At 65.5% G+C, this 56,030-nt stretch carries 53 protein-coding genes and 2 pseudogenes (2 of these 55 only partly in view); 40 read left to right on the top strand and 15 right to left on the bottom strand.

What is annotated here, in order from left to right; translation table 11 throughout:
- The 11 genes from U873_RS0120605 to U873_RS0120555 all read left to right on the top strand — a co-directional run.
- Window positions 1-386: the 3' portion of a glutathione S-transferase gene (locus U873_RS0120605; RefSeq protein ID WP_025130041.1), read on the top strand. The gene continues 241 nt to the left of window position 1, outside the view; 386 of the gene's 627 nt are visible here — the last part of the coding sequence; its start codon lies off the left edge, out of view; the stop codon is at window positions 384-386.
- A 187-nt stretch (window positions 387-573) separates the two neighbouring features.
- Window positions 574-1,215, top strand: a complete 642-nt coding sequence (locus tag U873_RS0120600) for a DUF1345 domain-containing protein (RefSeq protein ID WP_025130040.1) — start codon at window positions 574-576, stop codon at window positions 1,213-1,215.
- Window positions 1,216-1,294: 79 nt separating this feature from the next.
- Entirely contained in the window at window positions 1,295-2,134 is an 840-nt protein-coding gene (locus U873_RS0120595; RefSeq protein ID WP_025130039.1) for an AraC family transcriptional regulator, read from the top strand.
- A 50-nt stretch (window positions 2,135-2,184) separates the two neighbouring features.
- Window positions 2,185-2,796 carry a LysE family translocator gene (locus U873_RS0120590; protein WP_025130038.1) on the top strand — a complete coding sequence of 204 codons (612 nt, stop codon included), beginning with the start codon at window positions 2,185-2,187 and terminating at the stop codon, window positions 2,794-2,796.
- A 132-nt stretch (window positions 2,797-2,928) separates the two neighbouring features.
- Window positions 2,929-3,870 (top strand): choline ABC transporter substrate-binding protein, encoded by a 942-nt coding sequence (locus U873_RS0120585; protein ID WP_025130037.1) that lies wholly within the window; start codon window positions 2,929-2,931, stop codon window positions 3,868-3,870.
- 142 nt (window positions 3,871-4,012) lie between these two features.
- On the top strand, window positions 4,013-4,945 hold the full coding sequence (locus U873_RS0120580) for an alpha/beta hydrolase (protein WP_025130036.1): 933 nt from the start codon (window positions 4,013-4,015) through the stop codon (window positions 4,943-4,945).
- Window positions 4,946-5,096: 151 nt separating this feature from the next.
- On the top strand, window positions 5,097-6,146 hold the full coding sequence (locus tag U873_RS0120575; RefSeq protein WP_025130035.1) for a LacI family DNA-binding transcriptional regulator: 1,050 nt from the start codon (window positions 5,097-5,099) through the stop codon (window positions 6,144-6,146).
- Window positions 6,147-6,266: 120 nt separating this feature from the next.
- Window positions 6,267-7,049: a sugar phosphate isomerase/epimerase gene (locus U873_RS0120570; RefSeq protein WP_025130034.1), complete on the top strand. Its 783-nt coding sequence runs from the start codon at window positions 6,267-6,269 to the stop codon at window positions 7,047-7,049.
- Complete coding sequence (locus tag U873_RS0120565) at window positions 7,042-8,004, top strand: sugar kinase (RefSeq protein WP_025130033.1); 963 nt, start codon at window positions 7,042-7,044, stop codon at window positions 8,002-8,004. The genes U873_RS0120570 and U873_RS0120565 overlap by 8 nt, the downstream gene beginning before the upstream one ends.
- Before the next feature lie 446 nt (window positions 8,005-8,450).
- A complete protein-coding gene (locus tag U873_RS0120560) occupies window positions 8,451-9,746 on the top strand; it encodes an MFS transporter (RefSeq protein ID WP_025130032.1) in 1,296 nt (431 codons plus the stop codon).
- A 21-nt stretch (window positions 9,747-9,767) separates the two neighbouring features.
- Window positions 9,768-10,760: a D-glycerate dehydrogenase gene (locus U873_RS0120555; protein WP_025130031.1), complete on the top strand. Its 993-nt coding sequence runs from the start codon at window positions 9,768-9,770 to the stop codon at window positions 10,758-10,760.
- An 87-nt stretch (window positions 10,761-10,847) separates the two neighbouring features.
- Here U873_RS0120555 and U873_RS0120550 read toward each other — a convergent pair whose 3' ends face one another.
- The 3 genes and pseudogenes from U873_RS0120550 to U873_RS37605 form a co-directional block, all read right to left on the bottom strand.
- Entirely contained in the window at window positions 10,848-12,029 is a 1,182-nt protein-coding gene (locus U873_RS0120550) for a pyridoxal phosphate-dependent aminotransferase (RefSeq protein WP_025130030.1), read from the bottom strand.
- A 152-nt stretch (window positions 12,030-12,181) separates the two neighbouring features.
- On the bottom strand, window positions 12,182-13,045 hold the full coding sequence (locus U873_RS37610) for a methyl-accepting chemotaxis protein (protein WP_371261325.1): 864 nt from the start codon (window positions 13,043-13,045) through the stop codon (window positions 12,182-12,184).
- Window positions 13,040-13,807: pseudogene (locus U873_RS37605) on the bottom strand (MCP four helix bundle domain-containing protein); the annotation flags it as partial. The pseudogene U873_RS37605 and the gene U873_RS37610, both read right to left, overlap by 6 nt.
- 57 nt (window positions 13,808-13,864) lie before the next feature.
- On the opposite strand from U873_RS37605, the gene U873_RS36740 reads away from it, so the two are divergent.
- The 8 genes from U873_RS36740 (at window position 13,865) to U873_RS0120505 (ending at window position 22,180) form a co-directional block, all read left to right on the top strand.
- Window positions 13,865-14,197 (top strand): hypothetical protein, encoded by a 333-nt coding sequence (locus U873_RS36740; RefSeq protein ID WP_157838110.1) that lies wholly within the window; start codon window positions 13,865-13,867, stop codon window positions 14,195-14,197.
- The gene (gene hpaB / locus U873_RS0120540; RefSeq protein WP_025130028.1) at window positions 14,187-15,749 is read left to right on the top strand and encodes a 4-hydroxyphenylacetate 3-monooxygenase, oxygenase component; all 1,563 of its coding nucleotides are present in this window, start codon (window positions 14,187-14,189) and stop codon (window positions 15,747-15,749) included. Before U873_RS36740 ends, hpaB begins: the two co-directional genes overlap by 11 nt.
- Before the next feature lie 651 nt (window positions 15,750-16,400).
- Window positions 16,401-16,913, top strand: coding sequence for a 4-hydroxyphenylacetate 3-monooxygenase, reductase component (gene hpaC / locus U873_RS0120535; protein WP_025130027.1), 513 nt, complete (start codon window positions 16,401-16,403; stop codon window positions 16,911-16,913).
- A gap of 270 nt (window positions 16,914-17,183) precedes the next feature.
- Window positions 17,184-18,161, top strand: a complete 978-nt coding sequence (locus tag U873_RS0120525) for a helix-turn-helix transcriptional regulator (protein WP_025130026.1) — start codon at window positions 17,184-17,186, stop codon at window positions 18,159-18,161.
- Between the two features lie 135 nt (window positions 18,162-18,296).
- The gene (locus U873_RS0120520; protein WP_025130025.1) at window positions 18,297-19,169 is read left to right on the top strand and encodes a transporter; all 873 of its coding nucleotides are present in this window, start codon (window positions 18,297-18,299) and stop codon (window positions 19,167-19,169) included.
- Window positions 19,170-19,194: 25 nt separating this feature from the next.
- A complete protein-coding gene (locus U873_RS0120515) occupies window positions 19,195-20,358 on the top strand; it encodes an MFS transporter (protein ID WP_025130024.1) in 1,164 nt (387 codons plus the stop codon).
- Between the two features lie 69 nt (window positions 20,359-20,427).
- Window positions 20,428-21,549 carry a class II histone deacetylase gene (locus tag U873_RS0120510; RefSeq protein WP_025130023.1) on the top strand — a complete coding sequence of 374 codons (1,122 nt, stop codon included), beginning with the start codon at window positions 20,428-20,430 and terminating at the stop codon, window positions 21,547-21,549.
- Between the two features lie 385 nt (window positions 21,550-21,934).
- Complete coding sequence (locus U873_RS0120505) at window positions 21,935-22,180, top strand: hypothetical protein (RefSeq protein ID WP_025130022.1); 246 nt, start codon at window positions 21,935-21,937, stop codon at window positions 22,178-22,180.
- Between the two features lie 23 nt (window positions 22,181-22,203).
- On the opposite strand, the gene U873_RS0120500 is transcribed toward U873_RS0120505, so the two are convergent.
- A complete protein-coding gene (locus tag U873_RS0120500) occupies window positions 22,204-23,178 on the bottom strand; it encodes a helix-turn-helix domain-containing protein (protein ID WP_025130021.1) in 975 nt (324 codons plus the stop codon).
- Window positions 23,179-23,511: 333 nt separating this feature from the next.
- Between U873_RS0120500 and U873_RS0120495 the strand changes: the two genes are divergently transcribed.
- From U873_RS0120495 to U873_RS0120475, 5 genes are read left to right on the top strand one after another with little or no spacing between them, the layout of a single operon-like run.
- Window positions 23,512-24,045: a 2,4'-dihydroxyacetophenone dioxygenase family protein gene (locus U873_RS0120495; protein ID WP_025130020.1), complete on the top strand. Its 534-nt coding sequence runs from the start codon at window positions 23,512-23,514 to the stop codon at window positions 24,043-24,045.
- A gap of 30 nt (window positions 24,046-24,075) precedes the next feature.
- A complete protein-coding gene (locus tag U873_RS0120490; protein ID WP_025130019.1) occupies window positions 24,076-25,353 on the top strand; it encodes an MFS transporter in 1,278 nt (425 codons plus the stop codon).
- Window positions 25,350-26,414 carry a 2,3-butanediol dehydrogenase gene (locus U873_RS0120485; protein WP_025130018.1) on the top strand — a complete coding sequence of 355 codons (1,065 nt, stop codon included), beginning with the start codon at window positions 25,350-25,352 and terminating at the stop codon, window positions 26,412-26,414. The genes U873_RS0120490 and U873_RS0120485 overlap by 4 nt, the downstream gene beginning before the upstream one ends.
- A 52-nt stretch (window positions 26,415-26,466) precedes the next feature.
- Window positions 26,467-27,768: a carbohydrate porin gene (locus tag U873_RS0120480; protein WP_025130017.1), complete on the top strand. Its 1,302-nt coding sequence runs from the start codon at window positions 26,467-26,469 to the stop codon at window positions 27,766-27,768.
- A 35-nt stretch (window positions 27,769-27,803) separates the two neighbouring features.
- Window positions 27,804-29,483 (top strand): GMC family oxidoreductase, encoded by a 1,680-nt coding sequence (locus U873_RS0120475; RefSeq protein WP_025130016.1) that lies wholly within the window; start codon window positions 27,804-27,806, stop codon window positions 29,481-29,483.
- A gap of 113 nt (window positions 29,484-29,596) precedes the next feature.
- On the opposite strand, the gene U873_RS0120470 is transcribed toward U873_RS0120475, so the two are convergent.
- Both U873_RS0120470 and hpaA read right to left on the bottom strand, forming a co-directional pair.
- Window positions 29,597-30,691, bottom strand: a complete 1,095-nt coding sequence (locus U873_RS0120470) for a DUF1176 domain-containing protein (RefSeq protein WP_025130015.1) — start codon at window positions 30,689-30,691, stop codon at window positions 29,597-29,599.
- A 72-nt stretch (window positions 30,692-30,763) separates the two neighbouring features.
- On the bottom strand, window positions 30,764-31,675 hold the full coding sequence (hpaA, locus tag U873_RS0120465; RefSeq protein ID WP_025130014.1) for a 4-hydroxyphenylacetate catabolism regulatory protein HpaA: 912 nt from the start codon (window positions 31,673-31,675) through the stop codon (window positions 30,764-30,766).
- 207 nt (window positions 31,676-31,882) lie between these two features.
- Between hpaA and U873_RS0120460 the strand changes: the two genes are divergently transcribed.
- The 8 genes from U873_RS0120460 (at window position 31,883) to hpaI (ending at window position 39,406) form a co-directional block, all read left to right on the top strand.
- The gene (locus U873_RS0120460; protein ID WP_025130013.1) at window positions 31,883-32,542 is read left to right on the top strand and encodes a fumarylacetoacetate hydrolase family protein; all 660 of its coding nucleotides are present in this window, start codon (window positions 31,883-31,885) and stop codon (window positions 32,540-32,542) included.
- A gap of 9 nt (window positions 32,543-32,551) precedes the next feature.
- Complete coding sequence (locus tag U873_RS0120455; RefSeq protein ID WP_025130012.1) at window positions 32,552-33,352, top strand: fumarylacetoacetate hydrolase family protein; 801 nt, start codon at window positions 32,552-32,554, stop codon at window positions 33,350-33,352.
- Window positions 33,353-34,813, top strand: coding sequence for a 5-carboxymethyl-2-hydroxymuconate semialdehyde dehydrogenase (gene hpaE, locus U873_RS0120450; RefSeq protein ID WP_025130011.1), 1,461 nt, complete (start codon window positions 33,353-33,355; stop codon window positions 34,811-34,813).
- Between the two features lie 134 nt (window positions 34,814-34,947).
- Complete coding sequence (hpaD, locus tag U873_RS0120445) at window positions 34,948-35,805, top strand: 3,4-dihydroxyphenylacetate 2,3-dioxygenase (RefSeq protein WP_025130010.1); 858 nt, start codon at window positions 34,948-34,950, stop codon at window positions 35,803-35,805.
- A 134-nt stretch (window positions 35,806-35,939) separates the two neighbouring features.
- Window positions 35,940-36,329: a 5-carboxymethyl-2-hydroxymuconate Delta-isomerase gene (locus U873_RS0120440; protein ID WP_025130009.1), complete on the top strand. Its 390-nt coding sequence runs from the start codon at window positions 35,940-35,942 to the stop codon at window positions 36,327-36,329.
- 152 nt (window positions 36,330-36,481) lie between these two features.
- Window positions 36,482-37,789, top strand: coding sequence for an MFS transporter (locus U873_RS0120435; RefSeq protein WP_025130008.1), 1,308 nt, complete (start codon window positions 36,482-36,484; stop codon window positions 37,787-37,789).
- Between the two features lie 2 nt (window positions 37,790-37,791).
- The gene (gene hpaH / locus U873_RS0120430; RefSeq protein ID WP_025130007.1) at window positions 37,792-38,595 is read left to right on the top strand and encodes a 2-oxo-hept-4-ene-1,7-dioate hydratase; all 804 of its coding nucleotides are present in this window, start codon (window positions 37,792-37,794) and stop codon (window positions 38,593-38,595) included.
- A gap of 10 nt (window positions 38,596-38,605) precedes the next feature.
- The gene (hpaI, locus tag U873_RS0120425; protein ID WP_025130006.1) at window positions 38,606-39,406 is read left to right on the top strand and encodes a 4-hydroxy-2-oxoheptanedioate aldolase; all 801 of its coding nucleotides are present in this window, start codon (window positions 38,606-38,608) and stop codon (window positions 39,404-39,406) included.
- 520 nt (window positions 39,407-39,926) lie between these two features.
- Here hpaI and U873_RS0120420 read toward each other — a convergent pair.
- Both U873_RS0120420 and U873_RS0120415 read right to left on the bottom strand, forming a co-directional pair.
- A complete protein-coding gene (locus U873_RS0120420; RefSeq protein ID WP_025130005.1) occupies window positions 39,927-41,069 on the bottom strand; it encodes a glycerate kinase in 1,143 nt (380 codons plus the stop codon).
- Window positions 41,070-41,189: 120 nt separating this feature from the next.
- On the bottom strand, window positions 41,190-42,314 hold the full coding sequence (locus U873_RS0120415) for a sugar diacid recognition domain-containing protein (protein WP_025130004.1): 1,125 nt from the start codon (window positions 42,312-42,314) through the stop codon (window positions 41,190-41,192).
- Window positions 42,315-42,493: 179 nt separating this feature from the next.
- Between U873_RS0120415 and U873_RS0120410 the strand changes: the two genes are divergently transcribed.
- Window positions 42,494-43,804, top strand: coding sequence for an MFS transporter (locus tag U873_RS0120410; protein ID WP_025130003.1), 1,311 nt, complete (start codon window positions 42,494-42,496; stop codon window positions 43,802-43,804).
- Between the two features lie 61 nt (window positions 43,805-43,865).
- Here U873_RS0120410 and U873_RS0120405 read toward each other — a convergent pair whose 3' ends face one another.
- Both U873_RS0120405 and U873_RS0120400 read right to left on the bottom strand, forming a co-directional pair.
- Window positions 43,866-44,276, bottom strand: a complete 411-nt coding sequence (locus U873_RS0120405; RefSeq protein WP_025130002.1) for a hypothetical protein — start codon at window positions 44,274-44,276, stop codon at window positions 43,866-43,868.
- Window positions 44,273-45,004, bottom strand: a complete 732-nt coding sequence (locus U873_RS0120400) for an SDR family oxidoreductase (protein WP_025130001.1) — start codon at window positions 45,002-45,004, stop codon at window positions 44,273-44,275. The genes U873_RS0120405 and U873_RS0120400 overlap by 4 nt, the downstream gene beginning before the upstream one ends.
- Before the next feature lie 100 nt (window positions 45,005-45,104).
- Here U873_RS0120400 and U873_RS34460 point away from each other — a divergent pair.
- The 3 genes and pseudogenes from U873_RS34460 (at window position 45,105) to rarD (ending at window position 48,151) form a co-directional block, all read left to right on the top strand.
- Window positions 45,105-45,954 (top strand): annotated as a pseudogene (locus U873_RS34460) (LysR family transcriptional regulator).
- Between the two features lie 94 nt (window positions 45,955-46,048).
- Window positions 46,049-47,062: an aldo/keto reductase gene (locus U873_RS0120390; RefSeq protein WP_025130000.1), complete on the top strand. Its 1,014-nt coding sequence runs from the start codon at window positions 46,049-46,051 to the stop codon at window positions 47,060-47,062.
- A 207-nt stretch (window positions 47,063-47,269) separates the two neighbouring features.
- Window positions 47,270-48,151 carry an EamA family transporter RarD gene (rarD, locus tag U873_RS0120385; RefSeq protein WP_025129999.1) on the top strand — a complete coding sequence of 294 codons (882 nt, stop codon included), beginning with the start codon at window positions 47,270-47,272 and terminating at the stop codon, window positions 48,149-48,151.
- A gap of 173 nt (window positions 48,152-48,324) precedes the next feature.
- Here the strand turns inward: rarD and hpaR are convergent, their stop codons facing one another.
- The 3 genes from hpaR to U873_RS0120365 all read right to left on the bottom strand — a co-directional run bounded on the left by hpaR (window position 48,325) and on the right by U873_RS0120365 (window position 51,165).
- The gene (gene hpaR, locus U873_RS0120380) at window positions 48,325-48,747 is read right to left on the bottom strand and encodes a homoprotocatechuate degradation operon regulator HpaR (RefSeq protein ID WP_025129998.1); all 423 of its coding nucleotides are present in this window, start codon (window positions 48,745-48,747) and stop codon (window positions 48,325-48,327) included.
- A gap of 129 nt (window positions 48,748-48,876) precedes the next feature.
- A complete protein-coding gene (gene hppD, locus U873_RS0120375) occupies window positions 48,877-49,953 on the bottom strand; it encodes a 4-hydroxyphenylpyruvate dioxygenase (RefSeq protein ID WP_025129997.1) in 1,077 nt (358 codons plus the stop codon).
- Between the two features lie 255 nt (window positions 49,954-50,208).
- Window positions 50,209-51,165: a DMT family transporter gene (locus tag U873_RS0120365; protein WP_025129996.1), complete on the bottom strand. Its 957-nt coding sequence runs from the start codon at window positions 51,163-51,165 to the stop codon at window positions 50,209-50,211.
- Between the two features lie 84 nt (window positions 51,166-51,249).
- Between U873_RS0120365 and U873_RS0120360 the strand changes: the two genes are divergently transcribed.
- The 3 genes from U873_RS0120360 to U873_RS0120350 all read left to right on the top strand — a co-directional run bounded on the left by U873_RS0120360 (window position 51,250) and on the right by U873_RS0120350 (window position 54,371).
- Window positions 51,250-52,143 carry a LysR family transcriptional regulator gene (locus tag U873_RS0120360; protein WP_025129995.1) on the top strand — a complete coding sequence of 298 codons (894 nt, stop codon included), beginning with the start codon at window positions 51,250-51,252 and terminating at the stop codon, window positions 52,141-52,143.
- Window positions 52,144-52,222: 79 nt separating this feature from the next.
- A complete protein-coding gene (locus tag U873_RS0120355) occupies window positions 52,223-53,761 on the top strand; it encodes an EAL domain-containing protein (protein WP_025129994.1) in 1,539 nt (512 codons plus the stop codon).
- Window positions 53,762-54,005: 244 nt separating this feature from the next.
- Entirely contained in the window at window positions 54,006-54,371 is a 366-nt protein-coding gene (locus tag U873_RS0120350) for a histone-like nucleoid-structuring protein, MvaT/MvaU family (RefSeq protein WP_025129993.1), read from the top strand.
- Between the two features lie 243 nt (window positions 54,372-54,614).
- On the opposite strand, the gene U873_RS0120345 is transcribed toward U873_RS0120350, so the two are convergent.
- Window positions 54,615-55,142 carry a DUF4946 domain-containing protein gene (locus tag U873_RS0120345; RefSeq protein WP_025129992.1) on the bottom strand — a complete coding sequence of 176 codons (528 nt, stop codon included), beginning with the start codon at window positions 55,140-55,142 and terminating at the stop codon, window positions 54,615-54,617.
- A gap of 199 nt (window positions 55,143-55,341) precedes the next feature.
- On the opposite strand from U873_RS0120345, the gene gloA reads away from it, so the two are divergent.
- Window positions 55,342-55,863: a lactoylglutathione lyase gene (gene gloA / locus U873_RS0120340; RefSeq protein ID WP_025129991.1), complete on the top strand. Its 522-nt coding sequence runs from the start codon at window positions 55,342-55,344 to the stop codon at window positions 55,861-55,863.
- A 130-nt stretch (window positions 55,864-55,993) separates the two neighbouring features.
- Here the strand turns inward: gloA and ahpF are convergent, their stop codons facing one another.
- On the bottom strand, window positions 55,994-56,030 hold the final stretch of the coding sequence (gene ahpF / locus U873_RS0120335; RefSeq protein WP_025129990.1) for an alkyl hydroperoxide reductase subunit F. Its footprint extends 1,529 nt past the window's final position; only the last 37 of its 1,566 coding nucleotides appear in the window; the start codon falls outside the window, past its right edge; its stop codon occupies window positions 55,994-55,996.

The following is a 56,030-nucleotide window of genomic DNA, read 5'->3' as shown; positions in this document are numbered from 1 at the left end:
AGGACCCCGAGAACTGGCGCCTTGACGGTGACCCCAAGGCCCAGGCGCAGATCACCGCGCTGATTGCCGAGAATGATCAGCAATTCAAACTGCATCTGAACCGCTACAAGTACGCCGAGCGCTATCCCGAAGCGCCCATGGAGCATTATCGGGCCCAGGGCGAGGTGTTTCTGGCGCGGCTGGATGGCCTGCTGCAAGAGCGGCGCTATCTGCTGGCCGAACATCCGAGCTTGGCGGACATGGCCGTGCTGCCGTTTGTACGGCAGTTCGCGCATGTGGACCGGGAGTGGTTTGGCAAGGCGCCCTATCCGGCGTTGCAGGGGTGGTTGCGAGGGTTGCTGGAGGGGGAGTTGTTTTTGGCGGTCATGAGTAAGGCTGGGGGCTGAGGTTTTTGGAGGATCGTCGGGTGATGCCGATGGGGTTGCTTGAGGTTGTCTGCTGACCGTGAGGTTGGCGCGTTTATCCGGTGCTGCGGTCATGGCCGCGTGCCGCAGGAAGAGCATCACTCACGCCGCCCGCCCTAGCGGGCGCCATGCTAAGGTTTGGTAACTTTTCCTGCCGGCGCCACTGCCCATGTCCTTCGTGATTCGAACCCACCCCCGCCTGACCTTCGGCGTCTTGATCGGCTGCGTCGTCGGCGCCCTAGTCCCGGCACAGACGCTGATGGGCAAGGTCCTCATCGGCTGGAACGCCGCCGTCTGGACCTACCTGGCGCTGATGTTCTGGCTCACCCTGCGGTCTCGGGCCGACGATGTGAAACGCATCGCCGAGGCCGAGGATGAAAACGCCGGGCTGGTGCTGCTAATCGTCTGCGTCGCGGCCATCGCCAGCCTGGTGACCATCACCCTGGAACTGGTGGGCAGCAAGGACCTGGAAACCCAACGCCGGCTGTTGCACTACGCCTTCACCGGCCTCACGGTGATCGGTTCCTGGCTGCTGGTGGGGGTGATCTTCAGCGTGCACTACGCACGCCTCTACTACACCTGGGGCGGCAAGGAACCGGCCCTGCGCTTCGCCGAGCAATTGACCACCCCGAACTATTGGGACTTCCTCTACTTCTCCTTCACCATCGGCGTGGCGGTGCAGACCTCCGATGTCGGCGTGGCCACCCGGGAAATGCGCAAGATCGTCCTCGCCCAGTCGCTGATCGGCTTTCTGTTCAATACCGCGATCCTCGGCTTTTCCATCAACATCGCCGCCGGGCTGTTCAGCTGAGGCTGCACAAAACTTCTAGACCCAGCCCTGGCACCGGCGTTAACTGCCAGGGTTGCCGCCACGCCCTACGGACCGCTCCATGACCACGCCCAACTGGATCGACCTGGCCCAGGATGCCGACACCGGCATCGAGACCCTGCGCGCGCATTTCACCGGCCACGCCTATGACCCGCACTGGCACGACAGCTACCTGGTGGGCGTCACCGAACAGGGGGTGCAGCAGTTCAACTGCCGCCGGGCCCGGCACCAGAGCACGCCGGGCAAGGTGTTCCTGCTGGAACCGGGGGAGATCCACGACGGCGAAGCACCCACCGAGGGCGGCTTTACCTATCGCATGCTGTACCTCGACCCGCAGTGGCTGGAGCGCGAACTGGGGGCGCTGTTCGCCGAGGCGCCGGCCAATACCCAGCTGGGGTTTGGCAGCACCCTGGCCAGCGATTCGCGTCTGGCCCAGGCCACCAGCGCGGCCTTTCACAGCCTGCACCATGGCCAATTGCGCATTGTCCGCCAGAGCGCCCTGGACCTTCTGCTGGAGCAACTGACCGGGCACCTGCACTGGCGCCAGCGCTATGGCCCGGACCCGCGCCTGCCGCTGGTGGCGCAACGGGCCAGGGACTACCTGCATGCCCACCTGTACCAGGACCTGAGCCTGGAAACCTTGAGCGCCGTCTGCGGGGTCGATCGCTTTCGCCTCAGCCGTGCCTTCAAGGCAGCCTACGGCCTGGCGCCCCACGCCTACCTGGTGCAACTGCGCCTGAGCCGGGCGCGGCGCTTGCTGGCCGGTGGCGCCGCACCGGCGGACGTCGCCAGCCACCTGGGGTTTGCCGACCAGAGTCACCTGGGGCGCTGGTTCATGCGTGCCTATGGCTTGAGCCCGGCGCTGTATCGCAAGCGCTGCACAAAGCTTCCAGACGCCTGACGCCCAGCCCCTGACAATCGGCCTCCGGATCATTACTGGAGCGGCCTGCGATGCCCCCTTCTCTCTCCTCCCTGTTGCCCTTCGTGCTGTTCGCCTTTGTCGCCTCCATCACCCCGGGCCCGACCAATATCCTGGTGCTGAGCAACAGTGCCCGCTACGGCGCCCGGGCGGCGCTGCCGATCATTCTCGGCGCCGGCGCCGCGGCGGCCGGCATCGTGCTGCTGGTGGGCAGCGGCCTGGGGGACGGGCTGGCGCTACTGCCCAGGGTGCAGCGGGCCATGCAATGGATCGGCCTGCTGTGGCTGAGCTACCTGGCCTGGCAGATCTGGCGGGCACCGGCGCGCCCCCTGGATGCCCAGGCATCAGACGCCCGGCGATTGGGGGTGCTGGGCGCTGCCGCATTACAACTGGTGAACCCCAAGACCTGGATGATGGCCCTGGCGGTGGTCAGTGTCTTCGCCGGCAGCGATAGCGACCGCCACAGCCGAGTGCTGTGGCTGTCCCTGGTGTTTTTCCTCGTCGCCCTGCCTTGCCTCGGCACCTGGGCGCTGCTGGGCGCCGGTTCGGCCCGCTGGCTGCGCTCGCCTCGGGCCCTGCAGCGTTTCAACCGGGGCATGGCCTTGCTGTTGCTGGCCTCGACCTGGATGAGCCTGGGGGCCTGAGGCAGTCGTCACAGTGCAAAAGCCGGTCGCTATGGAGCGTTTCCCGGACCGCCAGGGCCACGTAAGGTGACCAGCACGGCGCAATAAGACGCCGCTCTGAACAATAAACCACCTGCCGGAAGAGATCCTCTGATGCAAGCACCGTTCAAGCGTTGTTTCCTGGCCCTCTGTGCCGCTGCACTTGTGAGTTCCCCGACCTGGGCCGCCGAGCCCGCCTCCTGCAAGAACCTGCGCATGGGCGTGGTCAACTGGACCGACGTGATCGCCACCAGCGCCATGGCCGACGTGCTGCTCAGCGGCCTGGGCTACGACAGCAAACAGACCAGTGCGGTGCAGCAGATCATCTTCGCTGGCATCCGCGACAAGCGCCTGGACATCTTCCTCGGCTACTGGAAACCGGCCATGGACCCGAACATCGCGCCCTTCCTCGCGGCTGGCCAGGTCAGGGTCATGGAGCGTCCCAGCCTTGCGGACGCCCAGGCCACCCTGGCGGTGCCGGACTATGTAGCCCAGGCCGGGCTCAAGACCTTTGCCGACATTGCCCGTTTCAAGGAACAACTGGGGGGCAAGCTCTACGGCATCGAGCCCGGCAGCGGCGCCAATACCACGATCAAGACCCTGATCGACACCAACCGTTTCGGCCTCAAGGGCTTCAAGCTGATCGAGTCCGGCGAAGCCGGGATGCTGGCCGCCGTGCAGCGAGCCATCAACCGCAAGGAGTTCGTGGTGTTCGTCGGCTGGACCCCGCACCCGATGAACATCAACCTGCGCATCAACTACCTGACCGGCAGCGAGGATGTCTACGGGCCCAACGAGGGCGCGGCCACGGTGTCCACGGTCACCGCGCCGGACTTTGCCGAGCGCTGCCCCAACGTCGATCGGCTGCTGCAGAACCTGACCTTCAGCGCCGCCCAGGAAAGCCAGCTGATGGTGCCGATCATGCAGCGCCAATCTCCCCGGGAAGTGGCGCGGCAATGGCTGCGTGAACACCCCGAGGACCTGCAGCGCTGGCTGGCCGGGGTCACCAGCTTCGACGGTGGTGACGGCGTGGCGGCAGTCAAGGCCGGGTTGTAGCAGCAGCCAGACAGCGCGCCCGGATGGGTGTGCATGACCCGCCCGGAAGGCCTGTGAACCGCTCTCGCGGATGCAGCCCGGGCCAGCGTCAGGCTGAACACGCCCGGTCGGCATCTTCCCTTTCCAACCTGCGGAATCCTTGATGAACCACTACCCCCTGTCCCCGCAACTGGCCGCCTTCGTCGAACGGACCCTGAGCCATAACGGCCCCGACGGTAGCCTCAACGGCCTGCGCGACAGCTATCGGCGCATGTGCCGGGACTTCACTCCGGCGCGGCCCGCCGGCCTTGTCGTGCAGGACCTGCAACTGGCCGGGGTGGCGCTGCGGCTCTATCAACCCGAGCAACCCGCCCCGGAGTCCGGTTGGCCCTGGTTGCTGTACCTGCACGGGGGCGGCTGGGTGCTGGGCGGCCTGGATTCCCATGATTTCATCTGCACGCACCTGGCCGGGGAGCTCAATCTGCTGGTGATCGCCGTGGATTACCGGTTGGCACCGGAGCATCCATTCCCCGCGGCCTTCGACGACTGCCTGGCGGTGTGGCGGGCCCTGGAACAGGGCGCGCTGCCCCTGCCGCTGGATGCCCGACGCAGGGCGGTGATGGGCGACAGCGCCGGAGGCAACCTGGCCGCCGCCCTGTGCCTGGCCCTGCGCGATGCCGGCCAGGCGCTGCCGGCAGCACAGGTGCTGGTCTACCCGGGGCTGGGCGGCGCCGCCAACCTGCCCTCCCGCAGCCATTGCGCCGATGCCCCCTTGCTCAGCAGCAGCGACCTGGACTGTTTCCAGGCCCTGTACCTGCCCGGTCCCGATCAGCGCTCGGCCTACGCGCGGCCCTTGCTGGCAAAGGATTTCAGTGGCCTGCCGGCGGCCTTGATCGCCCTGGCGCAGTTCGACCCGCTGCGCGATGACGGTGAGTGCTATCACCAGCAGTTGCTGGCCGCTGCCGTGCCCAGCCAGCTCTACCCCGGCCTCGGCCTGGTGCACGGCTGCCTGCGGGCCAGGGGCCTGGCCGCGGAAGTCGATGACCTGTATGGGATCCTGCAGGACTACCTGCGCCAGGCCCTGGCGCTGCCTTGAGCCCTACCGTCGGTCAGGCAGCCGGGGATCTGAAGCGGATTTATCGACCTTGCACCCTTGACGGCAGAATGGCTTTTGCGGTTTCCTGAAACCGGTTTCAGCCCATCTCGACAGGACTGAAACAATAATTCCAAGAATAAGGTCGTCGCCCGTGAATCAATTTTCCGCCGCCCAGCGCAACCGCGTCACCATGCTCGACGTCGCTCGACACGCCGGGGTCTCCAAGGCCAGTGTGTCGCGCTTTATCGGCGAAGACCGGGCCCTGCTCTCCGATGCCATCGCCCTGCGCATCGAGCAGGCAATCGCCACACTGGACTACCGTCCGAACCAGATGGCCCGCGGCCTGAAACGCGGGCGCACGCGCCTGATCGGCATGCTGGTGGCCGATATCCGCAACCCCTATTCAATTGCCGTGATGCACGGCGTGGAAACCGCCTGTCGCCAGCACGGCTACAGCCTGGTGGTGTGCAACACCGACCGCGACGACCAGCAGGAAGCCCGGCACCTGGCCAACCTGCGGGCCTACAACATCGAAGGGTTGATCGTGAACACCCTGGGCCACCACCTGGAACAACTGCTGGAACTGCAGCAGGAAATGCCCATGGTGCTGGTGGACCGCAAGCTGGACGGCCTGCAGGCCGACCTGGTGGGCCTGGACAACCCGGCGGCGGTGCGCAGTGCCATCGAGCACCTGGAGCAACAGGGCTACCGCGACCTGCTGCTGGTCAGCGAACCCCATGACGGCACCAGTTCGCGGCTTGAACGCCACGCCAGCTTCCAGGCCGAGATCGCCCGGCGCCCGACCCTGCACGGCCAGTGGCTGGCAACCGGCGAGGCGCTGGTGGCCGGCCTGCAATCCTTTCTCGCCGCCCCGGGCCACGGCCCCAAGGCGCTGTTCTGCGCCAATGGCGTGGCTGCCCTGGCCGCGACTCGAGCCCTGCGTGAACTGGGCTGCCCCCTGTTCGACGACCTTGGCCTGATCGCCCTCGACGACCTCGACTGGTACCCCCTGGTAGGCAGCGGCATCAGCGCCTTGGCCCAACCCACCGAAGCCATCGGCGCCAGCGCCTTCGAGTGCCTGCTCAAGCGCCTGCGCGGCGATACCGGACCGGCACGAGGAGTGGGTTTTGCGGCGCAATTGATCGTACGCGGCTCCACCCGTTCCCTGTCGCCGCCGGCGCCGGGCCTGCAACCTCGTTGATCGGCGGCGCGGCCTGGAGCAGCGCTTGTACCCAGTAGCAAGGCCCCTCGGAGACGTTGTTGCGAAACCGTTGCCGGGTAGCCCTGAATAAAAATGAAACCGGTTTCAGAGGTCTGAAGCATGCATCAATCACCCGTTTCCATCAGTCTGTCCAGCTACGGCGCCGACCTGGTGCGCCAATACGGCCAGGGGCACTTCATTGCCCTGGTGGCGGCCGCCGGCGCGTCCTGCATCGAATGGCGCGAAGAGTTGCTCGGCAACGAACTACCCGCCGAACTGGCCCGCGAGGCGCAGCAGCATGGCCTGGCAAGCGTGTTTTCCTCGCCCCTGGAACTGTGGCAGGCAGGCCGCTGCGAGCCCAACCCCGAGCTGTCCGCCACCCTGCAACGGGCCCGTGAGTTTGGCGCCAAACGCCTCAAGGTGTCCCTCGGCCACTTCACCGAACACCACGACCTGCGCAGCCTGGCCAGCTTGCTGTTCCGCCAGCCCCTGGGCCTGCTGGTGGAGAACGACCAGACCGCCCATGGCGGACGCATCGAGCCGTTCCAGCGTTTTTTCAGCGCCGTGGAGCCCCTCAACCTGCCCCTGGGCATGACTTTCGACATCGGCAACTGGCAATGGCAGGAGCAATCGGCGGTGAATGCCGCGCGCCTGCTGGGCCGCCACGTGACCTACGTGCACTGCAAGGCGGTGCGCCTGCGGGTCGACGGCAAGCTGGTGGCCATACCGCCCAGCGCTCCGGACCTGCACCAGTGGGAACAACTGCTGCGGCACATGACTCAAGGTATTACCCGGGCCGTGGAATACCCGCTGCAAGGCGACGACCTGGTACAGATCAGCGCCGAGCACGTCAGCCTGCTGGCCCGCCTCGGCCAGTCGCGCCTGGAGAATGCAGATGCCTGATATCGATATTCTGTCCTTCGGTGAAACCATGGCGATGTTCGTTGCCGAACACGGCGGCGACCTGGCCCGGGTCGAGCACTTTCACAAGCGCATCGCCGGGGCCGACAGCAACGTCGCCATCGGCCTGGCGCGGCTGGGCTTCAAGGTGGCCTGGCTGAGCCGGGTGGGCAATGACTCCCTGGGGCGCTTCGTGCTCGACACCCTGCAGGCCGAGGGCCTGGACTGCCGCTTCGTGCGCTGCGACCCGCTGCACCCCACCGGCTTCCAGCTCAAGTCCCGGGAAGACACCGGCGACGATCCCCGGGTCGAATACTTTCGCCGCGGCTCGGCGGCCAGCCACCTGGCCATCAGCGATGTCACCCCGGCCCTGCTCCAGGCCCGCCACCTGCACGCCACGGGCATTCCCCCTGCACTCTCGGCGTCGACCCGGGAGCTCTCCGGCTACCTGATGCAGAGCCAGCGTGACGCCGGGCGCAGCGTGTCCTTCGACCCCAACCTGCGCCCTGGCCTGTGGGCCAGCGAAGCGCTGATGATCCGCGAGATCAACCGCCTGGCGGCCCTGGCCCACTGGGTGCTGCCGGGCCTGGGCGAAGGCCGCCTGCTGACCGGCCGTGACGACCCGGCGGACATCGCCGCCTTCTACCTCGACCAGGGCGCCGAGGCCGTGGTGATCAAGCTCGGCGCCCACGGCGCCTACTACCGCACCCAGCTGGATGCCGGCTTCGTCGACGGCGTGAGCGTGGCCCAGGTGGTGGACACCGTGGGTGCCGGCGACGCCTTCGCCGTGGGCCTGATCAGCGCCCTGCTGGAGAGCCGCAGCGTGGTCGAGGCGGTGCAGCGCGCCAACTGGGTCGGCAGCCGCGCGGTACAGAGCCGCGGCGACATGGAAGGCCTGCCGTTGCGCCACGAACTACCGGAGCACAGCCCCCCCCTGAAAACCGCCAACGCCCTGTAGGAGCTGGCTTGCCAGCGAAGGCGCCCGCCAGAGCGATGCAAGGCTCAAGGCCCTGTTCGCCGGCAAGCCGGCTCCTAAACAACAGCAACGCGCACCACCGTAGGAGCTGGCTTGCCAGCGAAGGCGTCCACCAGGGCGATGCAAGGCTAAAGGCCCTCTTCGCCGGCAAGCCGGCTCCTACACAACAGCAACGCGCACCACCGTAGGAGCTGGCTTGCCAGCGAAGGCGTCCACCAGGGCGATGCAAGCCTCAAGGCCCTGTTCGCCGGCAAGCCGGCTCCTACACAACAGCAATGCGCACCACCGTAGGAGCTGGCTTGCCAGCGAAGGCGTCCACCAGGGCGATGCAAGGCTAACGCCCTGTTCGCCGGCAAGCCGGCTCCTACGGAAAACGAACACCAAGAACCACCTGTTGCGACAAAAACAACAAGCTCAGGAGAATTTTCATGGACACGCTCAAACTCGCCGCCCGCCGCTGGTGGTACATCATGCCCATCGTCTTCATCACCTACAGCCTGGCCTACCTGGACCGTGCCAACTACGGCTTTGCCGCCGCCTCGGGGATGGCCGACGACCTGCAGATCACCCCCGGCCTGTCGTCGTTGCTGGGGGCGCTGTTCTTTCTCGGGTATTTCTTCTTCCAGGTGCCAGGGGCGATCTACGCGCAAAAACGCAGCGTGAAGAAGCTGATCTTCGTCAGCCTGATCCTCTGGGGCGGCCTGGCCACCCTCACCGGCATCGTCGCCAATGCCTACATGCTGATCGCCATCCGCTTCATGCTCGGGGTGGTGGAAGCGGCGGTGATGCCGGCCATGCTGGTGTACCTGTGCCACTGGTTCACCCGCGCCGAACGCTCCCGGGCCAACACCTTCCTGATCCTCGGCAACCCGGTGACCATGCTCTGGATGTCGGTGGTCTCCGGCTACCTGGTGGAACACTTCAGCTGGCGCTGGATGTTCATCATCGAGGGCCTGCCGGCGGTGATCTGGGCCTTTATCTGGTGGCGCCTGGCCGATGACCGGCCAAGCCAGGCCCAATGGCTTAGCGACCAGGAGAAACAGGACCTGGAAAGTGCCCTGGCCGCCGAGCAGCAAGGCATCAAGGCGGTGAAGAACTACGCCGAGGCCTTTCGCTCGCCCAAGGTGATCCTCCTGGCGCTGCAGTTCTTCTGCTGGAGCATCGGGGTCTACGGCTTCGTGCTGTGGCTGCCGTCGATCCTCAAGCACGGCGCGCAGATGGACATGGTCGAGGCTGGCTGGCTGTCGGCCCTGCCCTACCTGGCGGCGGTGATCGCCATGCTCGCGGTGTCCTGGGGCTCGGACCGCACCCAGCAACGCAAGCGCTTCGTCTGGCCGCCGCTGTTGGTCGCCGCCATCGCCTTCTACGGCTCCTACCTGCTGGGGGCCGAGCATTTCTGGTGGTCCTACGGCCTGCTGGTGCTGGCCGGAGCCTGCATGTACGCGCCCTACGGGCCGTTCTTCGCCATCGTCCCGGAGATTCTCCCGGCCAACGTCGCCGGCGGCGCCATGGCGCTGATCAACAGCATGGGCGCCCTGGGCTCCTTCGGCGGCTCCTACCTGGTGGGCTACCTGAACAGCGCCACCGGGTCCCCCGGGGCCTCCTACCTGCTGATGAGCGCGGCCCTGCTGCTCTCGGTACTGCTCACCCTGCTGCTCAAACCCGGCGCCAACGTGCCCCGGGCCAAGGCCTTGGCGGCGCGTCGCCGCCTGCTGCACTCATGAATTGCCACGGAGCATAACCCGATGAAAAAACACCTGGTGCTGTACAAAAAACTCTCCCCCGAACTGATGACCCGGCTGCACGAGCACACCGACCTCACCCTGATCGAAGATCTCGGCCCGGCCGGCCTCAAGACCCTGCGCCAGGCCCTGCCCAAGGCCCAGGGCCTGCTGGGAGCAAGCCTGCGCCTGGACGCCGAACTGCTGGACCTGGCGCCCCGGCTGGAGGCCGTGGCCAGTGTCTCGGTGGGGGTCGACAACTACGACATCGACTACCTGACCCGGCGCGGCATCCTTCTCAGCAATACCCCGGACGTGCTCACCGAAACCACCGCCGACACCGGTTTCGCGCTGATCCTGGCCACCGCCCGGCGGGTGGTGGAACTGGCCAACATGGTTCGCGCCGGGCAGTGGCACCGCAACATCGGCCCGTTGCACTTCGGCAGCGACGTACACGGCAAGACCCTGGGCATCATCGGCATGGGGCGCATCGGCGAAGCCCTGGCCCAGCGTGGCCACGCCGGCTTCGGCATGCCGGTGATCTACCACAGCAACAGCCCGAAACCCGCGGTGGAACAGCGCTTCAATGCCCGCTACCGCAGCCTCGAACAGTTGCTGCAAGAGGCCGACTTCATCTGCCTGACCCTGCCCCTGACCGCACAAACCCAGGGCCTGATCGGCCCTCGGGAATTTGCCCTGATGCGCCCGCAGAGCATCTTCATCAACATCTCCCGGGGCAAGGTGGTGGACGAAGCGGCGCTGATCCAGGCCCTGCAGCAGCAGCGGATTCGCGCTGCCGGGCTGGACGTGTTTGAACGTGAGCCCCTGGACCATCATTCACCGCTGCTGCAGTTGCCCAATGTGGTGGCCACCCCGCACATCGGCTCAGCCACCCATGAAACCCGCGAGGCCATGGCCCGCTGCGCGGTGGACAACCTGCTGGCGGCCCTGGCCGGCGAGCGGCCGGCCAACCTGGTCAATGAGGAGGCCTGGCAATCGCGCCGGGCCAGGGCTTGAACGACCCCGCCGGGTGAAGGCCCGGGCGGCCGACTGCCCCCTCCTGCCAGGGCGAAACCTGGCTGAAGCCGCGGCTGCCCGGCCCTTTCAGGAGCCTTCGAGCAGTTGCCCAGTGCAACGGACAATGCGCCGGCAGGCGTCGGCCAGGTGCTCGCAGTCCAGCACCAGGGCGATGCGGATATGCCCCGCAACGCTGGGGCCGAAGGCTTCTCCGGCGAGCACCGAGACGCCATGTTCCTCCAGCAGCCGCTCGGCGAAGGCCTGGGCCGCCAGGCCGGTCTGGCGCACATCGACCATGACGAACATGCCGCCATCGGGCAGCACCGGCCGCAGCCCCGGGCATTCATCGAGCATCGCGCACACCAGGTCGCGGCGCCGACGGTACTCCTCACGCATCAGCACCAGTTCCGGCAAGTCGCTGGACAAGGCCACCACCGCGGCGTTCTGCACGAAGTCCGGCAACCCATAGAGCATGCACAGGGCCAGGTTGCTCAGGTGCCCGGCGAGCACGGTCGGGGCAATCACCCAGCCGACCCGCCAGCCGCTCATGGCATGGGACTTGGACAGGCTGTTGATGGTCGCCGTGCGCCCGCCCATCCGCGGCAGGCTGGCGGGGCTCAGGTGCTGGCCCTCGTACAGCAGGTCGCAATAGACCTCGTCGGAGATCAGCCACAGGTCATGCTCCAGGCACAGCCGTGCCAGGGCCTGCCAATCATCGAGCGACAGGCTGGCGCCCGAAGGGTTGTTGGGGCTGTTGATCAGCATGGCCCGGGTGCGGCCAGTGATCCGCGTGGCCACTTCCTTGGGATCAACGCGAAAGCCCTGATCGGCACGCACCGGGACCGGCACCACCTTGGCCCCGCAGGCCCCGAACACCCCTTCATACGTGACGTACATCGGCTCGGCCACCAGCACCTCGTCCCCGGGATCGAGCAGGCACTGGGCCACCGAAAACACCGCGCATTGCGCCCCGGGCAGGACCACCACGTGCTCGGCATCCACCACCTGGCCACAGCGCTGGTGATGGCAACGGGCAATGCAACTGCGCAAGGCCAGGTTGCCGCGCACTTCGGAATAGTGGGTATCACCGGCCAGCAGGCTGTCGATGGCCGCCTGGACCACAGGTGTCGGGGTGTCGAAGTCCGGGTCGCCGATGGTCAGCAGCAGCACGTCCCGGCCCTGCTCGCGCAAGGCCAGGGCCCGGTAGTGGATGTTCCAGGCGGCGGAGCCTTCGCCGGCAATCCTTTGGGTCAGGGCTGAATAGCGCATCGCTTTCTCCTTGCAGAAGACGCCACTTTCCCAACCCTAGGTGCTGAACCAGCGCTCGTCGAGCGCCGCTCGGCGCGGCTGTCCCCCCCCCTCGCGGCGGGTGTGGCCGAGGCACTCGGTCAAACGCCCGTGCCTGGCTCCACCCGACGGGCTCAGATCACGAAACGCGCAACCATGGCGTTCAGGTCCACTGCCAGGCGCGACAGTTCATGGCTGGCGGCGCTGGTCTGGTTGGCCCCGGCCGCCGACTGGGTGGCCAGGTCGCGGATGTTCACCAGGTTGCGGTCCACCTCGCGCGATACCTGGGCCTGCTCTTCCGAGGCGCTGGCGATCACCAGGTTGCGCTCGTTGATCTGGTTGATCGACTCGGCGATCTGCTCCAGGGCCACACCGGCGGCGCGGGCCAGTTCCAGGGTGTTCTGAGTGCGCTGATTGCTCTGCTGCATCGAATCCACCGCTTCACCGGTACCGTTCTGGATGCCGGCCACCATCTTCTCGATTTCCTGGGTCGACTGGGCGGTGCGATGGGCCAGGGCCCGCACCTCGTCCGCCACCACCGCGAAGCCGCGCCCGGCCTCGCCGGCCCGGGCCGCCTCGATGGCCGCGTTCAGAGCCAGCAGGTTGGTCTGCTCGGCAATCGCGCGGATCACGTCCAGCACCTTGCCGATGTCCCGGCCCTGGGTCGCCAGGCCTTCGATCATCACCGAGGTAGCCTGCACGTCGTGGGTCATGGTCTGGATCGCCTCGACGGTCTCCACCACCCGGTCGCGGCCGGCGCGCGCCGCCTGGGTCGACTGATGAGAGGCTTCGGAAGTGGACACCGCGTTGCGGGCCACCTCCTCCACCGCCGCGGTCATTTCATTGACCGCGGTGGCCGCCTGTTCGATTTCGTTGTTCTGCTGCTGCAGGCCCCGAGAGGCTTCCTCGGTCACCGCGCTGAGTTCCTCCGAGGCCGAAGCCAGCTGGGTCGCCGAGCCGGCGATCTGCTCGATGGTCCGGCGCAGGCTGGCCTGCATGTCGGCCAGGGCTCGCAACAGGCGCGCCGGTTCATCCTGGCCCTCGACCTCGATCGCCTGGCGCAGGTCGCCGCCGGCAATCACCTCGGCGGCGTTCAGCGCCCGGTTCAGCGGGGTGACGATGCTGCGGGTCAGCAGCAGCGCGAGGACGACGGTCAGCAGCGCGGCAATCAGCGCCACGATGACGATTCCGCCAATCGCACTGCTGTAGTGCTCGCCGGCGGCCTTGGAAGCGCTCCTGGCGTCGGCGGCGTTGATCGCGATCAAGCGGTTCAATTGCTCACCCATCTGGTCGGTGCCGTCCTTGATCCGGGTGTTGATCAACTGGCGCAGCTCATCCAGCTTGTCCTGGCGCGACAGTTCGAGCATCTCCTTCTGGGCTTGCAGGTAGTTGTCCAGGGTTGCGGCAAAGCTGCGGTACAGCGCCGCCTCTTCCGGCCCCGCCGGCAGCGCCGCGTAACTGGCCTGGGCCTGTCGGGCCTGGTCCACCAGCACGCCGATGCGTGTCTGGGCTTCCTGGAGGCCCGCCGGTTCACGGTTCACCAGCACGCGAAAGGACAGGATCCGCAGGCGCAGGACGCTCTCGGTGAGGTTGCCGAGAAAACCGACACTGGGCAGCTGGTTGCTTTCCATGTCGATGGAGGCCTCGCGGATGATCGACATGCGGTTGACCGCAAACACACCCAGCACGACCACCAGCAACGCGATGAAGGCAAAACCGAGGAAGGCTCGAGGAGCAATATTCAGGTTACGCAAAGACATAGGGCGACTCTCGGAAGAGAACAGGCGACGAGCATCCATGCCAGTGATCCGTCAGGCGTGCCAGAGGCCACGCCAGCGGTGGGCACCGGGGCGATCCAAGTCTCCGGGCCTGTCAGGAATATCGGCCGAAGCGGCGCTTTCATAGGGCTGGACGGTGAAAATATTTCTAAATATGACCCGGGTTTCGCGGTGGCAGCACAGGAACGCGAAGTGAATCGATTAAGCCAGCAAACGCCAGCAGCCGCCGCCTGCTCACTGCGGCTCGAAGGCGCCAGCGCCCCCATGAAAAGTGCAAGTCATTCACCGGAAAAGCCATTTTGTCGCACCCTGCACCTGCCCATCATGGCTCCAGTCGATAAAAACAACGCCGAGACTGGATATGAAACCTGAAGACTTTCGTGCCGCAACCAACCGCCCCCTGACTGGCGCCGAATACCTGGCCAGCCTGCGCGACGACCGTGAAATCTACATCTATGGCGACCGGGTCAAGGACGTCACCACCCACCCGGCCTTCCGCAACTCCGCGGCCTCCATGGCCCGCCTGTACGACGCCCTGCACGACCCGGCCACCAAGGAGCAATTGTGCTGGGACACCGACACCGGCAACGGCGGCTACACCCACAAGTTCTTCCGTTCGGCCAGAAGCCCCGATGAGCTGCGCCAGCAGCGCGACGCCATCGCCGACTGGTCGCGCCTGACCTACGGCTGGATGGGCCGCAGCCCCGACTACAAGGCCGCTTTCGGCAGCGTGCTGGGGGCCAACCCGGAGTTCTACGGCCAGTTCGCCGATAACGCCCGCACCTGGTACAAGCGCATCCAGGAAGCCTGCCTGTACCTCAACCACGCCATCGTCAACCCGCCGATCGACCGCGACAAACCGGTGGACCAGGTCAAGGATGTGTTCATCTCGGTGGACGAGGAAGTCGAGGGCGGGATCATCGTCAGCGGCGCCAAGGTGGTGGCCACCAACTCGGCCCTGACCCACTACAACTTCGTCGGCCAGGGCTCGGCGCAACTGCTGGGGGACAACACCGACTTCGCCCTGATGTTCATCGCACCGATGAACACCCGGGGCATGAAGCTGATCTGCCGCCCCTCCTACGAACTGCAGGCCGGCATGACCGGTTCGCCCTTCGACTACCCGCTGTCCAGCCGCTTCGACGAGAACGACGCGATCCTGATCATGGACAAGGTGTTCATCCCCTGGGAGAACGTGCTGATCTACCGCGACTTCGAGCGCTGCCGCCAGTGGTTCCCCCAGGGCGGGTTCGGCCGGCTGTTCCCGATGCAGGGCTGCACCCGCCTGGCGGTGAAGCTCGACTTCATCACCGGGCTGCTGGTCAAGGCCTTGCAGTGCACCGGCTCCCTGGAGTTTCGCGGGGTCCAGGCCCAGGTCGGCGAAGTGGTGGCCTGGCGCAACCTGTTCTGGTCCCTGACCGACGCCATGCACGGCAACGCCAGTGAGTGGATGAACGGCGTGTACCTGCCCAGTACCCAGGCGCTGCAGGCCTATCGGGTGCTGGCGCCCCAGGCCTACACCGACATCAAGAAGATCATCGAGCAGGTGGTGGCCAGCGGCCTGATCTACCTGCCCTCCGGTTCACGGGACCTCAAGGACCCGGTGCTCAACCAGTACCTGAGTACCTACTGCCGCGGTTCGGGGGGCATGGGCCATGAAGAGCGGATCAAGATCCTCAAGCTGCTGTGGGATGCCATCGGCACCGAGTTCGGCGGTCGCCACGAGCTGTACGAGATCAACTACGCCGGCAGCCAGGACGAAATCCGCATGCAGTGCCTGCGCCACGCCCAGGGCAGCGGCTCGATGAAGGCCATGACCGACCTGGTGGACAAATGCCTTGGCGACTACGACCTCGACGGCTGGACCGTGCCGCACCTGAGCAACCCGGACGACATCAACATGCTGGACCGTATCCGCCAGTAGCCGCTGGCGCCCTGTAGGAGCTGGCTTGCCAGCGAAGGCGCCCGCCAGAGCGGCACAAGGCTCAAGGCCCTCTTCGCCGGCAAGCCGGCTCCTACAGAAAAGGCCAATACCCACACATCGTCGTAGGAGCTGGCTTGCCAGCGAAGGCGCCCGCCAGAGCAACACAAGGCTCAAGGCCCTCTGCGCCGGCAAGCCGGCTCCTACAGAAAAGGCCAAGGCCCACACGTCGTCGTAGGAGCTGGCTTGCCAGCGAAGACGCCTGCCAGAGCAACACAAGGCTCAAGGCCCTCTTCGCCGGCAAGCCGGCTCCTACAGAAAAGGCCAAGGCCCACACGTCGTCGTAGGAGCTGGCTTGCCAGCGAAGGCGCCCGCCAGAGCAGCACAAGGCTCAAGGCCCTCTTCGCCGGCAAGCCGGCTCCTACAGAAAAGGCCAATGCCCACACATCGTCGTAGGAGCTGGCTTGCCAGCGAAGGCGCCCGCCAGAGCAACACAAGGCTCAAGGCCCTCTTCGCCGGCAAGCCGGCTCCTACAGAAAAGGCCAAGGCCCACACGTCATCGTAGGAGCTGGCTTGCCAGCGAAGGCGCCTACCAGAGCGCCACAAGGAGCCGGCTCCTACAGCACAATGCCCTGCGTCCATGAGGAATTCGTCATGTCCGAACTCGACCCCAAGCAACAAGCTTTCCGCAACGCCATGGCCCACATGACCGCCGCGGTCAACGTCATCACCAGCAACGGCGCGGCCGGCCGCTGCGGCATCACCGCCACCGCCGTCTGTTCGATCACCGACAGCCCACCGACCCTGATGGTCTGCGTCAACCGCAACAGCGCCCTGAACCCGGTGTTCAAGGGCAACGGCCGCTTGTGCGTCAACGTCCTCAGCGGCGCACACGAAGAAGTGGCCCGGCATTTTGCCGGCATGACCGGGGTCGCCATGGACCAGCGCTTCGGCCTGCATCCGTGGCGCGACGGGTTGCAAGCCCTGCCGGTGCTGGAAGGAGCCCTGGCGAGCCTGCAGGGACGCATCACCGAGGTCCAGGAAATCGGCACCCACTCGGTGATGCTGGTGGAGCTGGACGAAATCAGCGTGCTGGAGCAAGGCGATTCGCTGGTCTACTTCAGCCGCTGTTTCCATCGTCTGCAGCACCCCAGCCCGGCGGCTTGAGGTTCGCCTCGGCCGGTGGTGAAACTGCTGCTGGCCACCACTGCCTTTCTGCCCTTGCGCCAGGCTGCCGTCGCGGCCCCTGGCCGGGCACCCCGCCAGCCTCTGGCGACGGTACAAGCCCTCCGCCACCTCCTGCATCTGTAGGATGGTGCTCCCGGCGCCAGACGCCGATACTTCTGCCCAGGCCCTGCCCACGCCCTCCCGGGCGCAACGGTCCTTCACCCCTTCCGTGACGAAAACAATAACAACGTCGCCCAGAGGTACAGACCCATGAACCATCCCGATCATGCACCGGCCAGCCAGCTGCAAGCCTTCAGCGAGCTGACCCTGGAACTGCAGCAACTGGCGCAAAACAAGGACCTGGAGCATCTGCACCCGCATGCCCTGGCGCGCATCAGCAAACTGCTGCCCTTCGACAGCGCCTGGTGGGGCCGCGCCGCGCTGATCGACGGCCTGCCGGATGAACACAGCTGCTACCTGTACCGCCTGCCGCCGAGCTACCTGCCGGACTGGCAATCCATCCGCCACACCGATGTCACCGTGGGCCGGGTCCACGCCGTGCCCGGGCAGGCGGTGATCGTCGACATGACGGACCCGGCCAACGGTCCCGGCCTCAACTGGCTGGGGCGCCTGTACCACATTGGCGAGCTGCTGTGCGTGGTGCACATCGACCCCCACACCCACCTCAGCAACCACCTGGCCCTGTACCGCGCCCCAGGCGCCCCGGGCTTCACCCAGGACGACTGCCACCTGCTGAACAACTTGATGCTGCACCTGGTGGCTGCCGTCTCGGCCAATCAGATCCGCACCCTGGTGGCCACCCGCGAGAAGCTCAGCCGTCCACGCAACCTGGCCCTGGCGGTGTGCGACCCACGCGGCGTGCTGCAATGCGCCGAGCGTGGTTTTGTCGACCTGCTGCTCAGCGAATGGCCGCGCTGGAGCGGCCCGCGCCTGCCGAGCGGGTTCGACATCGGCGGCTTCGAAGGCCAGCGGCTGCAGGTCGAATCCTCGGCCGTGGGCGACCTCTACCTACTGGCAGCCCGCAGCCGCAGCCTGCTGCCCAAGCTCAGCCCCCGGGAAAACGCCGTCGCCCACTGCTTCGGCGACGGCAAGACCTACAAGGAAGTGGCCCGGGACCTGGGCATGTCGCCCAATACCGTGCGCCATCACATCCGCGCCATCTACAGCAAGCTCGGGGTCAAGGACAAGGCCCGGATTGCCCAACTGCTGCACGCCCCGCCTGACTGATCCCCTCTGAATATCGCCTTGCGTTTGGCGGTCGTTCTTGACCGCCACGGGCAGCCTTTGCCCATTTTTCAGCCCACTGCCGTGTGCCGGCGAGCCGTTCGCCGAACAACAACTCCAACAAGAGACGCACCGCCCATGACAAGGATCCTCAGCCGCACCACCGCCGCCGTGGCGGGCACCCTGGCCAGCCTGTCGCTACAGGCCGCCGACCTCAACGCCCGGGACTTCTTCGCCGCCCCCGTGGGCACCAGCCTCGGGGTGCTGTACCTGCCGACCACCCGCGCCGGGGATTTCCACGGCCCGGCCGACAGCACCGGCAAGGCCGAACTGCGGGTCAATGCCATGGCCTACCGCCAGGTGTTCTTCAGTGACCTGTGCGGCACCCTGTGCACCCCGCAGTTCATCGTGCCGTTTGCCGACATCGACGCGCGCCTGCCCGGTGCCGAGCACCACACCGGCGAAAGCGGCTTCGGCGACCCTCAGGTGGGGGGCACCCTGTTCTTCATCAACCAGCCGCAAACCCGTACCTACAGTGGGCTCTTGACCCTGATCACGCTGCCCGTGGGCGAGTACCACAGCCGCAACCCGGACGTCTCCCCCGGGGCCAACCGCTGGGGCGCGACCTTTGTCTACAACTACACCCAGGGCCTGGGCGAGAAGTGGGTGCTGGAGGCCAACCTCGAAGCCCAGCTCTATGGCACCAACGATGACTATTTCGGCAGCGACCTGAAGCAGGACCCGCTCTACCGCCTGCAGGCCTTCGCCTCCTACGACTTCACCCCCAGCACCTACGGCGCCCTGCGCCTGATCCACGCCGACGGTGGCGAACTGCGGATCAACGACCGGCGCATCGACGACACCCACAAGCGCTACACCCAGGTCGGGTTCGAGGTCGGGCACTGGCTGGACAAGCAGAACCAGCTGATGTTCGGCCTGTCGCGCAACGTCGCCACCGACAACGGATTCGCCGGCACCGACGCCCTGCTGCGTCTGGTCCACGTGTTCTGACCCCCTTTGCCTTCGGAGCCTGCCCATGAACACCCGGAACCCTGCCTTGAGCGACACCCCGCAGATCACCCGCCAACCCCTGGGCCTGCTGGCGGCCATCGTGCTGTTCGCCGCCATCACCCCCGCCGTGCTGCTGATGGCCCCGGCCATCGCCGCGCAACTGGCCAGCCAGTGGCAGTTGAGCCCCACGCAGATCGGTGACCTGTTTTCCGCCGAACTGGGGGCCATGAGCCTGGCCACCCTGCCCGCCATCTGGTGGCTGAAACACGTCGACTGGCGCCGCGCAGCCCTGTGCAGCGCCCTGCTGTTCATCGTCGCCAACCTGCTGTCGATGCTCGCCCATGACTACTCGCTGCTGTTGATCGCTCGTTTCTGCAGTGCCCTGGCCGGCGGCTCGCTGATGATCATCTGCCTGGCCAGCGCCGCCGCCAGCCCGCGTCCCAGTCGCACCTATGGTTTCTGGGTGATGGGCCAGCTGGTGCTGGGCGCCATCGGTCTGAGCCTGTTGCCGATGCTCTTCGAGCGTTACGGCCTGGGCGCCTGCTACCTGCTCATGGCACTGCTGATGGGCCTGTGCCTGCCCCTGGCCCGCTGCTTTCCCGCTGGCGCCCCACATCGCGCCGACAACGCTGCGGCAGCGCCCGCGATTTCCCGGGGCAAGGCGGTGCTGGGCATTCTCGGCATCCTCACCTTCTACATCAGCCTCAGCGGGGTCTGGACCTTTATCGGCGCCATTGGCAGCCAGTCCGGCCTCTCGGCCCAGGCCAGCGGCGACATCCTCGCCATCGCCACCCTGATGGGCATTGTCGGCGCGCTGTGCGCCACCCTCTGCGGCGACCGCCTGCCACGCAGCATCCTGTTGCTGCTGGGCTACGGCCTGATGGCGGCCTCGGTGCTGCTGCTCCTGGGACAACCGCAACTGGCGCGCTTCGCCCTGGCGGCGCTGGCGTTCAAGTTCACCTGGACCTTCATCCTGCCGCTGATCCTCGCGCGCATGGCCCAGATGGACCGCAGCGGCCGGCTGATGAACGCCTCCAACCTGGTGATCAGTGCCGGCCTGGCCATCGGCCCGACCCTGGCCGGGCGCCTGATCGAAAGCAGCGGCGGCTTCCAGCAACTGCTGTGGGCAGGCGCCGCGATCACCCTGGTGTCCCTGGCCCTGGTCCTTGGCTGCCGGCCCACTCACTGAATGACCTGCCCCGTCGGGGCCCGCCGGGCGCTCCAGACGCCACTGTTTCCTTGAACGATGGATATCGCCATGACCTGCAAAACCGCTTTTTTCTTCGATGAACTCTGCCTGTGGCACAGCGCCGGCCTGCACAGCCTGACCCTGCCGGTGGGTGGCTGGGTGCAGCCGCCGGCCGCCGCCGGACATGCCGAGTCACCGGAGACCAAACGCCGGCTGAAAAGCCTGATGGATGTTTCCGGGCTGACCCGGCAATTGCACCTGCGCAGCGCCCCTGCGGCCACCGAGGAAGACCTGCTGCGCGTCCACGGCGCCGACTACCTGCAACGCTTCAAGGCCCTGAGCGATGCCGGTGGCGGCCACCTGGGGGACGAGGCACCGGTGGGCCCGGGCAGCTATGAAATCGCCAAGTTGTCGGCCGGGCTGGCCATGGCCGCCGTGGACGCGGTACTCAGCGGCGAGGTGGACAACGCCTATTCCCTCTCCCGTCCACCGGGCCATCACTGCACCGCCGACCAGGCCATGGGGTTCTGTTTCCTGGCCAATATCGCGATTGCCATCGAGGCCGCCAAGGCCCGCCGCGGGCTGGGCAAGGTGGCGGTCATCGACTGGGACGTGCATCACGGCAACGGTACCCAGTCGATCTTCGAGGAGCGCGCCGACGTGCTGACCCTGTCCCTGCACCAGGACGGCTGTTTTCCTCCGGGCTACGGCGGCGAGCAGGATCGCGGGCGCGGCGCCGGCCTGGGCTGCAACATCAATATCCCGCTGCTGCCCGGCAGTGGCCACGACGCCTACCTGCAGGCGATGCAGCGCATCGTGCTGCCGGCCCTGGAGCGCTTCGAGCCGGAACTGATCATCGTCGCCTGCGGCTACGACGCCAATGCCGTCGACCCGTTGGCGCGGATGTTGCTGCACAGCGACTCCTTCCGTGAAATGACCCAGTGCCTGCGGGACGCCGCCGAGCGCCTGTGCGCCGGGCGCCTGGTGCTGGTGCATGAAGGCGGCTACTCCGAGGCCTATGTGCCCTTTTGCGGGCTGGCCACCCTGGAGGCGCTGTCGGGCATTCGCACCGCGGTCGACGACCCGATGCTGGCGTTCGTGCGTCAGCAGCAACCCAAGGCCGACCAGGTGAACTTCCAGCGCCAGTTGCTGGAGCGCCAGGCCCAAGCCATAGAGGCTGCCGCTGGCTAACCCCCGTCGAACGGGTGGCTGCCGATCCTCGGCCGCCACCTGGCCGTCTGCATCCTTCCTCCTGCCTCTGGCCGCAACGGCCTCTTCAACCACCTGCCGGCTCGCCCAATCGTGCTGCAGGAGCCGGCTTGGCGGCGCAGGCATCCTCCCTGTTTCGGACATTGGTCTCGGCAAAGCTGAAAGGTTTCCTATCCTCTCCTCAGCTACATGATCGTCAGGCCCAGCACCTCAATACCTAATAACCCTGCGTGCCGCTGCGCCCCTTGCCTCGAAGGCCGGGTGAACTGCGCGCAGGGGCCTGTCTGTCTGCTTGTCCGACCCCCTCGATGCCGGCGCCGTCCGGCAACGGGTCATTGGTGTTCCCGCTAAGACAAAGGAGATGTCCATGCACCGCAAGACCAAGGATTACCTCGACGAGATCAGCTTCTGGCACTGCGCCCGGAGCCGATTGCTGCATCGCGCGGCCCAGCTCCGGCATAACCCCGAAGCGCCAGTGCAACAAACCCCACCGCAACGCCCCAGGGAACCCCTGGATGACTTGTTGCAAAAGTGCGGCCTGGGAGAACTCTGCCGCTGTCCCGGACATGCCGCAGACAACTTGCCGGGCTACCCCCTCGACCCCTCGGACTGAGCACGATCCGGTGCGGGCAGCGCTCACTCCGGCAAGGGTGCCTGGGCCCGCGCCTCACTGGGTGTCTGCTGATAACGGGCCTTGAACGCCCGGGCGAAATGCGCCTGGCTGGCAAAGCCGTGGCGGTAGGCAATCTCACTGATGTCCAGGCTCGCTCCCGGGCTGCTGCACAGCAGCTGGCGGGCCTGCTGCAGGCGTTTCTCCAGGATGAACCGGCTGGGCACGGTGTCTTCCAGGGCAAACAGCCGGGCCAGGTGCCGGGGCGATACCCCGGTCTGGGCCGCCACCCGTTCGCAGCTCAGGGTCGGGTCCGCCAGTTGCTCATGGATGCACTGCTTGGCAGCCAGCAGGTAGGAGGCACTCAAGGCATTGATCGGACGCTCCCCCGCCTGCCCGGCGATGATGCTGGCCAGGAGTTCGAAGGCCTGCTCCTGGTAGGCATCGGCCTCGCCGCACAGCGGCTGCTGGAAGAACTCCCGGGTGCGCTCCCCGAGGGTGCGCAGCAACAGGCGCTGGACGCCGCTCTGCACGCTGATCTTCAACGGCCGCTCGAAACGCTTCAGGCAGCGCTCGGCAAACTGCTCCTGGGGAATGTCGAAGATGAACTGGCGCATCGCCCCGGAAAAGCCGAACAGGTAGGGCTTGTCGGTGCGGTACACCACCAGCTCGCCCGGCTCCAGGACCTGGCAGGCGCCGTCCTGGTAGAAGAACGAACCGCTGCCGGTGACCAGCGAGACGAAGATCGACTCCTTGGGCACGCCGCGAATCATCGAAGTGTCGCGCTCCACCACGTGTTCATTGCCGACAATCCGCGCCAGGCGCATGGCCCCCAGTTGCAGGTTGTCCTGGCAGGCGGTAAAGCCGCCCTCGGCGTAGGAATTGCACTTGAGCCCCACCAGGGTGCTGGCGTTGTAGTCCTCCCAGAAGGTCAGGCGTTGATCGGGATCGACTGCCTGGGTACTGGCGTGCCGGGTTTCGAGCAAGGCGCATGGAGACATTGTTGTTCTTCTCATGGGCGGCGGGATATTCCCCGGACGGCAAGGCAGTGTCCGGGCACCTGGGGACCGCATGATCTGCGGGCTGCGGCCATTCATTAACATCTGAACCTTATACCCTGTCAACTGCAAACGCAGTGGGATCCGGTCGCGCCGACGGCTTCGCCGAGACGCTATCGCAAGTACGAAATATCCCGTCCGAAACAGACAAACAACCCGTCCGATCCGATCAAACCCCGCCCCTCCCAGCCGCCTAAAGTCGCAGTTGTAGCCCCCATGGCTGCCCCCTCGGGCAGTCCCTGGCTCCCCCCCTTATAAAAACAACCGAGGCCGACCATGCCTGAAGCCGCCACCCGTGAATTCTGGAAAGACCTGCAACCCATCGCCAATTGCTTCAAGCCCGATGCCAAGCCCGAGGTCTACCTGCCCGACGCCGCCAGCGACGACCTGAGCCTGTACGTGCCCTTCACCGAAACCGTGTCCTCGCGGCCACTGTGGATCTCCCCCAGCGAGAACCGCTGGTGCGACATCCTGATGGCCCGCAGCGCCGGGCTGGTCAACCGCCATTACCACCCCCACGAAGTCTTCGCCTACACCCTGTCCGGCAAGTGGGGCTACCTGGAACACGACTGGACCGCCACCGCCGGCGACTTCGTCTACGAGACCCCGGGCGAAGGCCACACCCTGGTGGCCTACGAGCATGAACAGCCGATGCGAGTGTTCTTCATCGTCAAGGGGCCGCTGATCTGGCTCGACGAACAGGGCGAGCCCGACGGCTATTTCGATGTGCACTCCTACATCGCCCTGTGCCGCGAGCACTACGAAAAGATCGGCCTGGGCGCGGCCCACATCGACACCCTGTTCCGCTGATCGCCGGCACTGCCTCCTCGGAGAACCACCATGGCTTATAAAAACAACAAGGCCGGCTACGAGAACACCTTGCTGGGGGTGCTGTTCCTGACCTTCGGCTTCGTCTTTTTCGATCGTCTGGCGCTGTCCTTCCTGTTTCCCTTCATGGCCGACGAGCTGCAACTGAGCAACAGCCACCTGGGCATGCTGTCCTCGGTGCTGGCCCTGGCCTGGGCCGTCTCGGGGGCCCTGGTGGGCGCCTGGTCGGACCGCCGCGGCGTGCGCAAGCCGCTGCTGATCGTCGCGGTGATCCTGTTTTCCCTGTGCTCGGCGCTGTCCGGGCTGGTCACCGGTTTCCTCAGCCTGCTGCTGTTTCGCGCCATCATGGGGCTGGCGGAAGGGCCGATCCTGCCGCTCTCGCAATCGCTGATGGTCGAAGCCTCGTCGCCCCATCGCCGGGGCTTGAACATGGGGTTGCTGCAAGGTTCGGCCGCTGGCCTGCTGGGCGCGGTGATCGGCCCACCGGTGCTGATCGCCCTGGCCGAGGCCTATGGCTGGCGCCATGCGTTCATCATTTCGCTGGTGCCGGGCTTGCTGATTGCCCTGTTGATCTGGCGCTACGTACGGCCCGATCCTCCCCGTGCCGAACCCCAGGCCCAGAACGTCGCCAGCGGTGCCGGTGGCCAGCGGCTGGCACTGCTCAAGAGCCGCAACATCGTGCTCTGCACCCTGATCAGTTGCTTCTTCCTGACCTGGTTCATCGTGCTGATCTCCTTCACCCCGACCTTCCTGGTCAAGGTGCGCGACTACAGCCCGGCCAGCATGGGCACCATCATGAGTTGCCTGGGTGCAGCCTGGGTGCTCTGGGGCTTCGGCGTACCGGCGATCTCCGATCGCATCGGCCGCCGCCCGACCCTGGTGCTGTTCTCGCTGATTGCCGCCTGCTGCCCCATGGCCCTTCTGTTCGCACCCTCGCCGCTGATTCTCGGGGTGCTGATGCTGCTGACCTACACCGGCCTGGGCTGCTTCACCCTGTTCATGGCCACCATTCCGGCGGAAACCGTGCCCCGGGAAGTCATGGCCACCGCCCTGGGCATGATCATGGGCATCGGCGAACTGGTGGGCGGCTTCGTCGCGCCGACCATCGCCGGGTTCGCCGCCGACCGCTTCGGCCTGTCGATCGTCATGTGGATGTCCTGCGGCGGTGCCTTGCTGGCCGCCGTGCTGGCGCTGTTTCTCAAGGAAACCGCGCCGGCGGTACTGGCCCGTCGACACCCCCGACACGACCCTCTCGCTCCTGCCACCTCCCTTCGAGGAAACCAGCCATGAACGCACTGCGTTGGCACGCCGCCCGCGACCTGCGCTTGAGCCAGGTGCAACCGCGCCAGCCCGGCGCCGGTGAAGTCCTGTTGCAAGTCGCCTACTGCGGCATCTGCGGCAGCGACCTGCATGAGTACGCCGATGGGCCTCACTCCATTCCCCAGGAGGTCGCCCATCCGTTGTCCGGCTGTCGGGCACCGCTGACCCTGGGCCACGAATTCTGCGGCCAGGTGATTGCCCTGGGGCCGGGGGTCGATCCGCACCTGCTGGGGCAGCGGGTGGCGGTGGAACCGGAATACCGTTGCGGCGAATGCAGCTACTGCCGCATGGGCCAGTACAACCTCTGCCAGTCCATGGGCTTTATCGGCCTGATGGGCGACGGCGGCTTCGCCGAACAGGCACTGGTGCCCAGCTACATGCTGCACCGCCTGCCGGACAACGTCAGTTTCAAGCAGGCCGCGGTGCTGGAGCCTGCGGCGGTGGCCTTGCATGCCTTGAACCAGAGCAGCCTGATGGCCGGCGACAGTTGCGCGGTGTTCGGCCTGGGGCCCATCGGCCTGTTGCTGATCCTCCTGGCACGCTTGCGCGGAGTGGAACGCATCTACGCCGTGGACCTGGACCCGCAGCGCAGGCGCCTGGCCCTGGAGTTCGGCGCCTCGGCGGCCCTGGATGGCCGCGCCCCGGACCTGCGGCAACGGCTGCGGCAACTCAGCGACGGCGGCCTCGACAGCGCCTTCGAAGCCGCCGGCAGCCAGCAGACCCTGAGCCACGCCCTGCACTGCCTGCGCAAAGGTGGCGAAGCGGTACTGGTGGGCTTGATGGGCGAAGTGAGCCTGGATGCCTTCCACCTGGTGAACAACGAACTGCGCCTGCTCAGCAGTGTCGGCTACCGGCATGTCTACCCCGACTTGATCGAGCTGCTGGCCCGGGGACGCCTGGACCTGTCCCGGGTGGTGACTCGCTGCCTGGCCCTGGAGCAGGCGGTCGAACAGGGTTTTGAAGCCCTGCTGCAGGACAAGAGCCAGATCAAAGTGCTGGTCAACCCGACACCGGCCCTGGCCGAGGCCTGATTCGCCGGTGTTCGACACTCAAGACAAAAACAACAAGAAACGAGTACCCGAGATGAACCTTTCCTATGCGCTGTGCCCGCTGCTGGCAGCCTTGCTGCTGCCCCTCGATTGCCTCGCCGAGGCCCCGATCGAGTCCCGCTCCGGCCCCCTGTCCGGCCTGGGCGACTACCTGGCCGACCAGGGCATCAGCCCCCATGTGCAGTTCCTCAGCCTGGCGATGAAGAACCTCGATACCGGCCCCCGGCCCCACAGCTTCGGCAACAGCGGCGACCTGTTCGTCGGTGCCGACTTCAACCTGCAGACCCTGGCCGGCCTCGACGACGCTGCCCTGCACTTTGAACAGACCCTGTTCATTCTCGACCACCAGACCGGCGTGCCCACCTCGCGCAATTGGCAGGGCGCCGCCGGCAGCTACTTTGCCGGCGCGCCGATCCACAACGACCTCACCAGCAACCAGCTGAGCCTGCTGACCTACCAGCAGACCTGGCTCGACGGCCAACTGGACCTGAGCCTGGGGCGCACCAACGCGCGGCGCTACTTCTACATCTACAACTGCGAAAGCACGGTGACCTGCAACGACCCGATCATCGACGCCTCCACCGGCATCCTGCCGCCGCCCTACGGCAGTTGGGGCGGCTACCTGAAGTACCAACTGACGCCCCAGTGGTACCTGCATGGCGGCGCCTTCGAGTCCAACCCGGTGGACTACCTGAAGAAGCGCAAGGGCCTGGATTTCAGTACCGACGACGCCAGCGGCACCAGCCTGCTGCTGGGCCTGGGCAGCCAGAACCGCGATGCCTACAGCTCCCACTACGAGCTCAACGGCTACTACAACACCTCCAAGCAGGTGGACCCGCTGACCGGGGCCATGGACTTCGGCACAGGCGGCGCCTTCTTCAAGTTCCAGCAGTCGCTGTGGCGCGCCGACGCCGGCCAGGGCAGCGCACCCCAGGCCCTGCTGCTGTTCGGCTCGCTGTCCGCGGCGGCCGATGACAAGCAGCCCTTCAGCCAGTTCGCCGAGGCCGGCCTGACCTACCTCGCGCCCTTCGACCGGCCCCGGGACAAGCTCAACCTCAAGGCCAGCTACCTGCGCCTGAATGACCACCAGTTGCGCTTCCAGCAACAGGCGCGGATCGCCAATGGCGGCGACCCGCGCCGGGGCGAGCCCAATGTCTACGCCCTGGAAGCCAACGCCCACATCGCCCTGACCCGGCAACTGGCCCTGGAGCCCAGCGTCCAGTACCTGATCAACCCGGACAACTTCTACAACCCCGAAGCCCGCGAGCTGAGCGGCAACGGCTTTGTCGTCGGCCTGCAAGCGACCCTCGACGTCGGCTCGCTGCTGGGGCTCTGAGATGGATTTCTTTGACTGCCTGCGAGGTACCCCTCATGAATGAAAGCGCTCCCCAGACCTTCGACTACATCGTGGTCGGTGCCGGCTCCGCCGGTTGCGTGCTGGCCAACCGCTTGTCCGCCGACCCCAGGCTCAAGGTCTGCCTGATCGAGGCCGGCCCCAGCGACCGCACGCTGCTGCCCGCCGCCTATGTACGCGTGCCGGCGGGGATCATCCGCCTGATCGCCAACCCGCGCTGGAACTGGATGCATCAATTCAGCGCCCAGGCCGACAGCGGCGAGCGGCCCATCCCCTGCCCGCGGGGCCGGGTCTGGGGCGGCTCCAGCGCAATCAACGGCATGATCTACATCCGCGGCCAGCGCCAGGACTACGACCGCTGGGCCGCCGCCGGCAACCAGGGCTGGGGCTATGACGAACTGCTGCCCTACTTCAAGCGCTCGGAACGCTTCGAACCGGGGGCCTCGCCCTGGCACGGCCAGCACGGCGAACTGAATGTCGCCAAGCAGCGCAGCCTGAGCCCGGTCAACCCGGTGTTCTTCGAGGCTGCCGCGGAGCTGGGCTGGAACTACAACGAGGACTTCAACGGGGCGGACCAGGAAGGCTACGGCCCCTTCCATGTCACCCAGATCAATGGCGAGCGCTGCAGTGCGGCCCGGGCCTTCCTGCACCCGATCCTGCAGCGCGAGAACTTGACGGTCCTGAGTTCCACCCTGACCCACCGAGTGCTGCTGCAAGGCCAGCGCGCCAGCGGCGTGGAAATCAGCCAGGACGGCCAGGTCCGGCAGCTGCAGGCGCGCCGCGAGGTGATCCTCTGCGCCGGGGCGATCAACTCGCCGCAACTGCTGCTGCTCTCCGGCATCGGCGCGGCCGAGGAACTGCAACCCCATGGCATCGCCCTGCGCCACCCGTTGCCGGGGGTCGGGCACAACCTGCAGGACCACCAGGACATCGTGCTGATGTACCGCAGCGATCCGGAGCTGGGCTACGGCCTTTCGACCAAGGGCCTGCTGCCCCTGGCCCGCTCGCCCTGGCAGTACCTGGCCCGGCGCCAGGGCCCGCTGAGCTCCAACACCGTGGAGTCAGGGGCCTTCCTGCGCCTGAGCCCCGCGGATGAAGTGCCGGAGCTGGGGCTGATCGTCGCCCCGGCGTTGAAGAACCAGCCCCAGCGCCTGATTCCCGTGGGCCATGGCATCAGCCTGCACGTGGCGGTCATGCACCCGCAAAGCCGTGGCCGGGTGCGCCTCAACTCGGCGGACCCGCACGACAAGCCGCTGATCGAGGCCAACTTTCTCAGCCACCCGGAAGACCTGCGCAAGCTGGTGGCCGGTTTTCACCTGGTGCGCCAGCTGGCGGCGACCCGGGCCTTCTCCCAACGCCTGCAAGGCGAACTGGTGCCCGGCCCGCAGGTGCAGAGCCAGGAGCAGATCGAGCAATGGATCCGCCACAACCTGGGCACGGTGTTCCACCCGGTGGGCAGCTGCAAGATGGGCTCAGATGAATACGCCGTGGTGGACGATCAGTTGCGCGTCCACGGCCTCGACGGGCTGCGGGTGGCAGATGCCTCGATCATGCCGAGCCTGATCACCGGCAACACCAATGCGGCGGCGATCATGATCGGGGAAAAGGCTGCAGACCTGCTACTGGGCCGCGCCATGCCGGTTCTGGACACCCTCGCCCAGCCTGCACAACCGGCACCGTCGCAGGCCATCGGCTGAAAAGCCTCGAAGGGGCGCCCGGGACGGCTTCTGGACCTGCGTGGGTGGGTCCTGGCGCCCCACACCTGCCACCGGCGGTTGAGCCAGGCAAGCCGTCTGCGCAACAGCCAAGCTCATTGCGCAACCGGTGGCGCGCTGCTCCACAACTGCGGCCAGTCCGACGAGGGCAGGCCGTTGCAACTCGGCATCTGGCGGTAATCCGTGAGCTGGAAGCCTTGGCCGTCGAACAGCCAATGCCCGGTTTCGCCACAGTCACCGATCCCCCGCGCCAGATAATAGGTGCTCAGCACCCCGGTCCCGGAGTCGTAGTGAGCACCGCCCGAACCGTCGGCGTTGCCCATGGGCAAGGCCTGTCGCTGCAGCGCCTCAAGGTGCGGCGGGTTGCTGCGCGACCAACTGCTGATCAGGTAATCGCAGGTGTAGGCCGCGCATTCGCTCAGCACCACGCTCAATGCCCGGCGCGCGGTCAGCGGATAGACCTCGACCTGCGGCTCGAGCACATAATCCTCATCGTCATTCGGGGTCCCCGGCGAGGCGAGTTTCAGCGCCGCCGCCGAAATCTGCCTGCGCTCCTGCGCCGTCAACTCGGGGGCTCGTGGATATCCGCGCAGCTGTACCGGCTGCGCTCGTGCCGGCACCTCGCTGGCCAGGCGCGGGCCTGGACGCCACAGCGCGGTCACGCCCCCCACCCGGCCCTGTACCGAGTCCATCAACAGCAGCGCGGCCGACAGCCCGTCCAAGGGCACCCGCGCCTCATCGCTGCCTGGCAGTTTCAGCTCCTGGCCATTGCGCAACTGCTCCAGCCATTGGCGAACCCTGATCGGGTCGTTGACCTCATAGCGGGTGACTTCGTTCTGCTCGGCGGTCTTGCATGGCAGAGGCACCAGCGCGTCCAGCAACTGTGGCTCCAGCGGCACGCCGTCGACCAGCAGCGTCGACAGCGGCATGGGCTCGCCACGCTGGTCCAGGCGTATCCGCAGGGCGTCATCGGCACCGGCACGCCGCAGGATATGCAGGGTCAGGCTGCGGTACTCCACCCCGTACTGGCCGGAGGGGGCGCTGAGGGCGTGGCAATCGCGCAGGTTGTCGCAACCGGTGATCCATTCCTTGCTCTGGCGCAGCAACGGCACCTTTTCCCCGGCGCTCTGCGCCAGCGCCTGAACACTGCAGGCCGTCAGCAGAACAACCATCAGGGCACGCTGCACCATGGGACGTTTCCTTGTCGGCTAAAAGCGCCGATTGTCCCATGCGCGGTGTTGCGCGCCCCAGTACTTTCATCCTCAGGACGAGGGTTTTTCTGTGCCCTGGCGCAAGCGGTACTCGCCCGGCGCCAGCTTGGCGTAACGCTGGAAGAACCGGCTGAAATAGGCCGGGTCCTTGAAACCCAGCTGGTAGCAGATGTCATTCACCGAACTGCTGGTGAACAGCAGCAGGCGCTTGGCCTCCTGCATCAGGCGCTCGTACACCAGGCGCTTGGAGGGCAGGTCGGCAATGCGCCGGCAGACATCGTTGAGCCGCGCCTCGGTGACCCCGAGGCGCTCGGCGTAGCGGCCCAGGGACCAGTGCTCCAGGTAGCGGGCCTCGATCAGCTCGTTGAAGCGGTGGAAGATCTGCAAGTCTTCATGGCGCGCCGGACGTGCCTTGAGGGAGTTGGCCGAAAGCCTGAGCAGGCTGATCATCAGCAGCCGGGTCAGGGCTTCCAGGGCCGGCTCGCGCCCGGCCCCCTGCCCCGCGATCTCCTGCTGCAGTTCATCGAACAAGCACTCCAGGCGCCGCACCTCGCCGGCGAACTCCGGCCCCAGGCGCGCCAGGGCCACGCACACCGGCGGTACCAGGGGCCCGGAAGCCAGGGCCGGATCGGCGCCAATCAACTCCCACACCAGCTGCTGGCGCACGGTGAGCACATGGCCTTCGCTGTCGGCCTCGGTGACGAACGCATGGGGAATGGTCGGCGGGGTGAGAAAGAACATCGGCCCCGACTCCAGGTATTGCTGGTCATCGAGGTAGACCCGCACCGCGCCACTCTGCACGTAGTGCACCTGGAAGAAACGGTCGTGACGGTGCACCGGCATGTTGCGGCCGAAGAACCCGGCCAGGTTGCTCAGCTTGTCGTAGTGCACCTGGGCATCGGCGTAGCGCTGGTCGTAGACCTGGCCGATGTTGATGTTGGGAATCGGTTGGCGTGGGTTCATGGCGCCCTTCTGTTTTTATTTTGCTGCACGCGGACCGTCGCCATCCTGCGGGATTCGCGGCCTGCCTGCCAGTGCCCGAGCCCCGGTGCAGGACAGCCGCTTGACGATCGTTAACATATTAAATATAACGTTAACACATTAACGAATTCACCCCGCCACCGACAAGGGCAACGCGGGCCACAGACACCAGGAACCAGGAGACGCGCGATGAGCCGTGCACTGATCGACCACGCCGGCGGCACCCTGTTCGGCGTTGCGCTGAACTACCAGGGCTTGCTGCAAAGCCATCTGCAGAGCTTCAGCCAGCCGCCCTACCAGCAGCCGCCGGTCAAGCCGGTGCTGTTCATCAAGACCCCCAACACCCGCAACAGCCATGAAGCGCCGGTGGTGTTTCCCAAGGGCGTCGAACGCCTGCAACCGGGCCCGGCCCTGGGGGTGGTGATCGGCAAGCGCGCCAGCCGCGTGAGCGTGGAGCAGGCCCTGGAACATGTGGCCGGCTACACCATCGTCAACGAGTTCAGCCTGCCGGAAGACAGCTACTACCGCCCCGCCGTAAAAGCCAAGTGCCGGGACGGTTTCTGCCCCATCGGCCCGCAACTGGTGCCGGCCACCGAGGTGGCCGATCCCCATGCACTGGACATCGAGCTGTGGGTCAACGGCGAACGGGTGCAGCACAACAGCACCGCCAACCTGGTGCGCAGCATCCCCCAGCTGATCGCCGAGATCAGTGAGTTCATGACCCTGCACCAGGGCGACGTGCTGATCACCGGCACCCCGGAAGGCCGGGTCGATGTACGCCCCGGCGATCGGGTCGAAGTGCAGATCAGCGGCCTGGGCCGTCTCGCCAACCCCATCGTTGCCGAATGAGGAACTGACATGAAACACGCTCGCATCCGTTATCAGGGCCAGGTCCACGAGGCTCGGGTCACCGGCTCCAATAGCCTGGAGCTGGCCGATGGCCGGGTCCTCGCCGAAGACCAGGTGCAGTGGCTGCCACCGGCCACCGGAACCTTGTTCGCCCTGGGCCTGAACTACGCCGACCACGCCGCCGAACTGGCCTTCAAGCCGCCCACCGAACCCCTGGTGTTCATCAAGTCGCCGGGCACCTACACCGGCCACAACCAGGTCACCTGGCGCCCGGACAACGTCGCCTACATGCATTACGAGTGCGAGCTGGTGGCGGTGATCGGCAAGACCGCGCGCAACGTCAAGCGCGAGGACGCCCTGGACTACCTGGCCGGCTACACCCTGTGCAACGACTACGCGATCCGCGACTACCTGGAGAACTACTACCGGCCCAACCTGCGGGTGAAAAACCGCGACGCCACCACCCCGGTGGGCCCGTGGATCATCGACGCCGCCGAGGTGCCAGAGCCCAACAACCTGACCCTGCGCACCTGGGTCAACGGCGAGCTGCGCCAGCAAGGCACCACCGCCGACATGATCTTCGACATCCCCTACCTGATCGAATACCTGTCCGGTTTCATGACCCTGCAGCCGGGCGACATGATCGCCACCGGCACCCCCGAAGGCCTGTCCGACGTGGTGCCCGGCGACGAGGTGGTAGTGGAGATCGAGGGCATCGGCCGGCTGGTCAACCGCATCGTCAGTGAAACCGAATTCTTCACCCATCACGCCCACCCCGAGCCCACCGCCGTGGCCAAGGAGCACGCATAAATGATCAAGCACTGGATCAATGGCCGCGAGGTCGAAAGCCGTGAAGTCTTCACCAACTACAACCCCGCCACCGGCGAAGCCATAGGTGAAGTGGCCAGCGGCGGCGCCGAGGAAATCGCCCAGGCAGTGGCCGCGGCCAAGGACGCGTTTCCCAAGTGGAGCAACACCCCGGCCAAGGAACGGGCGCGGCTGATGCGCCGCCTGGGGACGCTGATCGAAGAGAACGTGCCGCACCTGGCGGAACTGGAGACCCTGGACACCGGCCTGCCGATCCACCAGACCCGCAACGTGCTGATTCCCCGGGCCTCGCACAACTTCGATTTCTTCGCCGAGGTCTGCACCCGCATGGATGGCCACAGCTATCCGGTGGACGACCAGATGCTCAACTACACCCTCTACCAACCGGTCGGCGTGTGCGCCCTGGTGTCGCCGTGGAACGTGCCGTTCATGACCGCCACCTGGAAGACCGCGCCATGCCTGGCCCTGGGCAACACCGCGGTGCTGAAGATGAGCGAACTGTCGCCGCTGACCGCCAACGAACTGGGGCGCCTGGCGGTGGAAGCCGGGATTCCCCCAGGCGTGCTGAACATTGTCCAGGGTTACGGCGCCACCGCCGGCGACGCCCTGGTGCGCCACCCGGACGTGCGGGCGATCTCCTTCACCGGCGGCACCGCCACCGGCAAGAAGATCATGCAGACCGCCGGCCTGAAGAAGTACTCCATGGAACTGGGGGGCAAGTCGCCGGTGCTGATCTTCGAGGACGCCGACCTGGAACGGGCCCTGGACGCCGCGCTGTTCACCATCTTCTCGCTGAACGGTGAACGCTGCACCGCCGGCAGCCGGATCTTCATCCAGGAAAGCGTCTACCCGCAGTTCGTCAAGGAATTCGCTGCCCGGGCCAAGCGCCTGATCGTCGGCGACCCGCAAGACCCCAAGACCCAGGTCGGCTCGATGATCACCCAGGCCCACTACGACAAGGTCACCGGCTACATCCGCATCGGCATCGAGGAAGGCGCGACCCTGCTGGCCGGCGGCCTGGAACGCCCGGCCAACCTGCCGGCGCACCTGGCCCGCGGGCAGTTCATCCAGCCCACGGTGTTCGCCGACGTGGACAACCAGATGCGCATTGCCCAGGAAGAGATCTTCGGCCCGGTGGTGTGCCTGATCCCGTTCAAGGATGAGGCCCAGGCCCTGCAACTGGCCAACGACACCGAATACGGCCTGGCCTCCTACATCTGGACCCAGGACATCGGCAAGGCCCATCGCCTGGCCCGGGGCATCGAGGCCGGCATGGTGTTCATCAACAGCCAGAACGTGCGCGACCTGCGCCAGCCCTTCGGCGGCGTCAAGGGCTCGGGCACCGGCCGTGAAGGCGGCGAGTACAGTTTCGAGGTGTTTGCCGAGATCAAGAACGTCTGCCTCTCCATGGGCAGCCACCACATCCCGCGCTGGGGCGTGTAGGAAGCGCTTGACGATCTCGCGGGCGACGGCACTTTTGACGCATCATCAGCCACGCGCCGCAGATCGTTGACAGGTTCGAGGATCGACAACCGTCCCGGACCACACCCACAACAAGATGTTTCAGGAGAAGCACCATGGGCGAAGTCGTCATGGCCGCCAAGGTCTGCCACGTACCATCGATGTACCTGTCCGAACTGCCGGGCAAGCACCACGGCTGCCGCGCGGCGGCCATTGCCGGGCACAAGGAGATCGCCCGCCGTGCCCGTGAGCTGGGCGCCGACACGGCGGTGGTGTTCGATGTGCACTGGCTGGTCAACAGCGGTTACCACATCAACTGCGGCGAGGTGTTCAACGGCACCTACACCAGCAACGAGCTGCCGCACTTCATCAAGAACATGACCTACGACTACCAGGGCTGCCCGGAACTGGGCGAGCTGATCGCCGCCGAGGCCAACGCCGCCGACGTGCGCACCCTGGCCCACAACATCCCCAGCCTGGAGCTGGAGTACGGCACCCTGGTGCCCATGCGCTACATGCACATGGACGTGCCCGCCGCCGAGCACTTCAAGGTGGTGTCGATCGCCGCCTGGTGCGCCTGGCACAGCCTGCAGGACAGCTTCACCTTTGGCGCCGCGGTGCGCCGGGCGATCGAGAAGAGCGACCGCAAGGTCCTGGTGCTGGCCTCCGGCTCACTGTCCCACCGCTTTTCCAACGACCGCGACGCCGAAGCCAACATCCACCAGTGGACCCGGGAGTTCGACAAGCAGGTGGACCAGCGGGTGGTGGAACTCTGGCAACAGGGTCGCTTCCGCGAGTTCTGCGCCATGCTCCCGGACTACGCCGAACACTGCTACGGCGAGGGCAAGATGCACGACACGGCGATGCTCCTGGGCCTCTTGGGCGGTCCCGAGTACAACCGCCCGGCCGAGATCGTCACCCCGCTGTTCGGCAGCTCCGGCACCGGCCAGATCAACGCCATTTTTGAAGTTTAAGAGCAGCTGCGAGCGTTCAGCTACAAGCTGCAAGACCACACAGAGGCTGCGTTGAACTGCAAGCCACAAGCCGCAGGAGATCCCTCTTGCCGCGTGTGGCTTGCCCCTTGCCGCTGCCTGCGAAGGAGGCTCCCGTGCCGCATTTCATCGCTGAGTACACCGACAACATCGAACAGGCCGCCGATCTGCCCGGGCTGTTCATCAAGGTTCATGACTACCTGGGGGCCAGTGGCGTGTTCCCCCTGGGCGGAATCCGCAGCCGCGGGGTGCGCCTGGACACCTGGCGCATGGCCGACGGCAAGCACGACTACGCCTTTGTCCATATGCGCCTGCAGGTCGGCGCCGGGCGCGACCTGGCGACCCGCCGGCAGGTGGCCGAGGGGCTGTTCGAGATCATCAAGGCGCATTTTGCCGAGCTGCAGGCGCAGCGGTTGCTGGCCCTGTCGTTCGAGATGAGCGAGCTGGATGCCGAGCTGAACTTCAAGCACAACAACGTGCACGAGTTCCTGCGCGGACAGGCCTGAGCATTGTGCCGGCCCTTGCGCCGGCCAGCCGGCTTCCGGCACCTCCGTAGGAGCTGGCTTGCCAGCGAAGAGGCCCGCAAGCCCTGTACCCGCCCTGGCCCCGCCTTCGCCGGCAAGCCGGCGCCTACAAGAACAATAACGAGACCCTTGTCATGCCCTATGCCACCACCGCCGAGACCTCGCGCGCCGAGGTCAACGACTGCTATCGCAAGATCACCTGGCGGCTGATGCCGTTGTTGTTCGTCTGCTACATTTTCGCCCACCTGGACCGGATCAACATCGGCTTCGCCAAATTGCAGATGACCCAGGACCTGGGCTTCAGCGACAGCGTCTACGGCCTCGGCGCCGGCCTGTTCTTCGTTGCCTATGCGCTGTTCGGGGTGCCCAGCAACCTGGCCCTGGACCGGGTCGGGCCGCGGCGCTGGATCGCCTTCCTGATGCTGGTCTGGGGCTTGCTGTCCAGCGCGTTGATGCTGGTGGACAGCGCCTGGGGCTTCTATGTCCTGCGCTTTCTCCTCGGGGTCGCCGAGGCCGGTTTCTTCCCCGGCATCCTGGTGCTGCTCAACCGCTGGTTCCCGGCCAGCCGGCGTGGCCAGGTCACGGCCCTGTTCGCCATCGCCGTGCCCATGGCCGGAGTCATCGGCGGGCCCTTGTCGGGGTGGATCCTGGAAAGCTTCCACGACTTCGGCGGCCTGCGCGGCTGGCAATGGATGTTCCTCATCGAAGGCTTGCCCGTGGTGGTGCTGGGGCTGGTGGTGCTCAAGGCCCTGCCGGAAAGCATCGAGCAGGTGGACTGGCTGAGCGCCGCGCAGAAAACCCGGCTGTTGCAGGCGCTGCAACAGGAAGAACAGCGCAAGTCGATCACCCGCTTCAGCGACATCCTCAAGGACCGCCACGTCTGGCTGCTGGTGTGCATCTACTTCGCGGTGATGCTGGCGGTCAACACCATCGCTTTCTGGATGCCGACCCTGATCCACCACGCCGGCATCGCCCGGGACAGCAATGTCGGCATGCTCAGCGCCCTGCCCTACCTGGCCGGCTGCCTGTTCATGCTCGGCGTCGGCCGCTCCTCGGACCGCCTGCGCGAGCGCCGCTGGCACCTGGGGGTGCCGCTGCTGATGTCCAGCCTGGGCCTGATCCTCACCGGACTGGCCCCGGAGAACCCCTGGCTGGTGATGTTCGGTCTGCTGATCGCGGGCATGGGCGCCAGCGCCGCACTGCCGATGTTCTGGCAACTGCCACCGGCGTTCCTGGCCAGCAACACCCAGGCCGCGGGCATTGCCCTGATCAGTTCCTTCGGCAGCGTCGCCGCCTTCCTTGCGCCGTACCTGATCGGCGTGGTGCGCGACGCCACCCAGAGCGCCAGCCTCGCCCTCTATGCCCTGGCCCTGCTGATCGCCCTCGGCGCCTGGCTGGTGCTGCGGGTACCGGCCCATATCGTCAACCCACGAGAGAAATAACCATGCTCAGCCCCTCGGATATCCAACAGGCCGCGGCGCGCCTCGACGCCGCCGAACGCAGCCGCGAACAGATCGGCCAACTGTCCCTGGAACACCCCGGCATCACCGTCGAAGACGCCTATGCCATCCAGCGCTGCTGGGTGGAACAGAAGATCCGCGACGGGCGCAAGCTGGTGGGCCACAAGATCGGCCTGACCTCCCGGGCGATGCAGGTGTCGTCGAACATCACCGAACCGGATTTCGGCGCCCTGCTGGACGACATGCTGTTCGATGAAGGCAGTGATATTCCGTTCCAACGCTTCATCGTGCCCAGGGTCGAGGTGGAGCTGGCGTTCATCCTCGGCAAACCCTTGAAAGGCCCGAACTGCACCTTGTTCGATGTGCTGGACGCCACCGATTGGGTGATCCCGGCGCTGGAGATCATCGACGCACGAATCCAGCAGCTGGACCCGCAAACCCAGGTCACCCGCAAGGTCTTCGACACCATTTCCGACAACGCCGCCAACGCCGGCGTGGTCATGGGCGGCCGCGCGGTGCGCCCGGGGGACCTGGACCTGCGCAAGGTGCCGGCGGTGCTCTACCGCAATGGGGTGATCGAAGAGTCCGGGGTCTCCGCCGCTGTGCTCAACCACCCGGCCAAGGGCGTGGCCTGGCTGGCCAACAAGCTGGCGGCCTACGACGTCGGCCTGGAGGCCGGGCAGATCATTCTCGGCGGCTCCTTTACCCGCCCGGTGGCGGCCCGTCCGGGCGACGTCTTCCACGTGGACTACGACCAGTTGGGCAGCATCGCCTGCCGTTTTATCTGAGGAGAGCAGCATGGAGATGCCACTGAACCTGTTCAAGCAACGCCTGCAACAGGCCGAACCGCAGATCGGCCTGTGGCTCGGCCTGGCGGATGCCTACTGCGCCGAGCTGGCGGCCAACGCCGGTTTCGACTGGCTGCTGCTGGACGGCGAGCACGCCCCCAACGACCTGCGCAGCCTTCTGGCCCAGCTCCAGGCCATCGCGCCCTACGCTGCCCAAGGGATCATTCGCCCGCCCATTGGCGACACCGCGCTGATCAAGCAACTGCTGGATATCGGCGCCCAGACCCTGCTGGTGCCCATGGTGGAAAGCGCCGAACAGGCACGCCAACTGGTCCGCGCCATGCACTATCCGCCGCTGGGCGTACGCGGAGTGGGCAGCGCCCTGGCCCGGGCCTCGCGCTGGAACAGCATTGGCGACTACCTGGATCAGGCCGATGCGCAGATGTGCCTGCTGGTGCAGATCGAGAACCTCGAAGGGCTGTGCAACCTCGACGAGATTCTCACGGTGGACGGTGTCGACGGTGTGTTCATCGGCCCCGCGGACCTGTCGGCGGCCATGGGCCACCGCGGCAACCCCGGGCATCCGCAGGTGATCGCCGCCATCGAGGACGCCATCGTACGGATTCGCCAGGCCGGCAAGGCGGCGGGCATTCTCAGCGCCGATCAGCGCCTGGCGCGGCGCTGCATCGAACTGGGGGCGAATTTCGTCGCAGTGGGTGTGGACACCACGGTGCTGATGAAGGGCCTGCAAAGCCTGGCCGGACAGTACAAGGGCCTGGATACCCCCACCAGCGAGGGCGGGGTTTACTGAGCGGCAGCTTGCCGGCGAAGGCGGCCTTATGGGCGTTGCAAGGCTTGGGGGCCTCTTCGCTGGCAAGCCAGCTCCTACACAAAGAGGTATTGCGCGAGGTTTTTCGTAGGAGCCGGCTTGCCGGCGAAGGCGGTCTTATGGACACGGCAAGGCTTGGGGGCCCCTTCGCTGGCAAGCCAGCTCCTACACCAAGGGGCATTACGCGGTTTTTTCGTAGGAGCCGGCTTGCCGGCGAAGGCGGTCTTATGGGCGTCGCAAGGCTTGGGGGCCCCTTCGCTGGCAAGCCAGCTCCTACACAAAGGGGTAATGCGCGAGGTTTTTCGTAGGAGCCGGCTTGCCGGCGAAGGCGGTCTTATGGGCCCGGCAAGGCTTGAGGGCCTCTTCGCTGGCAAGCCAGCTCCTACACCAAGGGGCATTGCGCGAGGTTTTTCGTAGGAGCCGGCTTGCCGGCGAAGGCGGTCTTATGGGCGCGGCAAGGCTTGAGGGCCCCTTCGCTGGCAAGCCAGCTCCTACAGGGCGATTATGCGGGGCGGCTGGCCAGGCGCCAGACCCGGGCAATGTCCGCCGCCCGCTCGCGCAACAGGCGCGGGGCTTCGCGGCAGGCCTGTTCCAGGCTCATGGGCCCGGACGTCAAAGCAAAGGCCGCGTCCACGCCGTGGGCATACATCTGCTGGTAACCCTCGCCCAGGGTACCGGCGATGACGATTACCGGCACGCCATGCTCGCGAGCAATGCGCGCCACGCCAAAGGGCGTCTTGCCCCGCAGGGTCTGGGCGTCGAAGCGCCCTTCGCCGGTGATCACCAGGTCGGCATCGCGTACCGCCTGCTCCAGCCCCACCAGCTCAGCCACGACTTCCACCCCGGGGCGAAACTGCGCGCCGAGGAAGGCCTTGGCGGCAAACCCCAGGCCGCCGGCGGCGCCACTACCCGGCTCGTCACGCACATCCCTGGGCAGCACCTGGGCACAGAGATCGGCAAAATGCCCCAGGGCCTGGTCCAGTTGCTGCACCTGGTGTGGCGAGGCGCCCTTCTGCGGGCCGAAGATCGCCGAGGCGCCGTGTTCGCCACACAGGGGGTTGTTGACGTCGGCGGCGATTTCAAAGCGCACCTGGGCCAGGCGCGGGTCCAGGGCATTCAGTTCGATGCTGGCCAGATCGGCCAGGGCCAGCCCGCCCCGGGGCAGCACTCGACCTTGCTGGTCGAGCAGTTTCAGCCCCAGCGCCTGCAGGGCGCCGGCGCCACCGTCATTGGTGGCGCTGCCGCCAATGGCCAGGATGATCCGCTGGGCACCTTCCTCCAGTGCAGCCTGGATCAGCTCGCCAGTGCCGAAGGTGCTGCTGGTACAGGCATCGCGCTGGCCTGGTGCGAGCAATTGCAGGCCACTGGCTTCGGCCATCTCGATGATTGCCGTGTGACTGTGGGGTAACCAGCCCCAGCGGGCCTCCACCGCAGCCCCCAAAGGCCCCTGGACCCGGGTGCTGCGCAGTTGCCCTGCACAGGCGGCGAGAATCGACTCCACCGTCCCTTCCCCGCCATCGGCCATCGGGCATAGCTGCACCTGGGCATCGGGCCAGGCATCGGCCAGCCCCAGGGCAATGGCCCGGGCCACGCCTTCGGCACTCAGGCTGTCCTTGAACGAGTCGGGGGCGATGATGATCTTCATGGGGCTATCTCCGGTTCTTGTGCCGCCATGCTGCCACTTGACGGCCCCGCTGACGCCGGTCCGCTGCACAAGAGTGCAGGCACTTTATTGTTCATTGCTACAACTGCGTCCCGCTGATGGCTAGGCAGGACCTGCGGCGTTGTGGGGCAGCAGTTGCACCCCCAGGTAGAGCGCCAGCATGCCGTCCAGACGCAAGGGGTCGACACCGCTGAGCTCGGCGATGCGCTCCATGCGATAGCGCAGGCTGTTGCGGTGGATGCCCAGGGCGTCGGCGCAGGCCTGGCTCTGGCCGTCGTGGTCGCACCAGCAGCGCAGGGTCGCCAGCAACTGGCCGTTGTTGTCCTTGGCCAGGACCTTGCGCAAGGGCGTCAGCAACTCGTCCAGGGCATCGTCGTTGCGGTGGCGCCAGAGCATCACCGGCAGGCGGTAGCGATTGAGGGTCAGCAGCCGCGAATCCGGCAGGATGTCACGCCCGTAGGCCAGCAGGTCGCTGACCCGCCGGTAGCAGCGGCGCAGCCCCGACAGTCCGTCGGCCTGTCCGCCCACGGCCACCCGCTGGATGGTCCAGCCCTGGCCATCGAGCTTTTCCAGCAGGCGTGGATTGTCCAGGTTGAGGTTCGCCGGGCGGCACCAGAGCAACGAGGTCTTCGATGAGCTGACGCACCAGCTGTCGGGGTAGCGCGACAGCAGCCAGGCACTCAAGCCATCGACGCTCTGCCCCGGGGCCTGCTCCGCGGCCAGTTCGAACAGGTAGGGGGTTCGCGCCAGCTGCGGCTTGAGGCCCATCTGCCGGGCTTCGTCCACCAGTCGCGGGGAGTCGCCGCTGTCGCTCAAGAGCAGCGCCAGCAGGTCATCGCAGCGCTGCCTGCGCCACTGCTGCTCGGCCTGCTGGTGGCGCTGGCCCACCAGCATTTCGGCGGTCATGCGCACCAGCTCGGCGTAGGTGCGCAGCAGGGCCGGGTCGCCAGTGATGCCGAGCACGCCAATCAGCCGCTGGTCATGCAGCAACGGCAGGTTGATGCCCGGTTGCACGCCCTTGAGCTGGCGTGCGGTGGGTTCGTCGATCTCCACCACCCGGCCGTTGGCCAGCACCAGCTGCGCGCCTTCGTGCCGGGTGTTGATCCGCTCCGGCTCGCCGCTGCCCAGGATCAGGCCCTGGTTGTCCATGACGTTGACGTTATAGGGCAGGATGGCCATCGTGCGGTCGACGATGTCCTGAGCCAGGTCATGATCCAGTTCGAACATGGGGAAGATCCTTCACAGCTGGGACGGCCCGCAGGTTATGCGGCGTTGTTCAGTGGCACAGGGTCGGTGGCCAATCGCTGTGCGCCGGCACAAAGACAGCGGCGCCCCGGTGACCGAGACTCTCAGGGCGGTCAAGTTACCCTTGCACCGCGAAAAATCATAATAAAGAGAGACACACCATGTCACAGAGCGCCGCTGCCCCACTGGCCCAGGCTGACGACAAGAACGCCGTCTACAAGCGCATCACCCTGCGCCTGATCCCCTTCATCTTCGTCTGCTACCTGTTCAACTACCTTGACCGGGTCAACGTCGGCTTCGCCAAGCTGCAGATGCTCGACGCCTTGAAATTCAGCGAAACGGTCTACGGCCTGGGCGCCGGGATCTTCTTCATCGGCTACGTGCTGTGCGGCGTGCCGAGCAACCTGGCACTGAGCAAGTTCGGCCCCCGGCGCTGGATCGCGCTGATGATGATCACCTGGGGCACCCTGTCCACCTGCCTGCTGTTCGTCACCACGCCCACCGGGTTCTATACCTTGCGCCTGTTTACCGGGGCCGCCGAAGCCGGCTTCTTCCCCGGTGTGGTGCTCTACCTCTCGCAGTGGTTCCCGACCTTCCGCCGCGGGCGGATCATGGCCCTGTTCATGTCGGCGATCCCGGTTTCCGGTCTGCTGGGCAGCCCCTTCTCGGGCTGGATCCTCAACCACTTCGCCGCCGGGCAAGGCGGCCTCGCCGGTTGGCAGTGGATGTTCCTGCTGCAGGGCATTCCCACGGTGATCCTCGGCGCCCTGGCGTTCTTCCTGCTCAGCGACAGCTTCGCCCACGCCAAGTGGCTGACGCCCGCTGAACGTGCGGTGCTGGAAGCCGACCAGGCGGCGGACCTGGCCAACCAGCCCAGGACCGCCAGTGATTCCCTGGTCGCGGTGTTCAAGAACCCGGCGATCTGGGCCTTCGGCCTGATCTACTTCTGCATCCAGAGCGGGGTCTACGCGATCAACTTCTGGTTGCCGTCGATCATCAAGAACCTGGGCTTCAGCGACAACCTGGTGATCGGTTGGCTCAGTGCCATCCCTTACCTGCTGGCCGCGGTGTTCATGCTGCTGGTGGGCCGCTCCGCAGACCTGCGCAAGGAGCGCCGCTGGCACCTGGTGGTGCCGATGCTGATGGGCGCCGTGGGCCTGCTGATCGCGGTGAACTTCGCCGCCAACCCGACCCTCGCCATCCTTGGCTTGACCCTCGCCACCATGGGCGCCCTCACCGGCCTGCCGATGTTCTGGCCGGTGCCCACCGCCCTGCTCAGTGCCGGCGCGGCCGCCGGTGGCCTGGCGCTGATCAACTCCATGGGGCAGATGGCCGGGTTCCTCAGCCCCTACCTCGTCGGCTGGGTCAAGGACAGCACCGGCTCCACCGATGCTGCGCTGTACCTGCTGGCCGGGGTGATTGTCGCCGGCAGCCTGCTGGCCCTACGCATGACTCGCACCTTGCAGCGCTGAGCCCGCCTCCCCTGCAAAGCCCGTTCGAGTCCTGGCTCGACCGGGCTTTTTGATTGGCCGCTCAGGACGGTGCACCGCCCTTTTCAAGGTAGTCGTGACTGGTGCTCAACTCCCCCTTGGCCGGAGTGTCCAGCTCCAATACCAGGCCACCGGGCAACTGCACGAACAGCTGCCAGATCCCCTCCTCCGGCACCCGCGCCACCTGATAGGGCAAGCCGCTGGTGCGCACCCGCTGCAACACGGTCTCGGCCGGTTCATCGGTGCTGAAGGCAATGTGGCTCAACTGCGGCGCGGGGCTATTGGCCTGCTCGATGACGTGCACCAGCGCCTGCTGGTCCTGGTAGAGCCAGTGCCCGGGAAAGGGAAAGGGCGGGCGCCTTCCCGACTGCAGGCCGAGCAGATCGGCGAAGGCTTGCTGCAGCCCCGCGCCCTGGGGGCTGTTGAATGCCAGGTGATCGAAGCGCCAGCTCATAACAGACCTCCGCCATCGACATCGATCAGACTGCCGCTGATGAAGCCGTTCTCCATGGCCAGGAGAAAGGCCGCCGCGACCTCATCGGCGTGGCCGACGCGGCCCACGGGCAGGCTCGCCGCGGTGCGAGCGAACATCGCTGCACGCTGTTCCTCGGGCAGGCCGGCATAAGCCTCGGTATCGGTGACCCCGGGGCTGATGACATTCACCCGGCGCGGTGCCAGCTCCTTGGCCAGGTGCTTGCCCAGGGCCTCCAGCGCGGCATTGAGGGTGGTCTTGAGCACTTGCCCGGGGACCCTCTTGCGCGACAGCAACCCCGAGGTCAGGGTGATGCTGCCTTGGGCGGCCAGGTACGGCAGCGCCGCCTGGACCGCGCGCCATGCCCCCCAGAACTTCACCTCGAAGGCCTGCTGGGCCTCCAGCAGCCCCGTCTGCGCCAGGGGTTTGGCGTCGATGGCCGGACCGGCGCTGATCACCAGGTGGTCGAAAGGACCCACCGCGCGAAACAGCGCCTGGAGGCTATCGGCATCGGTGATATCCACCGCCAGGCTGCGGGCCGAGTCCGGCAGTTGCGCCTGCTGCTGTTGCAAGGCCTCAAGACGGCGCCCAGCCAGCACCACCCGCGCCCCGCGAGCCGCAGCCTGACGCGCCACGGCGGCGCCAATACCGCTCCCGGCACCGATCACCACCAGGGTCTGCTGGTGCAAGTTTGAGGGGGAAGAATTCATGCTGATCACCTGCTGCAAGTAAGAAGGATTGCATCTTCACTGCTTGCCAATCGAGGAAAAACCCCGTTAAAACGCAATGATCTTTAAAGGATTTTTATCAATGAGCTCGATCCTCGACCTGGAAATCTTCGTGCGCACCGCCGACGCCGGCAGCATTTCCGCCGCTGCCCGCTCCCTCGGCATGACCGCCGCAGCGGCCAGCATCGCCCTCAAGCGCCTGGAAACCCGGCTCGGAAGCCGCCTGCTGGCACGCTCCACCCGCAGCATGCGCTTGACCGAGGAAGGCCGCCGCTACCTGGAAAGCGTGCGCCTGGCCCTGGCCACCCTGGCCGATGCTGTCGGCGCCCTCGGATTTCGGCCGCAATGTCCTACTGTCCTGGCTTGATGAGTTCAAGGGCGAGCACCCGCAACTGCGCCTGCAATTGCGACTCAACGATCGCCATGCCGATCTGTTTCGCGACACCGTGGACGTCGCCCTGCGCTTTGGCGTGCCCGAGGATTCGAGCCTGGTGGCCCTGCCGATCCTTCCCGAGCACCGTCGTGTCGCCTGTGCCAGCCCGCAGTACCTGGCTCGCTGCGGCATGCCCAAGGCCCCCGAGGACCTGTCCCGGCACAGCGCCCTGCTCTACCTGCGCAACGGCCGCCCCTATGACAGCTGGCGGTTCAGCCGTGGCGAGGAAACCCGTGAAATCACCGTGCGCGGCGATTACCTGTGCGACGACGGCGAGGTGGCCCGGCGCTGGGCCCTGGCCGGCCATGGCATCGTCTACAAGGCCCGGCTGGATGTGGCCGAGGACCTGCGCGCCGGGCGCCTGGTGGCGGTACTGGGGCACTGGCAAGGGGAGCTGGCGCCGTTCAACCTGCTGTGCCCGCACCGCCTGCAGGTTTCCGAACGGGTGCGCCTGCTGCATGGCTTCGTGGCGCAGCGCTGCCAGGCACTGTGTCCATGACAGGCATTGCCGAACCGGGGTGTTGTGGTATCTGATGGTCGGTCCCGATGGCCGGAAATCCCCTGGCCACCCCTCTAGCACAAGGATTTCGCCCATGAGCTATCGCCTCCTCGGCCGTTCCGGCCTCAAGGTCTCCAGCCTGACCCTGGGTACCATGATGTTCGGTGAGCAGACCAGTACCGAAGACTCGCTGCGCATCATCGACAAGGCCTGGGACCAGGGGATCAATTTCATCGACACCGCCGACGTCTACACCCAGGGCCGCTCCGAGGAGATCGTCGGCGAGGCGATCGCCCGCCACCGCCATGAATGGGTGCTGGCGTCCAAGGTCGGTTTCGGCCCGGCGGACGGCGTGCCCAATCGTAGCGGCCTGAGTCGCAAGCACATTTTCAACGGCATCAACGCCAGCCTGACCCGCCTGGGCACCGACTACCTGGACATCTACTACCTGCACCGCGAAGACCACGACACCCCACTGGAGGTGAGCATCTCGGCCATCGGCGATCTGCTGCGCCAGGGCAAGATCCGCTACTGGGGGCTGTCCAACTACCGCGGCTGGCGGATTGCCGAAGCGATTCGCCTCGCCGACCAGCTGGGGGTGGACCGCCCGGTAATCAGCCAGCCGCTGTACAACATCGTCAATCGCCAGGCCGAGAGCGAACAGATCACCGCGGCCAGGGCCTTTGGCCTGGGCGTGGTGCCCTACAGCCCCCTGGCCCGGGGCGTGCTCAGCGGCAAGTACGCGCCGGACGTGGCCCCGGACAGCGCCAGCCGCGCCGGGCGCCAGGACAAGCGCATCCTGGAGACCGAATGGCGGGTCGAATCCCTGCGCATCGCCCAGCAGATCCAGCAATACACCCAGGAACGCGGGGTCGGCATCATCGAGTTCGCCATTGCCTGGGTGCTGAACAACCAGGCGGTGAGCTCGGCCATCGTCGGCCCGCGCACCGAAGCCCAGTGGGACGCCTACACCCGGGCCCTGGAGGTGCAGATCAGCGCCGCGGACGAGGCCTTCATCGATGCCCTGGTGACCCCGGGCCATGCCTCGACCCCGGGCTTCAACGACGTCAGCCATTTTGTCAGCGGACGTTTTCCTCGCCTGGACTGAAGACTGGCGGTGGGGGCGCAAAGGCGCCTGCCACCGCTCTCCGGGCCCGCGGGATTGAGCGCGCTTTGGCCACAAACGAGAAAATATCCCGCGGGGATGTCGTAAACAGAGCAAAAATCTCGGGCCAAACCCTCTATATTCCCCCCCTCGCTTCACTCCCTCCATTTTTTGCGTGCATCCCGAGCGTTCGGGTCATATGAGGACAGTGTGTCTAAAGGTATTGGGTTATCGGTTCTGGCGTCGGTGCTGTTCGCCGTCATGTATTTCTACACCTCGCTGCTGACGCCCCTGACCGGGGTGGAGATCTTCGGCTGGCGGATGCTGCTCACCCTGCCCTGCATGACCCTGTTCATGCTGTTCAGCGGCGAGTGGTACCGGGTCGGCGAGGTGTTGCGCCGGGTGCTGGGCAAACCGTTGCTGTGCCTGGCGTTGCTGCTGTCCTCGGCGCTGGTGGGGGTACAGCTCTGGCTGTTCATGTGGGCCCCGCTCAACGGCCACAGCCTGGATGTGTCCCAGGGCTATTTCCTGCTGCCCCTGACCATGGTCCTGACCGGACGCATCGTTTATGGCGAACGCCTTTCGCGCTTGCAGAAGGTTGCCGCGGTGCTGGCCTGCATCGGCGTGCTCAACGAGCTGTACCAGGTCGGCAGTTTTTCCTGGGCGACCCTGGTGGTAGCCGTGGGCTACCCGCTGTATTTCATTCTGCGCCGGCGCCTGGGCACCGATCACCTCGGCGGCCTGTGGCTGGACATGGCGCTGCTGATCCCGGTGGCGCTGTGGTTCGTACAAAGTGGCGAACAAGGGTTTGCCGTGCTCGACAGCCATCCCGGGCTGTACCTGCTGATTCCCTTGCTCGGGGTGATCAGCGCCTCGGCGCTGGTGTGCTACATCATCGCCAGCCGTCAGTTGGCGTTCAGCCTGTTCGGCCTGCTCAGCTATGTGGAGCCGGTGTTGCTACTGCTGGTGGCGCTGTTGCTGGGAGAAAGCATCAAGGCCGGGGAATGGCTGACCTATGTGCCGATCTGGCTGGCGGTGGTGGTGCTGGTGCTTGAGGGCGTGCGCCACCTGCTGCGACAGCGCCGGCACTGAGCCACGCCACGTTGATCGGGCAAGCCCTGCGGCCGAGGTCGCCGGGACGTCAGGTCCAGCACCGCTAGATCCCCTTCGGTGTGCGCTGCCACAGGCGGCAGTCGCCGATGAGGCCGAGGCAAGCGGTGCATTGCCCATCGATGCCGCGGCCAATGCCCTCAACACACCCTGGCTCAGGGCTTGATCTGTTTCAGCTCGTTGAGCAGGGCCAGCAGCGCTTGCATCTTGTCTTCGCCAAACTGCTGCTGGATCTTCTGGTAATTGATCTCCATGTCGCCGCTCATGGACTCGAAGCACGCCTGGCCCTTGTCGGTCAGGGTGATGAACAGCCGGCGCTGGTCTTCCGGCGACTTGCGCCGGCTGACGTACTCGTCCCGCTCCAGGCGGGTCAGCACGCCGGTCATGCTCGGCGGCAGGATGCAGGCCATCTTCGCCAGTTGATGGCTCTCCAGTTCGCCGTTCTGGCGCAGGATGCGGATCACCCGCCATTGCTGCTCGGTCAGGTCGTGCTGGTTCAGGGACGGGCGAAAAAACGCCATGGCGGCCTCACGGGCCTGTAGCAGGGTCAGGGTCAGGGAAGGTCTGGGTGTTTTCATCGAGGCGTCGGTCAAAGGCTGGGAAACAAAGGCGCAAACATTAACACATTCACAATCGCCAACCGACAGGCAAAACAAAGCCCGATCAGGCGAGGCCTGATCGGGCCGAGTGTTCAAGCGCGCCGGGGGTTACTCGGTGGCCAGTACACCGCGACGTACCTGGTCGCGTTCGATCGATTCGAACAGTGCCTTGAAGTTGCCCTCGCCGAAACCATCGTCGCCTTTACGCTGGATGAATTCGAAGAACACCGGGCCCATCAGGGTTTCCGAGAAGATCTGCAGCAGCAGGCGCTTGTCGCCGGCTTCCGAGGAACCGTCCAGCAGGATGCCCCGCGATTGCAGCTCGTTGACAGGCTCGCCATGGTTCGGCAAACGGCCTTCGAGCATTTCGTAGTAGGTCTCGGGCGGCGCAGTCATGAAGCGCATGCCGATCTTCTTCAACTGATCCCAGGTCTTGACCAGATCATCGGTGAGGAAGGCCACGTGCTGGATGCCCTCGCCGTTGAACTGCATCAGGAACTCTTCGATCTGCCCGGCGCCCTTGGACGATTCCTCGTTCAGCGGAATGCGGATCATGCCGTCAGGAGCGGTCATGGCCTTGGAGGTCAGGCCGGTGTATTCGCCCTTGATGTCGAAGTAGCGGATCTCGCGGAAGTTGAACAGTTTCTCGTAGAAGCCGGCCCAGTAGGCCATGCGCCCGCGGTACACGTTGTGGGTCAGGTGGTCGATGATCTTCAGGCCCGCGCCCTTGGGGTTGCGGTCCACGCCTTCGATGAACACGAAGTCGATGTCGTAGATCGAGCTGCCTTCGCCGAAACGGTCGATCAGGTACAGCGGCGCGCCGCCAATGCCCTTGATCGCCGGCAGGTTCAGTTCCATCGGGCCGGTTTCAATGTGAATCGGCTGGGCGCCGAGCTCCAGGGCCCGGTTGTAGGCCTTTTGCGAATCCTTGACCCGGAACGCCATGCCGCACACCGACGGACCATGTTCCGCGGCGAAGTAGGAGGCAACGCTGTGGGGCTCGTTGTTGAGGATCAGGTTGATCGCACCCTGGCGATACAGATGCACGTCTTTTGAACGATGGGTCGCGACTTTGGTGAAACCCATGATCTCGAAGATCGGTTCGAGGGTGTTGGGGGTAGGCGATGCGAATTCGATGAATTCAAAGCCCATCAGGCCCATTGGGTTTTCGAAGATATCTGCCATGGTTGGCGCCTCATCATATTTTTAGAATTAACGGATCGTTAGTTGCTATCAATGCTGAGGAAAGTGGGTGGCGCACAGGAAATGCCCCGCACGCTGCGGGCGAGAAAGTCACCGTAGATCAGTTGGAACCCGAGAATCTTCATTTCGACCCTGTCTTGCTTACAGGCTGGGGGACGAGGCTTCTGCTGCCAGAAGACTTTATTATTGTATGCGTAACCGGATTCTACACAGCGTAAAAGCCTTTGTCCGCATTCTCTATAAAATCGCCTTTGCCGCTCCCCCTGCAAGGGGTTTGTTGCACAGGTAGATGCCCCCCAGGATCAGCGCGCCGCCCAGGCCCATCACCAGGCTCAACTGCTCCCCCAGCAACAGCGCACCGAGGATCACCGCGGTCAGGGGGTTGAGGGCAATGAACACCCCTGAGCGGGTGGCCCCGATCCGCCGCAGGCTGTCGTAGTACCAGATGTAGGCCAGGGCCGAACCCAGCACGCCCAGGTACAGCAGGCTCAGGCCCTGGGCCAGACCCAGGCGAGCCAGGGCCGACAGGTCGAATTCGCCCCGGGCCAGGGTCGCTGCGCACAGCATCAGGGTGCCGAGGAGGATCGAGTAGGTAACGGTCTGCAGCGGGCCGAGGCTCTGATTGAGGCGCCTGGAGAACAGCGAGTACACCCCCCAACCCAGGACACAGCCGAGAATCAGCAGGTCGCCGCGCCAGCCGCCTGCCTGTCCGAGCAGCGCCCCGGGATCGCGGCTGCAGATCACCAGGGCTGCGCCCCCCAGGCACAGGCCGATGCCCAGCAGCTTGCGCCGGCCGAGGCTTTCCTTGAACAGGGCCCAGGACGCCAGGGCGATCACCGCGGGGTTCAGTGCCACGATCAGCGACGCCCGGGAAGCGTTGATCTGTTGCAGGCCGAGGAAGAAGCACAGGTTGTAGAAGAAGATGCCAAAGAACCCCAGCAGCGCCAGTTGGCCGAACTGCCGGAGGCTGGGCCGAGCCAGGGGGATGCGCGCCACGGCCATGAAGCCGAGCAAGGCCAGGCTGGCCAGGAGAAAGCGCAGGCTGGCGGCCAGCAAGGGCGAAAGGCTGCCGGCCAGGTAGCGTCCGGCGACGAAGGTGCCGCCCCAGATCAGGCTCACGGTCACCAGCTTGCAATAGACCCCGAGGTCGCTGTGGTGTGTGGCCAAGGGCCTGCGGAGGTGGATTTCACTCATGATCGTCGGCTCTGAAACGTGGGATTTGTGCTGCGCGGCTATTCTTTGTCTAATGCTCGATCATCGTAAAATGAGCGTTTACTCATGACCCTGACTCAACTGGAGATCTTTTCCCGGGTGGCGGAGCTCCAGGGCTTCACCAGCGCCGCCACACGCCTGGGGATCAGCCAGTCGGCGGTGTCCCACGCCATCAAGTCCCTGGAGCAGGAGCTGGGAGTCGAGTTGTTTCGCCGGCATCAGGCCCAGGTCGAACTCACCGACATCGGTCGGCAGTTGCTGTTGCGGGCCCGGGCCATGCTCGGCCTGGCAGTCACCCTGGAACAGGAGGCCGCGGACGCCCGGGGCATGAAGCGCGGCACCTTGCGCATCGGCTCGTTCGGGCCCACCTCCTCCATGCACCTGCTGCCGCGGATTCTCCAGGAGTACCGTCGCGAACACCCTGGAATCGAGGTCCACATTGATGAAGGACCGGACCGCCAGGTGCTGCAATGGCTCGAGGAACGGCGCATCGACCTGGGCTTCGTGGTACTGCCCCAGGAACGCTTCGACACCTTTGCCCTGGTGGCGGATCAACTCGTGGCACTGGTTCCTGCGGGACACGCTCTGGCCGGGGAACAACAGCTGCGGCTGGAACAACTGTGCCATGACCCCTTTGTGCTCACCGAGGCGGGCTCGGCGGAACTGGTTACTCGGCTGTTCACGGGCGCCGGCCTGAGCCCCAACATCCGCTATCGTTGCTCGCAGCTGCTCAGCACCCTGGAAACCGTGGCCCGCGGCGATGCCTTGAGCATCGTCGCCGAACTGTCGCTGCCACCCGCCGCGGATCGCCGCTACCTGAGCAAGGCCCTGCTGCCAGCCGTGCAGCGCCAGGTGGGAGTCGCCGTGCTGGACCGGCGCCAGTCATCGCCGGCGGCCCTGAGCTTCATCCAGCTCGCACAACGCCTGTATCGTCACGCAAAGCCGACTATCCTGCGATGATCGGGACCGCACCAGGGCGTCGCCGTGCCCGCCACGACGATCTGCAGCGCTCCCTCCCCCCTCCGCCACAGGTCCGATCATGCCCCTGACCGCCAAAGGTCCGCTGAAGCGCTCCACCCGCACACTCTGGACATTATTGGCGGTACTGCTCCCCATCGGGCTGGGCGCCGTCATCCTCTATGCCCAGGCTGAACGGGCGCTGACGCGCAGCAGCCTGGAAACCGCCGAGGAAGCCATTCGCCAGTTCGACCTGATGCTGGACAACAGCGATATCGCCGCCCGGGCCCTCCTGCCCCAGGTCGGCCAGGACTGTGATGAGGTGCGGCAACTGGCCCTGCGTGAGCAGGTCACCCGCCGGCCCTTCGTGCGTTCGACCAACCTGGTGTGGCGCAACAGCAACTATTGCAGTTCCTTGCTGGGCAACTACCCGGTGCCCCTTGTCCCCGAGGACTACGTCGATGGGCGCCTGAAGCTGATGGATGGCAACCCGATCACTCCCAATACCGCGCTGCTGGTCTATCGCTGGAGTGAGGGCGAACGCGCCGTCCTGGCAACCATCGACGGCTACCACCTGACCAATGCCCTGCGCCTGATCAGCCGCTTCGCCCATTTGCGGCTGCAGGTAGGCGATCATTGGCTGTCCAGGAACGGCCGGGTCTACCATGGCAGCCCACCACCGGCTGCGGTGGCCAGCGAGCACTTGAGCTCATCACACTACCCCTACAGCGTCAGTTCCGGATTCCCTGAGGGCAGTACCTGGGCGTACATGAAGAGCCAGTACCCGGCGTTGTTCAGCCTGCTGGTGTTTCTCGGGGCTGGCGCCGGAGTCCTCGCCCACTGGCTGCAAAAGCGCTCTGCCTCTCCCAGCCATGAATTGCGCCGGGCACTGGATGCCCAGGAGTTCATTCCCTACTTCCAGCCAGTGGTACGCGGCGACACCCTGCAGTGGGCCGGCATTGAAGTGCTGATGCGCTGGCAACACCCCAAAGAAGGGCTGGTGCGCCCTGACCTGTTTATCCCCTTTGCCGAGCACTCGGGGCTGATCGTGCCCATGACCCGCTCGCTGATGCAGCAAACCCTGCAGGCCCTGGCTCCCCACGCCCAGGATTTCATCGATGGCTTCCACATCGGCATCAACATCACCGCCCGCCACTGCCAGGACCTGCAGTTGCTGGAGGACTGCAGGGAGTTCCTCGCCGCCTTCCCGCCCGGCAAGGTGCTGCTGGTGCTGGAATTGACCGAACGCGAACTGATCGAGCCCACTCCCACCACTCTTCAATTGTTTGCTGCACTGCGGGAGTTGGGGGTGATGATTGCCATCGACGACTTCGGCACCGGGCATTCCAGCCTGGGCTACCTGCGCAAGTTCAATGTCGACTACTTGAAGATCGATCAGAGTTTTGTCGCCATGATCGGTGCCGATGCGCTGTCGCTGCATATACTCGAGAGCATTATCGAACTCTCGGGCAAACTCGATCTGGGCATAGTCGCCGAAGGTATCGAAACTGCCGAACAGCGGGACTACCTGGCGGCCCAAGGGGTGGACTTCCTGCAAGGTTATTTATTTGGCAGGCCCATGCCCAGTACGGAGTTTGTTGCAGCCCTGGCGCGCCATTAAATAGCCATGTCACAACGAAAAGTGTTCCCCGGGGCAACTCGGGGCAGGCGCCAATTTGAATCAATTGGTAAATACAGGGTTAAATAACAATAAGCCGATTTACTCTGGAGCGATTAACTACTACAATTTTTCCCGCCTGTACAAAATTCACAGGTAGGCCACTTAATCGAGCCTTAATCGGCTCATGGCTTATAGCTTTGTTGGTGGTTTGTATCAGCCAAAATAGACTATTGGAGTGAAGATATTGTCCAGACTTGCCGAATTTCGTGCTGCAGAAAAAGCACTTCAAGAACAGCTCGCGCAGCTTGAATCCCTGAAGAATGACGCCGGGCTCAAGAAGGAAATCGAGTTCGAAGAAAAGCTCCAGGCCCTGATGAAGTCCTATGACAAGAGCCTGCGCGACATCATCGCCATTCTTGACCCGAACCTGGGCAAGGCCGGCCTGCCACAGGCCAATGCCCCTAAACAGCGCCGCGCACGCGTGGTCAAGGTCTATCAGAACCCGCACACCGGTGAACTGATTGAAACCAAAGGCGGCAACCACCGTGGCCTGAAGGCCTGGAAAGAACAGTACGGTGCTGCCACTGTGGATTCCTGGCTGCGCGCTTGAACAAAGCCGCAACCTGAAAAAGGCCCTGCATATGCAGGGCCTTTTACATTCATAAGACTATTCTTATTACGACCTGAATCTAAGGCAAGATCCAACCTGCCGCCACGTCCGCCCTCTGCCAGCGCATCAGCGTGCGCCGCACCTTGCAATAACCCTGGCACCCGCGGCAACTTCGCACTTAATGCCTTTTCGATATCCAGCCGCTAACAGGCGAAATGCGAACCGACCACTTCAGATTTTTCCTTAAAGTTTAAGGCTATTTCGTACAGCGAGTATTTCATTCTGGCTGTCGGCATAAGCCGCTGCCTGGCCGGCGTATGAAAGTACATAAGCCTTATCCCCATCCAGCGCCGCCACCAATGTTTGCGACAGCACATGCCGGCCGTTCTGGGTAATGGTGCAAGTGGTTTCCAGGGCTGCGAGAGCACTCAACTGCGCCCCATGAATCTTGTTACAGACACTCTGATAACCGCCTTGGGCAAAGTCCTTCTGCACCGACTTGCGCATCTCCAGTAATACCCCCTGAAGATTGACTACATGCCCGCTATCGACCTGAGTCATGGTCAACTCCATAACCAACTGTGGATTGCCCGCGCCATCGTTCTTCACCGCCCGCTGGCGGGACACCTTGGCAGCCTGGTCCGTCTCCTGGGCGGGCACCGGCTCAACGGTCCAGCCCGGGGGCCAGGCCACCTCAGGCTCGGCCTGGGCGATGCTGGCACAAGCCACCAGCAACAGGGCCGCAATCCGCGATTTAAACAGCTCGATCATAGGGGGCGCACACTTAGGGAACAGGCCTTGAAGTCTGAGCCCGACGCCAGGAATGGGCAATAGATCCAGAGTTTTGGGTTTGGCGGCGCCCACCCCACTTGCGTATCATTGCGCAATCCCAAGGATGTCCGAACCATTGCCGGCAAGGACCAGCTTGCCCTCGCGAGCAGCCCTTGACGCACTTTCTTCTGGAGGGCCCATGAGCCTCGACGCACTCAATACTTTCCCTGGCGTGACCGCCCAACCGGACGCTGCCACCGCCCGCTTCGTGTTCAACCACACCATGCTGCGGGTCAAGGACATCACCCGGTCCCTGGATTTCTACACCCGGGTCCTGGGCTTCTCCCTGGTGGAGAAACGCGACTTCCCCGAGGCCGAATTCAGCCTGTACTTCCTCGCCCTGGTGGACAAGGCGCAGATTCCGGCAGACGCTGCCGCGCGCACCGAATGGATGAAGTCGATCCCCGGCATTCTCGAACTGACCCACAACCACGGCACCGAAAATGACCCGGACTTCGCCTACCACAACGGCAACAGCGATCCCCGCGGTTTCGGGCACATTTGCATCTCGGTGCCAGACATCGTGGCCGCTTGCGAGCGTTTCGAAGCCCTGGGCTGCGACTTCCAGAAACGCCTGAACGATGGCCGCATGAAAAGCCTGGCCTTCATCAAGGACCCGGACGGCTACTGGGTCGAAATCATCCAGCCCGCGCCCCTGTAAGCGCTGCGATGGGGCACTGACAAGCACCGAGCGGCCAACGCCTGGCAATTCGGTCGGCGCCCCCTCTCAGGCCACAATGAAAAAACCCCATGAGCCAGGCTCATGGGGTTTTTTATTACGGCTCGGCGCGTTACGCCGGTGCAGAGGTACGGATCAAATGGTCAAAG

The sequence above is a fragment of the Pseudomonas sp. PH1b genome, from assembly GCF_000633395.1.
Lineage (GTDB): Bacteria > Pseudomonadota > Gammaproteobacteria > Pseudomonadales > Pseudomonadaceae > Aquipseudomonas.
This window is presented reverse-complemented; position numbering and strand designations above follow the sequence as displayed.

Bases quoted from the DNA above. Each gene is read 5' to 3' on its own strand.
- hpaE (WP_025130011.1), top strand. From the start codon at position 33,353: ATGATCAAGCACTGGATCAATGGCCGCGAGGTCGAAAGCCGTGAAGTC.
- U873_RS0120560 (WP_025130032.1), top strand. From the start codon at position 8,451: ATGGACACGCTCAAACTCGCCGCCCGCCGCTGGTGGTACATCATGCCC.
- hpaC (WP_025130027.1), top strand. From the start codon at position 16,401: ATGTCCGAACTCGACCCCAAGCAACAAGCTTTCCGCAACGCCATGGCC.
- U873_RS0120345 (WP_025129992.1), bottom strand. From the start codon at position 55,142: ATGATCGAGCTGTTTAAATCGCGGATTGCGGCCCTGTTGCTGGTGGCT.
- U873_RS0120470 (WP_025130015.1), bottom strand. From the start codon at position 30,691: ATGGTGCAGCGTGCCCTGATGGTTGTTCTGCTGACGGCCTGCAGTGTT.
- U873_RS0120500 (WP_025130021.1), bottom strand. From the start codon at position 23,178: ATGTCTCCATGCGCCTTGCTCGAAACCCGGCACGCCAGTACCCAGGCA.
- U873_RS0120410 (WP_025130003.1), top strand. From the start codon at position 42,494: ATGTCACAGAGCGCCGCTGCCCCACTGGCCCAGGCTGACGACAAGAAC.
- U873_RS0120590 (WP_025130038.1), top strand. From the start codon at position 2,185: ATGCCCCCTTCTCTCTCCTCCCTGTTGCCCTTCGTGCTGTTCGCCTTT.
- hppD (WP_025129997.1), bottom strand. From the start codon at position 49,953: ATGGCAGATATCTTCGAAAACCCAATGGGCCTGATGGGCTTTGAATTC.
- U873_RS0120480 (WP_025130017.1), top strand. From the start codon at position 26,467: ATGAACCTTTCCTATGCGCTGTGCCCGCTGCTGGCAGCCTTGCTGCTG.
- U873_RS0120570 (WP_025130034.1), top strand. From the start codon at position 6,267: ATGCATCAATCACCCGTTTCCATCAGTCTGTCCAGCTACGGCGCCGAC.
- U873_RS0120475 (WP_025130016.1), top strand. From the start codon at position 27,804: ATGAATGAAAGCGCTCCCCAGACCTTCGACTACATCGTGGTCGGTGCC.
- gloA (WP_025129991.1), top strand. From the start codon at position 55,342: ATGAGCCTCGACGCACTCAATACTTTCCCTGGCGTGACCGCCCAACCG.
- U873_RS0120420 (WP_025130005.1), bottom strand. From the start codon at position 41,069: ATGAAGATCATCATCGCCCCCGACTCGTTCAAGGACAGCCTGAGTGCC.
- U873_RS0120405 (WP_025130002.1), bottom strand. From the start codon at position 44,276: ATGAGCTGGCGCTTCGATCACCTGGCATTCAACAGCCCCCAGGGCGCG.
- hpaB (WP_025130028.1), top strand. From the start codon at position 14,187: ATGAAACCTGAAGACTTTCGTGCCGCAACCAACCGCCCCCTGACTGGC.
- U873_RS0120490 (WP_025130019.1), top strand. From the start codon at position 24,076: ATGGCTTATAAAAACAACAAGGCCGGCTACGAGAACACCTTGCTGGGG.
- U873_RS0120555 (WP_025130031.1), top strand. From the start codon at position 9,768: ATGAAAAAACACCTGGTGCTGTACAAAAAACTCTCCCCCGAACTGATG.
- U873_RS0120460 (WP_025130013.1), top strand. From the start codon at position 31,883: ATGAGCCGTGCACTGATCGACCACGCCGGCGGCACCCTGTTCGGCGTT.
- U873_RS0120585 (WP_025130037.1), top strand. From the start codon at position 2,929: ATGCAAGCACCGTTCAAGCGTTGTTTCCTGGCCCTCTGTGCCGCTGCA.
- U873_RS0120565 (WP_025130033.1), top strand. From the start codon at position 7,042: ATGCCTGATATCGATATTCTGTCCTTCGGTGAAACCATGGCGATGTTC.
- U873_RS37610 (WP_371261325.1), bottom strand. From the start codon at position 13,045: ATGCAGGCCAGCCTGCGCCGGACCATCGAGCAGATCGCCGGCTCGGCG.
- U873_RS0120595 (WP_025130039.1), top strand. From the start codon at position 1,295: ATGACCACGCCCAACTGGATCGACCTGGCCCAGGATGCCGACACCGGC.
- U873_RS0120415 (WP_025130004.1), bottom strand. From the start codon at position 42,314: ATGTTCGAACTGGATCATGACCTGGCTCAGGACATCGTCGACCGCACG.
- U873_RS0120365 (WP_025129996.1), bottom strand. From the start codon at position 51,165: ATGAGTGAAATCCACCTCCGCAGGCCCTTGGCCACACACCACAGCGAC.
- U873_RS0120360 (WP_025129995.1), top strand. From the start codon at position 51,250: ATGACCCTGACTCAACTGGAGATCTTTTCCCGGGTGGCGGAGCTCCAG.
- hpaH (WP_025130007.1), top strand. From the start codon at position 37,792: ATGCTCAGCCCCTCGGATATCCAACAGGCCGCGGCGCGCCTCGACGCC.
- hpaA (WP_025130014.1), bottom strand. From the start codon at position 31,675: ATGAACCCACGCCAACCGATTCCCAACATCAACATCGGCCAGGTCTAC.
- U873_RS0120485 (WP_025130018.1), top strand. From the start codon at position 25,350: ATGAACGCACTGCGTTGGCACGCCGCCCGCGACCTGCGCTTGAGCCAG.
- U873_RS0120505 (WP_025130022.1), top strand. From the start codon at position 21,935: ATGCACCGCAAGACCAAGGATTACCTCGACGAGATCAGCTTCTGGCAC.
- hpaD (WP_025130010.1), top strand. From the start codon at position 34,948: ATGGGCGAAGTCGTCATGGCCGCCAAGGTCTGCCACGTACCATCGATG.
- U873_RS0120520 (WP_025130025.1), top strand. From the start codon at position 18,297: ATGACAAGGATCCTCAGCCGCACCACCGCCGCCGTGGCGGGCACCCTG.
- U873_RS0120400 (WP_025130001.1), bottom strand. From the start codon at position 45,004: ATGAATTCTTCCCCCTCAAACTTGCACCAGCAGACCCTGGTGGTGATC.
- U873_RS0120600 (WP_025130040.1), top strand. From the start codon at position 574: ATGTCCTTCGTGATTCGAACCCACCCCCGCCTGACCTTCGGCGTCTTG.
- U873_RS0120435 (WP_025130008.1), top strand. From the start codon at position 36,482: ATGCCCTATGCCACCACCGCCGAGACCTCGCGCGCCGAGGTCAACGAC.
- U873_RS0120495 (WP_025130020.1), top strand. From the start codon at position 23,512: ATGCCTGAAGCCGCCACCCGTGAATTCTGGAAAGACCTGCAACCCATC.
- hpaR (WP_025129998.1), bottom strand. From the start codon at position 48,747: ATGAAAACACCCAGACCTTCCCTGACCCTGACCCTGCTACAGGCCCGT.
- U873_RS0120510 (WP_025130023.1), top strand. From the start codon at position 20,428: ATGACCTGCAAAACCGCTTTTTTCTTCGATGAACTCTGCCTGTGGCAC.
- U873_RS0120580 (WP_025130036.1), top strand. From the start codon at position 4,013: ATGAACCACTACCCCCTGTCCCCGCAACTGGCCGCCTTCGTCGAACGG.
- U873_RS0120550 (WP_025130030.1), bottom strand. From the start codon at position 12,029: ATGCGCTATTCAGCCCTGACCCAAAGGATTGCCGGCGAAGGCTCCGCC.
- U873_RS0120355 (WP_025129994.1), top strand. From the start codon at position 52,223: ATGCCCCTGACCGCCAAAGGTCCGCTGAAGCGCTCCACCCGCACACTC.
- hpaI (WP_025130006.1), top strand. From the start codon at position 38,606: ATGGAGATGCCACTGAACCTGTTCAAGCAACGCCTGCAACAGGCCGAA.
- U873_RS0120515 (WP_025130024.1), top strand. From the start codon at position 19,195: ATGAACACCCGGAACCCTGCCTTGAGCGACACCCCGCAGATCACCCGC.
- U873_RS0120390 (WP_025130000.1), top strand. From the start codon at position 46,049: ATGAGCTATCGCCTCCTCGGCCGTTCCGGCCTCAAGGTCTCCAGCCTG.
- U873_RS0120525 (WP_025130026.1), top strand. From the start codon at position 17,184: ATGAACCATCCCGATCATGCACCGGCCAGCCAGCTGCAAGCCTTCAGC.
- U873_RS0120455 (WP_025130012.1), top strand. From the start codon at position 32,552: ATGAAACACGCTCGCATCCGTTATCAGGGCCAGGTCCACGAGGCTCGG.